Genomic DNA, 57,671 nt, shown 5'->3' with positions numbered 1-57,671 from the left:
AGCAGACAGCGCCAACGGCAAATTTGCCGAAGATGTGCTTGAGCTTGATGCCCAGATTGCCAAGGCGATGGCGGTTGATGTGCCTGAAGATCTAGTCGATCGCATTTTGTTTCATCAAACCTCTCATTCAGAGTCTAATGTGATTAGACCCACTTTTGCCAAACGTGCTATGGCCACAGCAGCATCGGTTGCCTTTGTATTCGGTCTTTTGGTTGGACAAGTTAACTGGGGCAATATTGTCCTGCCGCCAGCGCATGCCAGCATTGAAGATATTGCCATTAAGCATGTGATGGCCGAAAAGCCATTTGTCACCGGTATTGACGAAAATGTGCCCTCTTCACAGATCAATGCCAAGATGATGCCTTTTGATTACCAATTTGAGGTCAATTTCCCGTACCATGTCTATTACCTCAATCATTGTGGCTTTGGTGACACCAATGCACTGCACATGGTGTTTCAGGGCGAAAAAGGCAAAGTGACGTTATTTTTCACCAGTATGCCTTCCAAGCAAACGGTCGACTTTGAGCAGCAAGGTATGGCAGGTGTGGTCGAACCGATTGGTAACACCAGCTTGATCCTTGTCGGTGAAGATGGTGAAAATGTCGCCAACATCGCTGAAAATATAGCAAACATCATCAAACCTATGAGTTAACCAAATTTTAACATTTTGTGAGCTGTATCATGGCTTGAGCCTCTCGCTTGAGTCATTTTTTTTGCTTAAAAATAGAGTTTAAACTCTAAAAAGTCTGTTTTTACCTGTAAATCCTGCCAAATGGCTTTCATTTCTATAATTTTACAAACCAACTTGGTAATGGTCGGATTTCAATCTTTTATACTGGGTGTCTAGGATTTGCAACAGTTGAGTGAAAGCTCAAATAAGACGTCCGCGAGAGGCGAAACAAAGGAAAAGTATGATGAATAAGACACGTCTGTTTAAGAAATCTCTTCTAGCCGTGACCATTGCCAGCACCACACTGGCTTCGCAGCAAGCTCTCGCTGCAGGTTTCCAGCTTAACTCTCAGTCTGCCACTGGACTTGGCCGCGCCTTTGCGGGTGACGCCGTAATTGCCGATAATGCTTCAGTGATGGCGCGTAATGCCGCCGCAATGACTCTGTTTGACTCAGACCAGTTTTCTGGCGGCGTCAATATGATAGATACCGACATTGAAATCAAAGATATCTCTTACAACGGCAATTCAATTAACGATGTGACCAACTCAAGCAATACCCCGGTTCCCAATATCTATTACATCCATAAACTTAACGATCAGTTTGCGATTGGTGCAGGGATATACTCAAATTTTGGTACCAAAAATAATTTCCCTGGAAATTTTGGTGCTGGTACCGGTAACGCAGCTGTATCGCTTCCAGATGCAAGCGTCTTAGGCGGTACAACCGAGATAGAAACCATTAACTATACAATTAATGCGGCTTATCGCATCGATGAGCAGTGGAGTATTGGCGGTGGTATCGATATTATTCAGGGTAGCGGCAAGCTAAGACGTGATGCCTTTAGTAATGTCAATGCCGTTAATATAGATGCCGACGGGATCGGGATCGGGTTTAATCTAGGCACTGTGTTTGAGCTTGATGAAAACAATCGCTTTGGCCTTGCCTATCATTACAGCCCTGAGGTAGAAGCCTCGGGCGATGTCTATTTGGATGCTGGTATTGGTGGTGGTGGTGCGTCTCTCATAGGGACTAATGCGGTCGCTGGACAAGATGTGTTGCTGCCTCTGCCCAGCATGCTTGAATTCTCTGGCTACCATCGTATAAAAGACACTAAATTTGCGGTCCATTATAGCTTACAGTGGATCGGCTGGGACACCTTTGACAAGCTTAAAACTAGCGGTGGCAGAGACATAAAAACTTACAATTGGCAAGACGGCTACCATATCTCTTTGGGCGGGACTTACTACCTAGATAATAATTGGACACTACGTGCGGGCTATATGCATGATACGGCCGCTCAAGATAAGCTGACATCCATCTCAGTTCCAGATTCAGATCGTAACTGGTTCTCATTCGGTGCAGGGTATGCGTTTGATAAACACCACTCTATCGACTTTGGCTTTACCTACCTAATGGGTGAAGACGTCAAGGTAACAGAGAATGTAAGTACGGTACCTTTAACCGCTACTACACGCGCAGATGCCATGCTTTACGGGCTTCAGTATAGCTACAGCTTCTAATGTAGACACTTTAACCACACAAAGGGCCATCTTGTATGGCCCTTTTTCATTTTCCGACCAAACTCAAACCCTCAGCTGATTATTTTCAGCCTACAGCTGTGCTGCCAAACCGCCTTTTCACAGCACATGTGTTCGCCGAGTTAAAGCAAAATAAAACAACGAATCAGTGATTTATATAAAAATTTACCTTAGTGGCGATATTTTATTGCAAAGATAATCGCTAAGGTGTTTTTTGTTTTTAAAGTATTAACTCTAATTTTAATATCATCTGACATTTATTAAATAAGTCAGCGACAAATTACCATGAAAACAAGAATTACTTTTCTCTCCCTTGCAGTGGGCGCAGGCCTTATTTCTGCTTCACATACAGCAACAGCGGCTGGTTTTCAATTAGCCGAATACTCGGCAACTGGCCTTGGCCGCGCCTATGCTGGTGAAGCGGCGATGGCAGATAATGCCAGCGCACAGTGGCGAAACCCAGCTATGCTCACCTATCTTGATGGCACACAATTATCGCTTGGCGCTATTTACGTCAACCCCAATGTGGATGTCGATGGTACAGTAAACGGCTCTAAATCATTGAACCCAAGCTTACCCACGACCAATGCGTCTAAATCAGATTTTGCCGATGATGCGATTATCCCTAATTTTTACCTTTCGCATAAATACTCGGATCAAGTGGCAATTGGCTTAGCGCTGGGGACCAACTACGGGATGGAAACTAATCTGGATAATGATTTCGCCGCCGCTCACTTTGGCAATCAAGCCAGCGTTACCACAATGGAAGCTAACCTCAACGCAGCCTATCAAATCAATCAAGACCTGAGTATTGGCGGCGGTGTTCGCTATGTGATGGGCGAAGGCAGCTTTGGCGCAAAAGCGCCAGCCAACAATGCTCAAGCTCTACCCCAAGGTACAGACCTTAAATATATGGAAGGCGATGATAATGCTTGGGGCTGGCAAGTTGGCGCGGCGTGGCAAATCAACCAAGAGCACCGTATTGGCTTTACCTACAAATCCGAAGTGCAACTTAAACTTGAAGGCTATGCCACAGGCGCAGGATTTGATTTAAGCCTAAGTAATGGCAATCGCGATAATGGCAGTATGGATCTTGTCCTGCCTGCCACAGCCGAATTAGCAAGCTTTCATCAACTGACAGAGAAACTCGCCATTCATGCCAGCCTAAACTGGACAGATTGGAGCAGCTTTGAAAAATTAGAGGCCCAATTAAACACATTAGGCAGCAAAATGGTCAAAGTTGAAAACTGGCAAGATAACTATCGCCTAGCACTGGGCGCAACTTATCAGCTTGACCCTAAATTGGCACTTCGCACCGGTATTGCCTATGACACGTCGGCGGTGAGTGATAAAAATCGCACCATTACTATCCCAGAAACCGATCGCACTTGGCTAAGTCTAGGCGCAAGCTACGGCTTTACTAAAAACTTTACCCTAGATGGCGGATTAACCTACATTCTAGCCAAAGATGCGCCAATCACAGAATCACGCGGCTATGCCTCTGACGATACCTCGCAAGCCTTAGCAGGCCAGTTTTTTGGCGAAACTAAAGGGAATATTTGGCTTATCGGTGTTCAAGCCAGCTATCGATTTTAAGCCAGACAGAGCTTCAAGCTAAACTGGCATGAAAAAAAGCTTGGTCAATAAACCAAGCTTTTTTTATTAGAAGTCTTCATCGAGATAGTCGTCAAGATAGGCTTCTTCTTCTGCATCAAATTGTTCGGGCTTTTCAATCTCGGCGTTGAAGTCCTGATTTTGCAGATAGGCATCTCGCGTTAGTACGTATGGATCAGGCGAGTTCTCAAGCATAGCTTCTTGGGAGACTAAAGCAGCTCTGGTTTCCATACCCTCAAGTGCCCACTTGCCAAGTCCTGCCCAAATATTTAAAAGCGACAGAGGAACATAGGTGCTGTCGACTAAGTCAGCAGATTCTCTCACCGTCCAAGGTCCGTAACCTGGCACCATAACGTAGGGGCCATTACCCACACCATAATGCCCAACGGCATCGCCAAACGACTTGTTATTATGATGGGTAATACCAGCGGCCGACGCCACATCGATAAGGCCTAATAAACCAAAGGTACTGTTAATCCAAAAACGGTTAAAGTGGTCAATTGCCTTGTGGCCATTACCCATTACCAAGTTATTGATCACACTCGCTGGCTCATCAAGGTTACTTAAAAAGTTTGCAATACCTTGGCGAACAGGATCAGGAACATAGTTGACATAAGCCAAGGAGACAGGCCGCACAAAGTAAGGATCTAAGTAGTCATAGTTTATCGCCCACATACTGCGGTTGAACCCCTCAATCGGGTCGTTAACCTCTGACTCACCGTGCGCTGAGTCTTGAGGCGCGCTGGCGCACCCCATCAAAAACATAACACCACAAAACATTGCCCACATCTGGGGCTTAATACTATTCATTGTTCTAACTTCCAAACAAAGGCCGGCACTATTTAGCACCGGCCTTCTATCAATTTATTGCGCGAATAAGCTTGGTTAATATTGTTTATTAATACTAACCGTAACAGGTTGACCCATTTTAACGATTTCGCTCTCACCAAACCAGTCCCCTTGCTTAGTCGCTACGTTGCCGTCTGAATCGAGACGAACACGTACCATAAGTGACTCCAATGAGGATAGCTTACGATCTTGCAACATACTATTAGAATCATCAAGAACTACGGTTCGAGGAAAACTCCCCAATGGGTACCTTGCCGCCGCAACTGGCATAGGCGAGCCATCAGCTGTATGAACCGAAACAATCAACGCCGAATCTTGGTCAAGTTTTACCTTTTCACTCAGTGAGATAGAAACAGAGACTGACGTATTACTGACCGCGGAATCACCCAATTGTTCCTGAGCATTATCAATACTGCGCGTTAGCATTTGATAACGGCTATCTTCAGGCCCAATCATACGTTGCATCACCTTCCAGTAACGGATGGCAGCAGTATAATCTTCTCTTTCGTACGCGTCGAATGCCAATAATGAGAATACGCGTAAATCGACGTAATCATTTTGCACTAATTGGCCAAGGATGCGACGCGCAAGAGTCTGATCAAGTTCATCTTGCGACAAGATTAGAGCTTGAGCGTAACCTAGTTTGATATCATCATCGTCAGATTTGAGGGCATAGGCTTTTTTCATCGCGCCAACGGCTGTCACGACATCACGGTTAGCCAGAGCTATTCTGCCGAGCAAGAGCCACCCTGTTGAATCATCGGGGTGATAATGTAAGCGGGTACGCAAAGCAAGCGTCAGATCGCGCATTTCATCATCGCTGAGCGCAGCCCCCTCAGGCACCAATAACTTCTTAGATAGCGCGGGCAAGTTCGCACTGACTTGTTGCCAATCTTCTACCTTAGTTGACGCGCCGAATTTAAAGTACATGGCGTATGACAATGCGATGATAAACACCATAGAAGGCAGCAAAATAGCCATAGGAGATATCGCCACTGAGCCTTTAACTGAGTTTTGATCAGGAACGTCATCTAGCAGTGACTGTTTAAGATCATCAACTAATTCCTGCTGATCATCGACTAAGCCTTCTTGGGTCTCTTCGGCAAGCTCAGATAACCTGTCTTTATACAGCGCCTTATTGAGCTCATCACGCAGTACGTCATCACTATTGTTTTTTCTACGAATAAAAGGAATGCCCATCAAAATCAGGCTAAGCAAGATAAGAATGGCTGAAGCTATCCAAAATAACGTCATTACTGCTTATCTCCATCATCATCTTGTTGTAAAAGAGCTTTAAGGCGCGCTTCTTTGGCTTGATTCCAATTCTCGTCCTCATGTATCCGAACCTGTTTTTTACGCGAACGCACAAAAATAAAACCAAAACCAAATATCACCACAAAAATTGGCCCAAGCCATAAGATGGCAGTCGCAAGGGTAAAGGGCGGCTTGTAAGTCACAAAGTTGCCATATCTCGCCACCATGTAGTCAACAATATCTTGCTTGGACTTACCTTGTTTGGTCATTTCATATACTTTTTGCCTTATATCGACGGCCAATTCCGCGTTGGAATCTGCAATCGTATTGTTTTGACATTTAGGACATCTAAGAGTGCTACTCAGCTCTTTAAATTGCTGCTCTTGCTCTAGATCCTCAAACTCATAGATTTGAATCGATGCGTGGGCTGCAAAAGATAAAATGGCGCTGAGTAAGATGAAAAAGACGGTGTTTTTCACTGTTTAGCCTCCGCAACCAACTTGTCATAGATAGGTTTAATGTCATCGTTCCAGCTGCGGTCACCGACATTACTTGCATGACGATAACGAATCACGCCCTTAGCATCGATCAAAAAGGTTTCTGGCGCTCCATACACACCCAGATCGAGGCCAAGCATGCCGGTACCATCAAATAGGCTTATCAAATAAGGATTACCCAGCTCGTTAAGCCACTTAACGGCTTTGGTGCGATCATCTTTATAGTTCATGCCAATGATCTTAACACCCTGCGAGGCCAACTTATTGAGGTACTGATGCTCCACATAACAAGTCGAGCACCAAGTCGCCCACACATTCAGAAGTAAAGGTTCACCTTTGAATATGGATTGATCGTAGAGCTTGCCTGGCTCTGCTAAGTCTTCAAGCTTAAATTGAGGTACTGGCTGACCGATAAGCACAGATTCAAGCTTGGTCGGATCGTCACCGTGAGAGTTTCGAAACAATTGCGTGGCAAAAACACTGACCAAGGCCAAAAACGCAACTAGAGGTATAAAGAGTAATTTTTTATGCATCACGCCTCCTGCATTTTTGCACTTTTTCTAAAGCGATAGCGTTTGTCACTAATGGCAATCACACCAGCAAGCGCCATAAGTAAAGCCCCAGCCCAAATCCATCGTACAAAAGGTTTGTAGTAAATTCGCACCGCCCAGGATTTATCATCATCTAAGCGCTCACCCATAGCAATATAGAGATCCCGCGTAAGACCACGATCGATTGCCGCCTCTGTCATCATGGAACGTGCTGTGCGATAAAAACGCTTCTCTGCATGCAAAGTGTTTAAGTACTCCCCTTGGTGACTGACCTTAAAGTCCGCAACAAAGCCATCATAGTTTGGGCCATTCTTATCTTTTATCCCTTTAAAGTAGAAGTCATACCCTTGGATGTTGTAGCTTTGACCCGGCGCCAAACGAACATCACGTTCAATACTGTAGTTTTGCACCATGGCAATACCGATAATGCTGACAGCAAGGCCGATATGACCAAACATCATTGCCCAATGACTACGCTGAAGCTTGGTGACACCGACAGTAAAACTGTGTCTATGGGTTGCTCTCTGGTGTAGCTCAAAACAATGCATAAAGATGATCCACAGTGCCATCACCCAACCGATATAAGCCATAAACTGGAAGAAATCGGCAAGCAGTGCCACTAAGACATACGCCAAAATCAATGAGGCTAGCCCTGAAACCAATATGGGTTTGGCTAAGCCTGAGAGATTGTCTCGCTTCCAGCGAATAAGTGGTCCAATCCCCAAAAAGAATGCAAAGGGTACCATCAGCCATGCAAACAAGAGATCAAAGAATGGCGCACCAATTGATACTGAACCCAAACCTATTTGTTTGTGCACAAGCGGGAGTAAGGTGCCAATAAGCACTACCACTAAACCGGCAATCAGCAAGACATTATTGACCAGCAGCGTGTTCTCTCGAGACACAAGTTCAAAGTGACCACGCGAGCGCACTTTAGAACCTTTAACAGCAAATAGGAGTAACGAACCACCTATCACAAATACCAAGAAAAGAAGAATGAACATGCCCCGCGAAGGATCGGAGGCAAATGCATGCACAGACACCAAAATTCCCGAGCGAACTAAAAATGTGCCAAGTAAGCTCAGAGAAAATGCAGAAATGGCTAAAAGTACAGTCCAAGCTTTAAATGTACCTCGCTTTTCTGTGACTGCGAGTGAATGCATCAGCGCAGTACCCGCTAACCATGGCATAAAGGAAGCGTTTTCTACTGGATCCCAAAACCACCAGCCCCCCCAACCTAGTTCGTAGTAAGCCCACCAAGAACCTAGAGCAATTCCTAGAGTCAGAAACAACCAAGCCGCGGTAGTCCAAGGCCGTGACCAACGTGCCCAAGCCGTATCCAGTCTGCCAGTCATTAATGACGCAATCGCAAATGAAAAGGCAACGGAAAAGCCCACGTAACCCATATAAAGCATAGGAGGATGAATAATTAGACCTGGGTCTTGCAATAGGGGATTGAGGTCGCGTCCATCAACAGGGAAAAAGGGTAAGGTCCTTAAAAAAGGGTTTGATGTGACAATAATAAACAGAAGAAATCCAACGCTTATCATCCCCATCACAGCCAAAACTCTCGCCACCGATTCCTGAGGCATACCTCGACTAAAAGTTGCAACAGCTACTGTCCATATCGCTTGAATTAAAACCCAAAGCAGCAAAGAGCCTTCATGAGCCCCCCAAACCGCAGTCAAGCGATAATACCAAGGTAACTGACTATTTGAGTTGGTTGCCACATAAGTAAGGGTAAAGTCATTGCTATAAAATGCCCACAACAGCACGCCAAACGACAAAGCAAGCAATAGAAACATTCCCCAAGACAGTGGCCTTGCGGTGTTCATTAGTAAGATGTTATTTCGTGAGGCGCCAATTAAAGGCAGGATACTTAATAACACTGCCATCGCCAGTGATACGATAAGGGCAAAATGACCAATCTCAACAATCATTGACCACTTCCTTGTTTTTGTTGCTGGCTATACTCAAGCGGCTGGTGGTTTTTTTTCATCGCCTCAGCAATCTCTGGCGGCATGTATTCTTCGTCATGCTTGGCAAGCACTTCAAAGGCTTCAACCGTGGTGGAATTTTTTAGTACTCCTTGGGCCACAATACCTTGTCCCTCTCGAAATAAATCCGGAAGAATCCCATCATAAAGCACGGTCACTTTAGGACCGACATCGTGCAGCTCAAACGAGACTTTAAGTGATTCAGGGTCCCTTTTTACTGACCCTTTGACCACCATACCGCCGATACGTAAGCGCTGGCCAACTGCTGGCTTTGTACCATCAGGCTTGCCATCAACTAACTCACTAGGCGTATAGAATAGGTCCATGTTCTGATTTAGGGCATAGAGCATGAGACCAATAGTCGCGCTCATACCAAGGAAAATGGCGAGTACTATCCCCAGCCGTTTTTTACGCCTCGGATTCATAACGTATTCTCCATATTTTTCGCGGCATCGATTCGAGCTTGTCGATCAATTTTTGACTGGACTTCTTCGAGTAATTGGTTACCACGGCGCAGACTCAGCAGAAATAGGATCATCATTGAGGCAAAGGTAATACCAAAGGCACTCCATACATAAGCCGAGTATCCTCCCATCGCCAGAAAATCGCTTAAAGACTCAAAATACATTGGATTATTCACCTCCCTGAAGTCTAGCTTTGGCCACAGACGCCACCCATGGACGATGGCTCTCTTTACTTATGATTTCATTACGTAAGCGAACCATGGTTAATGTCGCAAAGAAAAATGCAAAACCGAGAATATTAATCAAAAGAGGCCATAGCATATCGCTAGCAATCGATGGTTTCGCAAATTTAGTGATGGTTGCACCTTGATGAAGCGTGTTCCACCACTCCACAGAAAAATGGATAATAGGCAGATTGACCACTCCGACAATCGCCAAGATACCCGCCGCTTTGGCTGCTGTCCTCTGGTCATCAAAGGCCTGATAGAGCGCAATCACGCCCAAATAAAGAAATAAGAGAATTAACTCAGAGGTAAGGCGAGCATCCCATACCCACCATGCACCCCACATAGGTTTGCCCCATATGGCTCCTGTAACTAGTGCTATAAAGGTATAAACCGCTCCGATAGGAGCCATCGCTGAAGCGGCCATATCAGATAACTTCATTTGCCATACCAAACCAATAAAAGCAGCGATAGCCATAGACATATACACGCCCATCGACCAAATGGCAGCTGGAACATGTATATAGATTATTCGAAAGCTATCACCCTGTTGGTAGTCTGCAGGAGCAAAAGCCAGCCCCCATAACGAACCTAGAGATAAAAGCAGTAACGACAATATCGCAAACCAAGGTAGCAACTTACCACATAGACGATAGGCAGCTTCAGGCTTAGCATAAGGATGGAGCCACTTCCACATTGTTATTCTCACTCTCATTTCAATGTTGTTTTGGTCTCTGTATCTGACCGATATATTGTTATTATGTCGCTTAGGGAAAAAAGGATGTCTTGTTCTTGATCAAAATCCACTAGTTAACGCTTACTCTAAGAGCAGAAGCAATTGCAAAAGGTGTTAAGGTTATTGACCCCACCAACATAGCCCCAAGAATAGCCAACTGACCTTTATACGCCATTCCCAAAGACGCGGCATCAATTGCAGATGTCGCAAATATCAATATTGGGATATAAAGCGGCAGAACAAGCAAACTCAGTAGCACCCCGCCTTTTTGTAACCCGACAGTCAAAGCAACACCAATTGCACCGATAAAGCTTAATGTTGGCGTACCAACGAGCAAAGTTGCTACGACTGCTAGCCATGAGTTGAAATCTAGGGAAAGTAGGATGGCTAAAAGTGGACTGATCAAAATAAGGGGGAATCCAGTCAGCATCCAGTGGGCGATCACTTTAGAAATAACAACCACAGGCAGAGGCAAAGGCATCAACATCAACTGTTCCAAAGCGCCGTCCTGAAAGTCATCTCTAAACAACCTTTCTAAAGAAAGGAGTGCGGACAAGAGTGCTGCCACCCAAACGATACCTGATGCAATACGAGCCAACAAATTAGGCTCAGGCCCGATGCTTAGAGGGAATAAGGTGATAACGATAATGAAAAACCACAGCGGGTTAAAAATATCTGCCTGACGACGAAAGGCTATCAGAAGTTCTCGCTGAATAATGCGATTCATTGCTGCAAGCATGGCTCATTACCTAAAGTGATTTTTTTCAATCTCGGGTGGTCGGTAAACATATCCTGATGGGTCGTCAAAAGGACGATACCTCCCTTATCAATATGCTCAAGAAAAAGTGATTCTAGAACCCTTACACCTTGCTTATCAATCGCGGTCAAGGGCTCGTCTAAAATCCAAAGCTTGTGCTGGCTGAGCCATAAGCGAGCAAGTGCTACCCGACGCTGCTGACCAGCAGACAATTTAGCCACTGGCACATCTTCACGCCCCACCAACCCAACTTTCATTAAAGCCTTGTATATGCTTGCCTTATCTATTGAGTGGTCAGAATGAAGATTAAGATAGAAGCGTAAGTTTTCATAAGCGGTCAATTCACGCTTTATGCCTGTTTGATGCCCCAAAAACAGCAAATCTTGATGAAAGGATTCTCGGTTTGACTCAATGCTTTGCCCGTTCCAAAACACGTTGCCACTTTCACGTTCAGCAAGTCCAGTGATAATACGTAATAAGGTCGTTTTCCCCGTTCCGTTTCGACCTTCCACTTGCACTAAATCTCCATCATTTAGCGTAAATGAAAGTGACTCAAACAACACTTTACTGTCTCTAACGGCAGTAAGCTGGGATGCTTCTAACATGTATATTCGCTGCTTAAAATCAATGGCGCTATAGTAACACAGCCATACTGACACTAAATAGAATTAGGCCGCAGTCCATCACGAAACACCGTAAGTTTATGTAAATAATCTGCCATATTTCATACAAATACAGGCTGAGTATTAACACTTAGACACAAAAAAGGATGCCTGTGGCATCCTTTAAATTCTGTATTAAGATTTTTTCCTAGCTCTTTTGGATAGTGAAGACTGACTACCCTGAGAGTCAGAACTAAGAGGAGGCACTTTCTCTTTACCTGCTATTTTTTTTTGCAAAGAGAGCATCAATTCAGCTTCAGCTTTGGGCAACTCACATTCTTGGATAAGTTCATTGACGTCAGCGCCAAGTTGCACCATCTTAGTCGCCCTTGAATACAAACGTCCGTCACCATCTTCTTGCTCAAGTTCGGCAATCCTCTCATTGAGGTGCTGGATAATATCTTGCTGTTCGCTTACCCTTTGCCCCAACCCAACCACTACAGAACGGACTTCAAGAAGCTGCTTGTTCGCTTTCTGTAACTCTTTGTCTAAATACCGACTCTTCTGCTGCCAATGATCTGATGTAACACTTTGATTTTTCTTCAGTCGCAATATGAAGACCGCCAAGAGTATAACCATTACCAACGCAACCACTCCCGCTATTGCAGGAGCATTGGTCAAAACAACTGCTTCCATTATAGATGAGCCATCTCATCCCATTCTTCATCAGTTAGCAGTTTGTTCAAATCCACAAGAATGAGCAATTTACCATCACGGTTGCTAACACCCTGAATGAACTTAGCACTTTCGTCAGTACCCACACTTGGAGTGGTGTCGATTTCAGAAGACCTCAAGTACACAACTTCTGCCACGCTATCTACTAGAATGCCTATCACTTGGTGCTCAGACTCAATCACGATAATTCGAGTATTATCCGTGATTTCGCCTTGCATCAAGCCAAAGCGTGAGCGGGTATCAATAACAGTGACAACATTACCACGCAGGTTGATAATCCCAAGAACATAATCTGGGGCACCTGGTACTGGAGCAATCTCTGTGTAACGCAGTACCTCACGCACTTGCATTACATTGATACCATAGGTCTCTTCTTCTAGTTGGAACGTCACCCACTGAAGTACTTCGTCGTTTGACTGGTCCTTTCTCACTTCGACTTCATTCGTTTGAGACATACCTATTCCTCTCTAAGCCAAAATCGGCATAAACGTTTTATTTGTCCAAGGCTTTTACATCAAGTCCTGCATTAAGCATAGCTATCAATGCTTCAACATGGATCAAAGCACACATTTTTTCTTTGACCATACCCGCCAACCAAGGTCGTTTCCCTGCAGTTTTACGCCAGCGCACCTTGCCTGGATCTAGCGACTCCGTCCCCATAAGTTGAGTCGAAGCCAATCCCCACATACTTTCATCCAGCATAACAATATACTGATATTCATCTTTATACTTTTCATCGGATAGCTTCTCAGACATAACCCATTTTGCCGTGTCTACCACATCAAGCTGTGCGTCTCGCCCTGTTTGTAACCCCAAATACCAATCAGGGCGACCAATAAGATGATTAAGTTCAGCAATTCGATGAATTCCACCTAACTCATCAAGAGAAACGGCAAAAGTCACACCGTTTACATCAAAATATAGAACCTGAAACTCTTGGTCGCGTATGGTGGAACGCCAAACTCCTGATTCACCATCACCTGACTGAACTTGTGGCTGTTCAGAAACCTCTTCGACCGTTTCAACTTCTGGTTGTGCTGGTGCTATCTCAACCTCTGGCTGCGCTACTTTCTTGGCTACTACTTCTTCTTGAGGTTCTACATCAATCTCTGGTGCTAAGTTTGGCTCTTCTGTGGGCCAGTCTTGTACTTCTTCAACAACCGTATTGGTTTCTGATATCTGATCCGTATTTTGCTCCATCACTTCTTCAAGCTGGAGCTCGGCGACTGGGTTAGTTGACTCCAACTGCTCTAAAAGTCGCTCAACATCATCGAGATTGGGTAATTCCACCTCCACCGCAGGTGGAGCATAGTGAGACTCTTCTTCTTGTGGCAGCGCAGCAGGCTCCAACTCAAACATTGGATCTGTGTAGTTTTCTGGAGAGTCTAACTTTTCATCAACTTCTAATGATTCATCCAAGAGTGCTGAAAAATATTCTTCCAGCGCCTGTTCACTTGAGATCAAGGTGTTGCTACTCATTCACAGCCAACCTTTCTAAATAAATTAACAGCTGTTTATAGGCAAAAACTCCACGGCTTCCAGAAGCAAAATGTGATACTGGAAGATGCTTTAAACTCGCGTCTCTGAACTTGGTATCAATGGGTACTGCCGATGTCCACACCTGTTCAGGGTATTCTTTTTTCAACTTTTGCAACGTCTGTAAGGATGCATTAGTCCGTTTGTCGTACATAGTCGGAACAATGGTGACGTTAAATGCGTTATCGCGTGATTTCTGCATTATGGCTAACGTTCTCACCATCCTCTCTAACCCTTTCATCGCCAAGAATTCGGTCTGCACTGGAATTAAGATACGATTACTTGCTGCCAACGCATTAACCATCATCACTCCGAGTATAGGCGGACAATCAATCAAAACATAATCATAGTGTTGTTCAATCGCCATTAATGCTCGCTTGAGTATCAACCCCATACCGCTTCTATTACCCATTACTCTGTCTAAAGTCGCCAGAGACATATGAGCAGGAACGATGTCTATACACTCTACATCCGATTTCATTATCAGAGGCAACACAGTGTCTTCACTGAATTCTTTTAATTGAAAAAGGTCAAATAAACTTGCCTCGACGCCGTCAGGATCATAGCCCAAATATGTGGTCAGAGATGCATGAGGGTCAGTGTCGACTAACAACACACGCTTACCCTGCTTGCTTAGCAATCCAGCAAGTGTAATAGTCGTTGTCGTTTTACCAACACCGCCTTTCTGGTTTGCAATACTCCAAACAATCATGCGTTACCCCTAGGACAAACCTACTTCAACTAGCATACGCTCTGCTATCCGATCCAACGGTAAATCTTCAGTCGATAAGCCTGCTTTTGCAACGGCTTGTGGCATACCATATACCACACAGCTATCCTCGTCTTGCGCCCAAATCGTCGCGCCCGCACTTTTCAGCATTCGGGCTCCTTCTCTGCCATCAGCTCCCATACCGGTTAGTACCATCGATAGTACTTGATCGGAATAAATCTTAGCGGCACTACCAAAGGTGACATCGACACAGGGCTTGTAATTCATTTTTTCGCCGCCATCAATCACGCGGAGCTTGGCTGAACCTGGACGTCCATCGATCATCATTTGTTTTCCGCCAGGAGCAAGATATGCCACACCAGGCTTAAGTGAATCGCCATCTTCAGCCTCTTTAACTTTGATTTTACACAAAGAATTTAAACGACTCGCGAAGGCTGCCGTGAAAGTGGCTGGCATGTGCTGTATGAGTAAAATCGGATGAGGGTAGTTCGCAGGCAACTGGGTCAGAATTTTTTGCAGAGCCACAGGGCCACCCGTAGAGGTTCCTATTGCCGTTAGCTGATAACGCTTCCCTGTCGATTTAAAACGTCCAGCGGATGAGGGTTTTGTTGGCGCTGCAGGTTTAGTCGTTCTCTGAGCTGAAGAAGCAGGTGCAGAAATAGCGGAAGGGGCTGCTGGCTTACTTGCAGGCCTTCTCATAGAGGAACGACGAGAAGAGATTTCTATCACTCGCTGCTGTAGTAATGACACTGCATCATCGCGGTTACGAGCAATATCTTCAAACTTCTTGGGTAGAAAATCTAGCGCTCCTGCATCTAAAGCATCTAGAGTAGCTTTTGCTCCGTCATGAGTAAGTGATGAAAACATCAGTATTGGAATTGGACCTTTGGCCATGATTTCACGAACGGCAGTGATACCATCCATAACTGGCATTTCTATGTCCATAGTGATCACGTCAGGCTTAAGACGTAATGCCTTATCGACCGCCTCTTTGCCATTGGTCGCCACATCCATCACCTCTAGGCGAGGCTCTGCGTTAATTATCTCGCTGACTCGGCGACGAAAAAAACTCGAATCATCAACTACTAAAACTTTAATCGCCATAGTTATCCTTTATTATTCTGCGACTTAGATTCGAGAAGCAGCTGCATACTGCTTGAGCAAATCTGGAACGTCCAAAATCAGAGCAATATGCCCGTCACTGGTGATCGTCGCACCGGCCATGCCCGGCGTTCCTTGAAGCATACTGTCGAGAGGTTTGATAACCACTTCTTCTTGCCCTATTAAAGTATCAACGACAAATCCAACTCTCTGGCTACCAATTTGCACAATAACGACATGTCCATGGCCTTTGCGAAGCTCCATATCTGCGGATTTAGGAGCTAGCCAGTTCTGTAGATAAAACAGAGGTATAGACTTTTCTCGAACAATGATGGTTAGCTGTCCATCGACAACATTGGTTCTGCTCAAATCAAGATGGAAAATTTCATTCACACTCGCCAACGGAAGTGCAAATGGGTTGCCTGCAACCCCTACCATCAGGGTTGGCAAGATAGCGAGGGTCAAAGGCACTTTGATCGTAATCTTAGTTCCTTTGCCCATTTCAGAGTCAATGTCGATAGAGCCATTGAGTGTATTGATGGCGGTTTTCACCACGTCCATACCTACACCACGCCCTGATATATCTGAGATTTCTTCTTTACTTGAGAAACCAGGCATAAAGATGAGGTTAAAACACTCTTTGTTCGTTAAACGTGAGGCCGCATCTTCGTCCATCATTCCACGTGAAACCGCAATTCCTCTTAGTTTCTCTGGGTCCATACCGCCACCATCATCGACAATGGCCAATTCAATATGGTCACCTTCCTGAGAGGCTGAAAGAATTACTTTACCTTGCTGAGGCTTACCAGCCTTGACACGATCGTCCGGCATCTCAATACCATGGTCTAGCGAGTTACGAACCAAGTGAATCAGTGGATCCGCTAACGCTTCAACTAGGTTTTTATCGAGATCGGTTTCTTCCCCACGCATCTCCAAATTGATGTCTTTTTTCAGAGTACGGGCTATATCGCGCACAACTCGAGGGAAACGGCCAAATACCTTTTTGATCGGCTGCATTCGAGTCTTCATTACCGCGCCTTGAAGATCGGCTGTTACTACATCAAGGTTTGCTACCGCTTTCGCCATTTCTTCGTCGTTACTATTTAACCCCAAGCTAAGCAAGCGGTTACGAACCAATACCAACTCACCGACCATGTTCATAATGGTATCAAGTGTCGAGGTATCGACCCGAACGGTGGCTTCGGCTTGAGGCTGGGCTTTCTTAGCTGGCGGCGCTGCTTCTTTCTTAGCTGGCGGTGCTGCTTTTTCCGCTGGTTTGGCAGATGCTGCCGCTGGCTGTTCTGCTTTCGGAGCTGGAGGAGGCGTTTCTTCTTTTGGCGCTTCAGCCTTAGCAGCAGGAGCGGCATTCTCTGAAGCAGGTTTACTTGCTGCGTCTAGCTCTTCAATCGTCGGGCCTTTGCCTGCGCCATGAATATCATCGAGTAATTTATCAAAGTCGTCATCGGTCATTAAGCCATCATCACCACCTTGAGGTGCTGCGTCGGCTTTGGTTTCTGCTGGAGGGGTACCTCCTTCTTCTCCTGGCCCCTTACCTGAACCATGCAGGTCGTCTAACAATTTTTCGAATTCATCGTCGGTGATATCACCGCTATCAGCCGCTGGTGCCGCAGCGCCACCGTCTGAACCTGCATCATCAGCTGGAGAAGCCCCCTCTCCGTGCAGTTCATCGAGGAGTTTATCAAACTCATCTTGGGTAATTTCATCAATAGAACCGCCATCACCACCCGAAGCTTCAGGTTCAGCGGGCGCTGCAGGTTCAGGGGCGGCAGGCTCTTCTGCAGGCGCACTTGCTTCAGCTTCGCCGCCACCAGCTTCGTCTTCAGACTGAGGCTTGCTTAGACGATGTAACTCATCCAAAAGAGCCTGATCTGCCTTTGGTAAAGGTTCACGCTCCTGCACTGCCTGGAATTGTTCGTTAACTGTATCTAAAGCGGTGAGCATGGTGTCCATCAGGCCCGAAGAAACATCTCGTTGGCCATTACGTAAGATATCGAACACATTCTCTGCACCGTGGCAGGTATCGACCAGTTCCGTCAGTGCCAAAAATCCTGCACCACCTTTAACTGTGTGGAAGCCCCGGAAAATTGCATTGAGCAGATCTTTATCATTTGGATTATTTTCAAGTTCTACCAACTGCTCTGAAAGAAGCTCTAGAATTTCCCCTGCTTCAACTAGAAAGTCCTGTAGAATATCTTCGTCTAATTCATAACTCATAAGTTACCTCTAAAACCCAAGACTCGAGAGTAAGTCGTCAACTTCATCTTGTGATGCAACTGCGTCTTCCCTTTCATGAGCGTTGAGTATTGGCCCCTCTGGGTCTATCGATGATTTATTTTTATTATGTTCCGCTTCTTCAAGCTGCTCCGCACCGAATGCGGTCAGAATCTCAACAAGCCGGCCTTCTACTTCATTGACTAAAGTGATCACTCTACTAATAATCTGACCAGTTAAATCTTGGAAGTCCTGCGCCATAAGAATTTCTGTCAGTTGTCCTCGCAGCTCAGAACTGTCCCCTTCTACTTCACCTAGTAACTCATCAATACGATGGCAAAGCACTTTGAATTCAGCAAGCTCAATCCTTCCGTGCATGAGCTCATTCCATTGAGGGCGAACTTTAAGTAACCCCTCATGTAAATTATCCGCAATCGGCATGCACCTATCGACTGCATCCATAGTTTTATTGGCCGCCGTTTCCGTTTTATCAATCACGTACTGAAGTCGGTCCTTCGCATCAGGAATTTCAGCATTTGCTATCGCACTAATGCGGTCGTCCCCACTGAATTGTTTTAAAGACTCATGCAAATCACGAGTTAACTCACCGATTTCTTGAAAAACCGGATTAGGAGAACTTTCCTGTATACTCACCACAAGTTTGTCAGCTTCTTCTTGCTGATCACTTTCTAACAACTCTACGAGGTGCTTCGCCTGTTCTAATGAAATCATTCTGAATTGGCCTTTCGCGTCCCTGCGTCAATTTATTGACTTATAAACGTTCGAAGATTTTATCTAATTTTTCTTTTAGTGTTGCTGCAGTGAACGGCTTAACTATATAACCGTTTACACCAGCTTGCGCCGCTTCAACTATCTGTTCACGCTTCGCCTCCGCCGTGATCATCAATACTGGTAAATGCTTCAGCTCATCGTCGGCGCGAATATGCTTTAGAAGGTCTATCCCCTGCATACCAGGCATGTTCCAATCCGTCACAACAAATTCGAAATCACCTTTTTTGAGCATTGGTAACGCCGTTAAGCCATCGTCCGCTTCTTGTGTATTGTTAAACCCCAAGTCGCGAAGTAGGTTCTTAACGATACGGCGCATTGTTGAAAAGTCGTCAACAATAAGGATCTTCATATTTTTATTCAAAATTGCCTCCACTGAGTTCTATGTCAGTGATTTCTAGTCATCGTTTGTCCAAACACTTAGCTTTGTGCGTAGACGTTGCATTGATTGGCTCAGTATCTGGCTTACGCGTGATTCGCTAACGCCAATTACTTCACCGATTTCCTTCAAGTTTAACTCTTCATCGTAATAAAGCGAAAGAACAAGAGCTTCTCTTTCAGGTAGTGATTTAATAGATTCTATCAGAGCGGTGCGAAAATACTCATCTGCTACCCCTTGAAATGGGACATTTTCTTCGTCTGCATCTTCGTGAGAAATCGCATCTTCTGACACCCCTAAATCGTCCATACCAATAAGACGAGAACAATTTATATCGGCCAAAGCACTATGGTATTGTTCTAGACTCATCTCCATCCGTTTGGCGACCTCTGCATCTGTTGGGTCTCGATTAAGCTCACCTTCCAGTTGAGAAATAGCTTGGCTAATTTCACGACTGTTTTTGTGTACCGAACGAGGCACCCAATCTCCACGACGTATATCATCAAGCATAGCACCCCGAATGCGAATGCCAGCATAGGTTTCAAAACTTGCTCCTTTGCTACCATCATAATTTTTTTGTGCTTCGAGCAGCCCTATCATTCCTGCTTGGATAAGATCCTCAACCTGAACACTCGGTGGCAAACGACCGAGCAAATGGTGAGCAATGCGTTTAACGAGCACTGAGTATTTTTCTAAAAATGCTCGTCGGCTGTCTTGATTTGCGTGTTGGTCATAGGTCAATGCCTTATTCACCAAATGGTTCCTCTAACATCTCTGTTGTATGAAGTAAGCGTTCTACAAAAAACTCCAGATGTCCACTCGGGGTATTGGGAATCGGCCAAGTTAATGCTTTATTTGCCAAAGACCCAAGCGCTAATGATGCAGGTGACCGGGGAAATGCGTCCACTACAATCTTTTGTTTTTTAACAGCTTGTCGAACTTTATCATCTAATGGGATACATGCTACGAGCTCGATACCAACATTCAAGAATCGCTCTGTGACCAAAGTCAATTTTGCGAACAATTCTCTCCCTTCACGATAGCTTCTGACCATATTAGCAACAATTTTAAATCTTTGAACTTGATGCTCATTACTTAAAAGTTTAATCAAAGCATAAGCATCTGTAATAGATGAAGGCTCATCACAGACCACCACGACCACATCTTGGGCTGCGCGTGAAAAACTCACTACCATGTCTGAAATTCCAGCTGCAGTATCAATAAGCAAGACATCCATCTCATCTTCTAGAGTACCAAAAGCGCGAATGAGCCCAGCGTGCTGTGCATGGGACAATTCCGTCATTGCCTGTGTACCCGATGTTGCTGGTATTATCTTGATTCCATATGGTCCTTCAACAATAGCATCTTTGAGCTCACACTCCCCCGCTAGAACGTGCCCTAGATTTTTCTTTGAGCGTATCCCAAGCATAACATCGACATTTGCCAACCCAAGATCGGCATCCAAAACCATAACCTTTTTGCCTTGTCGGGCCATACACATAGCCAGCCCTAAGGTTACATTGGATTTGCCAACCCCACCTTTTCCACCTGTGACAGCAATCACTTTGGTAAGAGAAGGTTGTGTTAAACGACGTAGTCCACTCGCTTGGTCTTGTATCATTTTTTTCGTCATAATCGTCCGCCGCCTAGAACCTTTCTACTTCACTGTTCCAATAGTGAGGTTCATTATCTGTCGACTTCTCTAACAATTCGTTTGCTTTCGCTACCATGTATTTGGGCTGAGCTATCACTATGTCTTCTGGAACTCTTTGCCCATTAGCGATGTAGGCCACTGGTAGCGCATTTTGCACAACGACACTTACAAACTCACCGAGACTTAACGATTCATCTAATTTAGTAAGGATACACCCTGATAGAGGAATCCTCTGGAAATGATCGATAGTTTCTTGCAAAACTTTTCTTTGAGCTGTCGCAGGCAACACAAGATAGCTATGAATAACTTCTCCACTTTCGTGCATTAATGTATCTAATTGTTCGGATAAACGTACGTCTCTTTGCCCCATACCTGCGGTATCAACAAGAATTAAACGACGGTTCCTCAATTGGTAAATTACATCGGCTAACTCTTTGGAATCTTTAGCAACTTTTACGGCACATCCCATGATTCTTCCGTAAATGGCTAACTGCTCATGCGCACCAATCCGATAAGTGTCTGTGGTAACTAGTGCGACATTATCTGAACCGTATTCCATCGCTGCTCTTGCCGCTAGCTTAGCCACCGTCGTAGTTTTTCCCACTCCTGTAGGCCCAAGCAAAGCAACAACCCCACCACGCTTAATGATATCTTGCTTCGAAATCGGCACTTGATCTGACACTAGGCCAAGCAAAGCTTTCCACGCTTTCGTTGGCGCAGTATCTTCTGGTATATAACAGGCTAACTGATCAGCAAGATCTGCAGACACTCCCATCCGCTCCAAACGTTTGATAAGCATGGCTCTTAATGGCTCACGACGCTCGACTTCTTGCCACATGAGGCCAGAAACCTGATGCTCTAGCAGTCGACGAATCGAAGTCATCTCTTCGCGCATTTCTTCTAGCTCGTCATTACCCGCTGCTGATTCATCTTTACGATTCCGCTCATAACGACTTGGGTCCAGGCGCAGCTGCTGTTCCCCACTTTTATCTTGAGCAATAAGTTTGGCGAGAGGAGAGTCTTCACGAAGCTTTACACCATTGACCTGATTGTTCGCATTCGACTGCCGTTTGAGCAGTGAAGACAGTGAATCGGGATTGTCTTCTTCACTCTCCCGCCTATCTGCTGTCGCGTCACTATATTGTTTCAGCATGTGGGCAAAGCGCTTTGTCATAGAGCCATTGCCAGCTTTGGCTTGTAAGCTAACTTTGTCTTCCTCTAGCGCGCGCTGTTTACTGACAGTAGCGTTTTTATTCGCAGTAGTCTGAGCATTACTTTGACGAGGCTGCGATGCTTTTTTGGCCGCTGAACGAGCAGCAGCTGTTTCATTATCAACCGCTGCAACAATTTCTATGCCACCAGCGACTTTTTTATTCGACATGATAACCGCATCATCGCCTAACTGATGTTTCACTTGCAGCAAAGCGGTGCGCATGTCTTTAGCAAAAAATCGTTTAATCTTCAAAGTCTATGTCCATCTTCTAGCACGTCCGCGACTTAGTTACCTACAGCTTGAACAATGCGTATTTGCTTCTCGTCTGGAATCTCCTGATAGGAGAGTACTCGCAGTGATGGAATTGTGTTCTTGACGAATTTCGCCAGCGTAGAACGCAACACCCCAGAAGTGAGAAGAACTGCTGGCTCTCCTTTCAACTCTTGCTCTTGAGTGGCTTGAGTTAACGAAGATTGCAGTCGCTCTGCTAAACCGGGTTCGATTCCAGCAGACTCTCCTCCAGACGCCTGCATTGTCTGGTGCAATATCTGTTCCAGCTCTGGAATCAAAGTAATCACTGGAAGCTCAGGCTCTATCCCATTGATTTCTTGAACAATTAATCTCTTCAATGAGATGCGAACAGCTGCTGTTAAGATGTCAGGTTCTTGACTCTTACTTGAATACTCAGCCAAAGTCTGAACTATGGTCCGTATATCTCTAATCGGCACGGCTTCATTGAGTAAGTTTTGTAATACCTTGACCACAACACCCAATTGCAGTTGGTCAGGAACAAAACTCTCTACTAGTTTCGGCGTACTTCGGCCAAGCATTTCAAGTAAATTCTGCACCTCTTCATGACCTATCAGATGAGAGGCATTATTGGTGAGAAGTTGACTCAAATGTGTAGCCAGAACCGTTGAAGAATCAACGACTGTATAGCCAAGAGCTTGAGCATGCTCACGCTGGTCATCCTTTATCCAAGTGGCTTCCAGCCCAAAAGCTGGGTCAATAGTCGGCTCACCCTCTACCATTCCGTACACTTGACCTGGGTTTATCGCCAGTTCCATGTCAGGTCGGATTTCTGCTTCTCCAACTGCAACTCCCATTAAAGTGATTCGATAACTATTTGGAGTGAGCTCAAGGTTGTCACGGATATGCACCGCAGGAATCAGAAATCCAAAGTCCTGTGAAAGCTTTTTACGAACGCCTTTAACCCGCTCTAGCAGCTCTCCCCCTTGTTCCTTATCTACCAAAGGAATTAAACGATAGCCTACTTCAAGTCCTATGATATCAACGGGTTGGACATCATCCCAGGAAAGCTCTTTTGGAGTGGGGACTTCTTTATCTTTACTCGCCGGAAGCTTGGCCTTGTCAGCATTTTGTTTCTGTTTTCTATAGATCCAATAAGCCGCTCCACCTGCTAACACGGCGAGAAGCAGAAAAGCAAAATGAGGCATTCCAGGAACAAGGCCCATTATACCGAGAATGCCAGCCGTTATCATCAGAGCTTTGGGGTTATCAAACATCTGAAAGACGACTTGCTGCCCCATATCCTCATCAGTATTTTGACGGGTTACCATAATGGCTGCGCCAATAGACAGCAGAAGTGATGGAATTTGGGCGACCAGACCATCACCAATAGTCAACAAGGTATAGATTTGGATTGCTTCACCAAATGGTAAATCATACTGAATCATTCCTATCGATAAACCACCGATAATATTAATAAATAAGATCAGAATACCTGCAATTGCATCACCTTTAACAAATTTTGACGCACCATCCATCGAACCGTAGAAATCCGCTTCTTTCGTCACTTCTTGACGACGGGTACGCGCTTGGTCTTGGTCAATTAGGCCTGCATTGAGGTCAGCATCTATCGCCATTTGTTTCCCGGGTAAAGCATCCAATGTAAATCGGGCACTCACCTCAGAAATACGACCAGCACCTTTCGTAACTACCATAAAGTTAATGATCATCAAGATAAGGAACACCACCAGACCAACCGCGTAGTTACCGCCAATAACCACACTACCAAATGCCTCAATCACGCTACCAGCGGCGCTGGTTCCCTCATGACCATAAAGTAAGACAACACGAGTAGAAGCAACATTTAGCGCCAAACGCAATAGCGTGGCGATAAGAAGCACAGTCGGAAATGCCGCGAAATCCAAAGGTCTGCGTGTATAGACGGTAACCAGTAGTACTACCATCGCAAGCGCTATGTTAAAAGTGAAAAATAAATCCAGTAAGAATGGTGGAATGGGCAATACAACCATTGCCAACGTCGCCAATACCATAATAGGAGCGCCGACCGCAGGCATTGCTCTTTGGGGTATGGATGGTAGCTTGTTAGCAAATGGTAAATTAAATTTCATGGCGATAGACGGAATGATTCAACCCAAATTGAAAGACTTGGATGAGAATGCAAATATTAGTCCAGATAAAGTGTCAATTTTATGGCTTACTTTCTAATGCGGCTAAGGTAGCCAAATATTTAATAATTATCGACTAACTAAGTTCAAAAGGCGTTTATCTCAGGGTGGATATTAAGAACCAGCTCACCACGACCACTAGTGGCATCATACTCAACACAAGCCATGCCTGATGTGGGAAACATGGGCGGGTTGATATTTGGTACAAACTCGGAAGTCAAATATCCTACCAGGGGCAAATGGGATACCATCAGAATAGACTTAGGCTTCTCTACTTCCGCAACGGCAGCAATATAATCACTAACACGTCGTGCATCACCATACGGCGTTATATCATCACAAACTTTAACCTGTTTAGTATCAAAATGTGATGCTATTGCTTGCCAAGTTTGCTGCGCTCTCAAATAGGGGCTAACCAAGACCATATCTAAATGACCATAACCGTTATTTACGCACAACTGAGCAGTATTGACTGAGTCTCTTTTGCCTTTCTCTGTTAAGGCTCGTTCTGCGTCTGTATCGGCATAGTGTTCAGCTTCACCATGACGCATGATCAGTATTTTCATTCGTTGTTCCTGTTAGCAAGATTGTTTGGATAGAGCCTATTTAGTAATAGTGACACACATGTCTTAAATGGCCGATAATTATATCAAGCACATAGCTCAGGACTTAGACTTTCTTAACATTCTTGATGTATAGATTAAGAAATTGTGTATGCTTATATGTGGTAGGAAAGAATTTGCTTGTGCTCGTGTCCATTTAACTGCTGTTCGTGGACACCTTTCATCTCAATATTCGTCGATGGCGACACTATATACGTAAACATAAGACGGAGAACTTCTTGTGCATTTAAGCCCCAATGATACCAACCAATATCGCTATTCAACGTTGGACAACGGGCTTAGAGTATTGTTTATTCAAGATGTTAATGCACAGAAGTCCGCAGCAGCATTAGCCATCAATGTAGGGCATTTTGATGATCCTGATGATCGTCAGGGAATGGCTCACTATTTAGAACATATGCTATTTTTGGGTACAGAGAAATACCCCAAAATTGGAGAATTTCAAAACTATACCAATCAACATGGCGGCAGTAATAATGCATGGACAGGCGCAGAGCATACTTGCTTCTTTTTTGACGTTATGCCTTCTGCATTTCATAAGTGCCTTGATAGATTTAGTCAGTTTTTCATCTCGCCTTTATTTAACGCTGAAGCTCTCGATAAAGAACGTGAAGCTGTTGACTCAGAGTTTAAGCTCAAACTCAATGATGATTCGAGGCGACTCTACCAAGTTCACAAAGAACTCGTTAACCCCAAACATCCCTTCGCTAAATTTTCAGTAGGTAATCATGAGACGCTAGGTGATCGAAATGGGCAATCAATCCGAGAGGAAGTCGTCGATTTTCATTACCAGAAATATTCCTCGGACCTAATGACACTCGCTGTGATTGGCCCACAATCACTGGATGAATTGGAACAATGGGTCAGCGAAACGTTTTCATCGATTCCAAACCGTAGCCTTGCAAATAAATCTCTTGAAACGCCTTACTTGGACGATAATTCAACCGCAATTATGGTCCATATCGAACCAGTAAAAGAAATTCGCAAACTTATCTTATCCTTTCCTTTGCCAAGCCTTGATAAATATTATCGGCAAAAACCTATGTCCTACTTTGCCCATTTACTTGGCTATGAAGGTGAAGGCAGCTTAATGCAGGTGTTGAAGGACAGAGGCTGGATCACTTCACTTTCGGCAGGAGGTGGAACCAGCGGTAGTAATTACCGTGAGTTTACCGTTAGCTGCAACCTAACTCATACCGGTTTGGAGTATGTTGAAGACATTGTTCGAGCGCTTTTCTCATATTTAAACTTGATCGAGCGGGAAGGTTTTGACCAGTGGCGCTACATAGAAAAACAAGCAGTTTTAGAATCAGCCTTCCGCTTCCAAGAGCCCACTCGGCCTGTCGATTTAGTCAGCCACTTAGTCGTTAATATGCAGCATTACTTACCTGAGGACATAGTCTACGGAGACTATGTGATGAATAATTACGACCAAGTGCTGCTAAAACATCTATTTGACTATTTGAGCATAGATAACTTGCGAGTCACATTGGTTGCCAAAGGCTACAAGTATGATAGGAAAGCCAAGTGGTATGATACGCCATACTGCGTCACCCCATTTACTCAACAGCAAAAATCACACTTTTTAACGCAAAGCGACCTGAATTTTACCCTGCCCGATAAAAACCCATTCATTTGCTATGACTTAGACCCTAAAACTGTCGAAAAACACTCATCATTTCCTGAAGTGGTGCAAGATTTACCAGGCTTCAAATTGTGGCACCTTCAAGACAGTGAATTTCGCGTACCAAAAGGAGTCATTTTTGTTGCTATTGATAGCCCGCATGCCGTAGCAAATGTAAAGAACATTGTAAAAACTAGAATTTGCGTGGAAATGTTTCTCGACTCTCTAGCCAAAAAGACTTACCCAGCAGAAATTGCTGGCATGAGTTATAACATGTACTCACACCAAGGTGGCGTAACCCTCACTTTGTCTGGTTTTAGCAAGAAACAACCTGAATTGATGACCATGATTCTAGAGCGTTTTTCAAGCAGAGAATTCAATGCTGAACGCTTTGATACCATCAAGCAACAGTTGATCAGAAATTGGAAGAATGCTGCTCACGACAAACCTATTTCTCAACTATTTAATGCGATGACAGGCATGCTGCAGCCCAATAACCCTCCCTACGCTGACTTACTGCAAGCGCTAGAAGATCTTGATGTGAGTGAATTGGACGAGTTTGTCGCATCTATCCTCGAAAAACTGCATGTCGAAATGTTTGTCTATGGCGACTGGACACGTTCTGATGCCATTCAGCTAAGTGACACACTTAAAGATGCTCTGAGAGTTCAAAACCAAAGCTATGAAGAGTCATTAAGGCCGCTGATAATGCTTGGAAAAAATGGCTCTTTGCGACGCTCTCTTGAATCAAATCAAGAAGATTCTGCGATAGTTGTATATTATCAATGCGAGGATATTGAGCCGAGAAATACCGCTCTGTATTTATTGGCAAACCATCTCATGTCAGCAACCTTTTTTCATGAAATACGCACTAAGCAGCAACTGGGCTACATGGTGGGAACAGGAAACTTGCCGCTTAATCGCCATCCCGGCCTGGTTCTTTACGTTCAATCGCCCAAAGCTGCGCCTGCTGAACTGATTAGCTCAATCGACGAGTTCCTAAATGCCTTTTATATGGTTTTGCTAGAGCTAAATGATTATCAGTGGCATAGCAGTAAACGAGGCCTTTGGAGTCAAATTGCAGCGCCAGACACCACACTTAAAAGTCGAGCGCAAAGGCTTTGGGTTGCTATTGGCAACAAGGACTATAGTTTTAATCACAAAGATCGTGTTCTTGACGAGCTTAAAAAGCTCACCCGAGCGGATATGATTCGCTTTGTGGTTAACGAGCTAAAGCCAAGAACGGCGAACCGCCTGATTATGCATGCCAAAGGAAACTCGCACCATGCTTCTGACCCACTCGATGTTGGAGTTGAAATCGGTTCAGTAGAAGAATTTCAACTCCGACCAAAAGACACAGATTTAGGCTAGATGTTCTGACTCAATAATGGCTTTCAAACTGTGCGGATGAAACTTAATGCAAATACCTTGATGTTTAAAAGCTATCGTTGGGTTACTCAGGCGCTCTCCTTCTCCCTTGGGACTGGATAGCTTAACATCCACTCCTTGCTCACCAAGCTTATCCCATTGATGTGCTAAACTTGGGTACTGACGTTTTACGTCATCTAGATATTCTTCGGCCGTTTTGGCCAAAGATGGAATAACAAATTCAACGTGCTCCCAACTTTGAGTTGGATACATTTTCCCCTGCACTGGATAAGGGAGCTCAAGGCAATCAATAGACCAATTTGAAACCCTAAGCGGCCTGGTAAGCTCAATCACGATAATTGGCCGACCATTTATCATAGCATTAGAACACTCAAGCCCTTCCTTTAACCATTCCTTATGCGCCAATTTTGCCAGCTCTTCATCGTTTATACGCAGAGCAACATGATCGGCTTGTAATGCCTGTAAATCGACCTTTATTCGCTCCCCGAGAGACTGAATATTTTGCATAAACACATCAAGCTTCGCTTTCATTTGCCAAGGCATAAGCTCAGCATCGAGCAATCTTCGCGACATTTTTATCCATCCAATATATTGATTTCTACACAATACTACCAAGTGAGTAACCAAAAGTAGAAAATTTCCTAGAACACTCTCTATGTGAGAGCCAATAAAATTGGTATTATGTGCGACAATTTATCAACTTAATTAAGATATGCATTCTTCCCACCTTTTTTGATGCTGAAAAGCAAACCATGGTGATGAATTGAAGCTCTCAATGTATATCTAAGCAATTCTCGAGAATTGAAGGAAACATACGTGAATATCCAAGCACTTATCAACCAAAAAGTCTCTCAGGCTTTAGAAGCAGCTGGTGCACCAGCAGGCAGCCCCGCCGCTGTTCGTCAATCAGCCAAACCTCAGTTTGGTGATTACCAAGCAAATGGTGTAATGGGCGTGGCTAAAAAGTTAGGCGCTAACCCAAGAGAGTTCGCCCAGAAAGTGTTAGATGTCTTGGATCTTGACGGCATAGCAAGCAAGACCGAAATAGCAGGTCCGGGGTTTATTAACATCTTTCTTAGTGAAGAGTTCTTAGCTCAAAAGGCACAACAAGCACTTTCAGACTCTCGCCTTGGGGTGACCACTGAGGAAGCAAAAACAATTGTCGCAGATTATTCTGCGCCAAATGTGGCAAAAGAGATGCACGTTGGACACTTGCGATCAACCATTATTGGTGATGCTGTAGTTCGCACACTCGAGTTCCTTGGCCACAAGGTTATTCGTGCCAATCATATTGGAGATTGGGGCACCCAGTTTGGCATGTTGATCGCAAACCTTGAGCGAGTTCAAAAAGAGTCCGGTGAAGTCTCGATGGAATTGTCCGACCTTGAAGCGTTCTACCGTGAGTCAAAAAAACTCTACGATGAAGATGAAGAATTTGCAGAAAAAGCACGCAGCTATGTGGTCAAACTTCAAAGTGGTGACGAGTATTGTGCTGAAATGTGGAAGAAGCTGGTAGACATTACCATGATTCAAAACCAGCGAAATTATGATCGTCTCAATGTGTCCTTAACTCGAAATGATGTGATGGGCGAAAGCATGTACAACAATATGCTTACCAGTATCGTTGCTGACTTAAAAGATAAAGGACTGTCTCAAGAAGACGATGGAGCTCAAGTTGTATTTCTGGACGAATACAAAAATAAAGATGGTGAGCCAATGGGCGTTATCATCCAAAAGCGCGATGGCGGCTTCCTCTACACGACTACAGACATTGCCTGTGCTAAATATCGTTACGAGACTCTAGGTGCAGACCGCGTACTGTACTTTATTGACTCTCGTCAGCACCAGCATTTAATGCAAGCTTGGACCATAGTACGCAAAGCTGGCTATATTCCTGAAAGCGTCTCCTTAGAACACCATGCATTTGGTATGATGTTAGGCAAAGATGGCCGCCCATTTAAAACTCGTGCAGGCGGTACGGTTCGTTTAGCTGATCTGCTAGATGAAGCAGAAGAGCGTGCTATCAAACTAATCGAGTCTAAAAACCCTGAACTTGATACCATAGAGAAACAGAAAATTGCCAACACAGTCGCTATGGCAGCCGTAAAATACGCCGATCTATCTAAGCACCGTACGACAGATTATGTATTTGACTGGGACAATATGCTGGCCTTTGAAGGTAATACGGCACCTTATATGCAATATGCCTATACTCGAGTAGCTTCTATCTTTGCTAAAGCAGGTATCTCAATGGACTCTCTATCAGGAGACATTAAGATAACAGATGAAAAAGAAAAGGGATTAATTGCTAAGTTGCTTCAATTTGAAGAAGCCGTTCACTCTGTAGCACGTGAAGGTCAACCTCACATTTTATGTAGCTATCTATTCGAACTAGCAGGACAGTTTTCTAGCTTCTATGAAGCATGCCCAATTCTTAATGCAGAGGATGACTCCATTAAGCAAAATCGCCTCAAGCTAGCTGCATTGACAGCTAAGACGATCAAGCAAGGTCTATCTCTACTGGGAATTGAAACTTTAGATCGCATGTAAACATAAAACGATCGCGTATTTACAAAGGTTGATGTCATGCATCAACCTTTATTTTATCGCACGTATACAGATAGCAAGGATTTCATTATGAGCTTTGAGCTGCATCCACAACTTGTCCAAGATACCGATGTTATTGGCCACTTTCCTTTATCCATAGCTCTGCTGCATAAAGATCAAGCGGTTCCATGGGTCATTCTTGTACCGAAGAGAGAAAATGCCAAAGAATTACACCACTTACCCATCCAAGATCAACAGCAATTTCTGCTTGAATCTCAAACGGTAAGTCAAGCATTAGAGGCTACTTTTCAACCTGACAAACTCAACCTGGGCGCACTAGGCAATATAGTCTCTCAGCTGCACGTTCATCATATCGCACGCTATAAAACAGATGTTGCATGGCCTGGACCAATATGGGGCAACACAGAAGGAAAGATACGCTGTGAGAGTGAACAAAAAGCAATGCTGGCTAAAATTCAGAATGTTTTATCACTGAGTAAGTTATTTAAAAAAGATTAAAAAAGCCGCTGTTTACCAGCGGATTTTTTACATTGTTACCGTAAGCGACAAACCACTTGTACCAATTACGGAATACCTAACTCGGGTTATTTTTTTAGCGCTATTGGTATCGACTAATCGAGAAACGACGCCTTTTCTAATCCAAACTTGCAGCATGGCGTCAACACCGTCTTCACTCATGGCAAACTTCTTAGCAAGGGCTTTCTGACTTACACAACCTTGTTCTGCAATATATGACTTGAGTGCTTGTAAAATCATACTACCTGCGCCTCCAATGTTTGCTGCTTTTTTCCGGCCAATTTTAAGGCTCGATAAGTTAAAGCACACACCAACAATATGCTGCTAATCCATATTGAACTGGATAAAGGAGCCTGTGAAAAATGCGTTGCTTGGTAATAAAGCGCTGCACCACCATAGGCTAGCCCCATAGTCCACAGGGCGATAAAGCGAGCAAATTTATGTCCAAACTCACGAACATAAGCCCCCATAGCGGCCACACAAGGCGTGTAAAGCAGAATAAAGATCAGGTAGGCAAAAGCCGCATGACTCGATACAAAACGCTGGTTAAGGTTACCAAAAATAGACGCATCGACCTCTTGCTCTTCAGCTACAACAGAGCTGTCAGTTAAATCCCCCACTTCTATACCAAGGGGATCGGAATAGCTCAAATCAGCTAAATTTTCAGGTATCGACATTACAGCTTCTTTGAGGCTAGCAATCAAATCAAATTCTTCCTCACCCTCTTCGGATGGAGCATATAGGTTGTTTAACGTACCAACCACTGCTTCTTTAGCAAAGATCCCCGTTATAATACCTACTGTTGCTGGCCAATTATCTTTCTCGATGCCAATAGGAGCAAAAATGGGGGTCACTGCTTGAGATACTTTTGACAACACTGACTTCTCACTGTCTTGGTTACCAAAGGAACCATCCATACCTATCGAATTGAGAAAACTTAAAATGGTAACAACGACTACAATCGTTTTTCCAGCCCCCAAAACGAACCGTTTAAGCTTTTGCCATGTTTTGAGCAACACATTTTGTACAGTAGGGAGTTCATAATCTGGCATCTCCATTATCAAGCTATCGCTTGAACCAGGATACAGTGTACGTTTGAGAATAAAGCCGGTAAACACAGCTGCCGCAATACCAAGAAGATAAAGAGCAAACACGACATTTTGACCACTTTGTGGAAAAAAGGCAGCAGCAAATAGCGCATACACTGGGAGACGCGCACCGCACGACATAAAGGGTGCCATCGAGGCTGCGAGCTTTCTTTCACGTTCTTGGTCTAAGGTCCTCGTTGCCATAATAGCTGGTACATTGCAACCAAAGCCCAACACAAGAGGTACAAATGCTTTGCCAGGAAGCCCGACCTTTTGCATCACTTTATCCAAAACAAAAGCAGCTCGAGACATGTAGCCCGAACTCTCGAGTAACGCGAGGAACAAATAGAGGCAGGCAATAACAGGAATAAAGGTTGCCACTGTTTGAATACCGCCACCAACACCATCTGCAATCAAGGTGACTAGCCATACGGGTAAATGGTCATCCAACAAATAGTGACCTCCATCAACCAGTAGTGCCCCAACGCCAATATCAAAGAAGTCGATAAAAGCACTGCCTATATTGATGGAAAACATAAACATCAAATACATGATGACAAAAAAGAACGGAACACCAATCCACTTGTTGAGAATGACACTATCCACTTTTTCAGTAAAGCTATGGCTAAGCTTACCTTCTGCTCTACGTAATCGCTTACATTGCTGATGCAAAAAGGTGTACTTGGTATCAGCAACCAATAAATCTATATCAATTTCTAAAGCTTTCTGAGCCTGAATAACTCGATCTCTATCTTCTGCAGCTAAAGCATTGAGTACTAATAGATCATTTTCCAGTCCGCGAATTGATAAAGCTCTAGGAGAGGCATGCTCATGATCTCGAAATATCGATTGAAGACTATCGATAGCACTTTCAAATTCTTCAGGATAGGTAATATCCAATTCATCTAAAGCGACTCCCAAAACCAAGGTTTTGTGTAAGCATTCTTTAAATCGTTGAACCTGACTACGATTATTTGCTGATAAAGCAAAAACAGGACAGCCGAGCATTTTTTCTAATGCTTTGACATCTATGGTTTGGCGTTCACGCTTTAGGGCATCCATCTTGTTTAGGACAACCAGCATTGGTCTTCCTAACTCTCTAAGTTGAAGCGTCATGTACAAACTGCGCTCTAAACAAGTTGCATCTACAACATTAATGATTAAATCCGTTGGATGCGTCAGGACAGCTCTGGAAGCAATCGACTCGTCGATACTATTTCCATCATTACCACTATCAAGGGCATAAATACCAGGTAGATCGGTTAGAAGAAAGTCATCACCCGAATGGGTATATCGACCCGTTTTCTTTTCGACCGTCACTCCTGCCCAATTACCCACTTGTTGCTTTGAACCAGTCAAACCATTAAATAATGTCGTCTTACCACTATTTGGGTTTCCAACAGTGAGGATTTGATACTCCATTATTGAATCTCCACCACTATTGAGTCTGCAATCTTTGTTCTTACCGCAAGGGACACTCCCCTGATCTCCACTTGAAGTGGATCTCCCATAGGTGCTTTACGAATAAGGGTTACAGATGTGTTAGGCAGTAGCCCCATAACCATGAGCTTTTTTCTAACATCATTTGATAACTGTGAAAAACCAGTAATCTTTGCTTTCTGCCCTTGGCTTAAGTGTGACAATTTCATAAAAGAGGCCAATTAAAGATAAAAATGAGAAATATTAGCATTAAGACTTTCGATCTTAACTTGTGTAAATTTTGTAAATCTTGTCCGAAATCAAACATTGCAGATTTGCAACGTTGTTTACGTTAATCCAAAGCCGTTAATTACGTTAAAACGTATAAAACTGAATGTTCTATTCTTGTTGTTTCCATTCAAATAACAAATCAAATTTTAAAAAAAAACATTAAATATCAGCAAAGTAGATAATATGTCGTTTTTTTATTATTAGCTTGGCGTTAATTTTATAAGTAAAACAATGACCTAGCTTTATAGTTAACCGAGTCAACAGGGAACGCCCCTGGTGACAATTCCAGAGGTGGTGCAACCCGCACCACTCCGGCAGCAAGCGAAGGTGTCATTGACGCCCGTGGTATAGTCCCCCGGCTATACCACGTAATTTTTTACGCATCATGCCAGAATCCCAAGCCTTAGCAACTCTAAAATATCTCTCCATCAAAACTCAGATGAGACAAAAAAAGCTATTTGAACTTTACAAGAAAGTAAGTCAATGAATTCAAAATAATTAAGATTGATGCGGCTTTTCGAGTGTTGTGACGGGTAACAATTCAAATAATCTTTATTGAATAAAACACTAGTCTTGTGCTGCCACAAATTGCGTTGGAGATACGCCAAATCTGTGTCTAAAACGCCGACTAAAATACGATGGGTCGTTGAATCCACATTCAAACGCGACATCGGATACTTTTTGTCCATTTAACAAACGGCGGCATGCGTAATCAAGGCGAATTTCAGTCAGGTAATCAGTGAATGTTCTTTCGGTAGCTGACTTGAACCTACGCTGTAAACTCCGCTCTGAAGTGTACATCTGCTTAGCAGCTGCCGCTGTTCCAAATTCAGAATCAGAGTAGTTGGTAATCACCAAATCCTGTAATTTTTTTAGCCACTGGTCAGTTGGATTAAGCTCCGTAAAACTAGGGTCAATCAGTTGAGTTATAGAGTCTTCATCAGACTGACTGCTCTTAGGCCAAGTAAACTCTGTCAGTTGTAATCCATTAGAGATATATCTTCTAAAAATTCCACCGCTTTCTTTTACTAGGGCTTCTATTTCACTCCATGTCTGACAAGAATGGAGCAAAACGTCATCCATTCCCTGAACATTTTCTGACATAGAAAATATGACCGTCTCTTTTTCATGACGGTATGTCATGTAAACTCTTTGCCCTGTAGAGCAGCGACGAATTAAATTATCGACAAGCAAGTTAAATACGCGATCCAGATTTGCAACATAAAGGGTAACGTATGTGTCTTCACTGTGTTCTAAGTCTGTCTCAATCGACACGCCGACATTCATGATCTCTTCTTGCCAACCATCAAGTACAGACTTAACGATAAGAGCTAGACTGTAAGCAGGTAATGTACCACTGCTCATAGCTCTGTAATTAAGAAGTAGGTCCAACTCATGGTTAATGTAACGATAAAGCTGCTGCTTACTTTTCTTGTTATCTGCCGTAATCTTTACTGAAAAGTCCTTCAGTCTTACTTTCAGATCCTCTATCAGTTGCTGATACAGAATACGACGGACTTGCAACTGCTTTCTCAAATGCTCATTGTTGGTTAGGAGGATTCTGCTTTGATGACGCAATTGGTTTGTTTTCAGTGCAATTTGTGATTTGAGTATTCTGTTGGTTTTGACCGCTAAACGAGAACGCCAATTTATCAAACCAACCACAAAAGCAATAAATATCAGCAGATAGCATAGAGCAGCATATCCTCCCATATACCAAGGAACATCGACAGAAAAAATAAACTTCTCTGTGTCGGTTACCACTTCTCCATTCACCACACCTCTTACTTCCAATACATAATGACCAGGTAAGGAATGAGCGAGTGTGATAGAAAACCCTGAGATTGATATCCAATTGTCATTTTTGCTCAGACGGTATTCAAGTTTTAGATCGCTCACACTGGGAAGAGCACCAAATTGAAAAGAAAGTGAATCACCAAATTCTGCGTGTGGAAACTCTAAAATACTACCCAGAGAGTACCTAGATTGATTAATTCTCACTTCGCTCAGAATAATACGAGTTTGTGGAAGAGCGCTAGTATTGAGTTTTTCAATATCAACTGTGATTAAATCCTTCTTTGAGCCAAGAAGAATACTCTCATGTCTAAATAAAGAACCAGAGGCACAGAGACCCATCTGAAGTTCATTATCAATCAAGCCAAAAGGCTCACCATAGTGTTGGCGGAGCTGCCCACTTGAATCATACCGTGTTAAACCACCGGTGGAGCTTAACCAAACTGCACCTCTTGTACTGGTGAGGCATTTCAACAAAAGATTAGGGTTCGCCAAGCTTAATGCTTTAATCTGCAATTTATTTACATCAAGAATGAAAGCACCATAGCGGCCTGCAACAGCAAAATATCCGGGTTCAATCCCATCAATACTGACTATGGTTCCATGCTTATTTGATTCATTGATATAGTGAACTTGACCATTATTAACCACGTAGACGCCATGATCGGTACCCAATACCAATTTACCTTCTTTGTCGATATCCATATCGTTTAACTGAGAATATAATTCCCCGTTAGTCATCCACTCTGAAGCAAACTGTAGTAGCTCGCCATTTACCGTGTCGTAGCGCCAAATACGCTTCTCATCAGCTCCCCATATACCTTCATTGCGATCAATGACCAACAGATCGGCAGAAATAGTTTGCATAAAACTTGGTAATTCATCTCGAAGTAAAGGCCCAGAGGAAATATCAAGAGATAATACCCCTTCATCAGTGGCTAACCAAAGCATTTCATTATGTTCAACCGCATCGTTAACCTGTCCTTCAAACACAAGTTGACTTGAGTTTGGGTTATCGACGAAAAATTTACGCAAACCAAGACTCGTCACAAGCCAAAATCTATTTTCCTGGCTGGCCTTCTTAAAACGGATAAACTTTTCTTTGGTCAAACCATCATTTAACAAAGAGCTGGATAATCGACTAAAGAAGCGGGAAAATTCTGAGAGAAAATAGACACCCGATTCACTAGAGATCCAGATTTCGCCTCGTTTGGAATAAATAACAGAGTATATTTCTTGTCCCACAAAATATTCTATTTGACTTAAGCTATCTTTGGAGGTGCCTGCCAAAGAGAGAAACTCTAAACCACTAATCGTTCCTATCCAAAAACCTTTTGGTGCTCCCGCCAGACTTAAGACTTGTCGACTTGAGACTTGATAGCTCGGTAAATCAGGATGTTGTAAATCTATGATATAAGCACCTATATCGGAGCCAACAACGAGTTTTTGACCAACTAACGAGTAGTGAAGGTCTGTAATGTTTTTTGTATCTAGGTTTACAAAACGTTTAAAGCTAGCTGATTGAGAGTCCGATATATACAGGCCATGATTTGTCGCTAGCACCCATCCAACATCGGTTAACTCCGCATCACTCACGCTTAAATCAGAAAATTGACTGTACTGCTCCAGTTTATCAAGTGAGTAGGAGGAGAAAGCCTTACTGTCGACTTTGTAGGTATAAAACCCTGATTGATCGGCAACCCATACATAGCGCCCTGATGTACCAATGTTTCTAATTTCAGAACCAGATGACAGGCTAAATACTAACTGTTCAGGTTTCCCTGGAAGAACACGATAAACTTCATGTCCTGAAGAAAGCCAAAATGTATGATCCAAAAAAGCTAACTGACTATGCTGTATTGGAATGTTAAATTCTGAGTTAGGTAAAACGGTTTGCCCATCAAAAAAGAACAATTTGTTATTCTGGTCTTGGAACCAAAGACCGTCCGTTTCGCCAGGAAAAAGCGTCTTAGCAACAAACACTTGGCCTTTTAGTTGTGTGGGAATTGGGTAAGGAAGTGGAGAAAGCCACTCTTCTGCCATGGCCAGGCGAACTAAAAGTGAGAGTACTAAAAAGCAAATTGCCCTTTTCACTGCACATTCCTTTGCGCTGTTACCACATCCAAAAAAGTAAAAATCCCAAAATAAGTATTGGGATCTTATTTTTATTAATTACAATCTAATCATTTAATTAATTGATTGTTCGATAAAAAGTATCTTATTTGTAGTCCAGAAACAAGATATTGATTCAAAAAACATCTGCCTAATAACAAACTCCGAGAAAAGTGATATCAAGTTGTGTTTCGAAGCAAGACTCTTAATTGCTTAAACATGTTACAAAACTATCAGCCATAGACTGAATAAAGACAAAGTAACTGTCCGGACCAACTTTTATATCAGTGCCAAGTGGATCAAGTTCACCTTTTTTCGCAACGCTACCACGAAGTACTGAATCAATCACGGCTGGTGAAAACTGTGGCTCTGAGAATACACATTTAGCATCACCTTTTGATAGTTTCGTTTTGATATCGATCAGCGTCTTAGCACCCGGTTTTCTCTCCGGACTCACAGTAAACTCTCCAATATGATTTAGGCTATAATCTTGCTCAAAGTAGCCATACGCATCGTGAAATACGTAATATCCGACTTCTTTAACTGGATCTAACTGCGCCCGCCATTTGTTAGCATACTCTTCAAGTTTATTAACAAAACTTTGATAGTTGGATTGATAAACAGTCTTATTTTCAGGATCAATCAGCGCAAGCCTTTCACTCAAAGCCTTTGCTATTTGCGCACTTTGTTTTAAACCAAGCCAAACATGAGGATCATGGCTACCATGATCATGGCCATCATGGTGATGTTCCTCTGGTGCAAATGCCCTAAGATCGAGATCGTTTATCTCGCTAATCGTAAGAATATTTTGACGACCTTCGAGTACTTTAGCTAAAAAGGGTTCTAAGTCGTGGCCATACCATACAACAAGGTCGGCTTGCTTCAGGCGTTTAACATCCGATGGTTTTAGGGCATAATCATGCGGAGAAGTTCCAGCGTCTAGCAGTACTTCTGGGTTGGAGACGCCTCTGGTAATTTCGAAACTAATCATCTGTATAGGCTTAATACTCGTCAATACTTGACTCGCATTAACGCTACCAATAAGTAGCATGGACAGAAGAGGGGCAAGGTATTTCATAAGTCAATATCACTAATCTATGGTGTTAAAGTTTGACAGATGTTACATTATAACAATAGTTTTTTGCAAATGAGTCCTATTCATGTCGACATTAGTCGAACTACAACAAGTCAGTGTTCAGTTTGGTGAGCGTAAAGTTCTTGATAAGGTCGGCCTAAGCATCAAAAAAGGTGAAATCACTACTTTAATCGGTCCAAATGGTGCTGGGAAGTCTACCTTGGTTAAAGTACTTTTGGGGCTTCAAGATCAATACCAAGGGACTGTCACCAAAGTAAATAACATCAAGATTGGCTATGTCCCACAAAAACTTAAGCTCAACGATTCTCTTCCTTTAAACGTTCAACGTTTCATGAAACTTGCGGGTAAATATAGCATTCAAGAACTAAGGGAAGCCCTTAACTTGGTCGGCGCTGAACATTTAATAAAAGCTAGCATGCATTCACTCTCTGGAGGAGAATGTCAACGCGTATTACTTGCAAGGGCGCTGCTTCAACGGCCCGATTTATTGGTGCTTGACGAACCTGCACAAGGTGTAGATGTGCAAGGTCAAATCGATTTATACGATCTAATTGACACTATCCGCCATCGTTTTCAATGTGCTGTTTTTATGGTCTCTCACGATTTACACCTTGTTATGGCCAAAACTGACGACGTCATTTGCCTGCATCATCATGTTTGCTGCTCTGGTGCTCCCGCAGTGATAACAAAACATCCCAGTTATATTGCCTTATTTGGTGCAGCAAAAACTGAATCTCTAGCGTTTTATCATCATCAACACGATCATCATCACCATGATCTCGCAGGTGAGCCTGTTTCAGGCGACGCTGCAACATGTTCAAACCATTCACACGGTCACCACCATGATTGAATTTTTATTGCCTTCAATGCTTGCCGGACTTGGCATTGCCATTATTGCCGGCCCACTTGGTTCCTTTGTGGTATGGCGAAAGATGGCATACTTCGGAGACACCTTAGCTCACGCCTCACTAATGGGTCTAGCATTAGGTTTCTTGCTCGATATCAACCTTTATTTAGCTTTAACGGTTTGCTGCTTAGCCTTGGCATTTATTTTAGTAACCTTACAAAGGCAGCAGTTGGTCGCAACAGACACATTATTAGGAATATTGGCACACAGCGCTCTTTCTTTGGGACTCGTCGCGGTGAGCTTTCTTGACAATGTGAGAATTGATTTAATGAGCTATTTATTCGGTGATTTGCTGGCCGTTACACCAGAAGACCTTATCTATATTTTTTCCGGTGTTATCATTATCTGTGGTGTGCTTTATTATTTTTGGCAGTCCTTACTCGCAACGACAGTAAGCGAAGACCTCGCCGCCGTCGAAGGACACAATATAGAATTAATGCGTCTAGTCCTTATGGTTTTGGTCGGATTAGTCATCGCCATTGGGATGAAGTTTGTTGGCGCACTTATCATTACTTCGTTATTGATTATCCCAGCCGCTACTGCAAGGCGTCTAGCTCAAACCCCAGAGCAAATGGCATCGATAGCCTCGGTCATAGGTGCAATTGCGGTTTTAATGGGCTTGAGTATGTCTTGGCATTATGACACTCCAGCAGGTCCCTCAGTTGTAATCAGTGCCACAAGCATGTTTATGTTGGCTCAGCTATATCGACCACGAGGCTAAAAGGAAAAAGGCTGATGTAAATACATCAGCCTAATAGCAATCAAACTAGACACCAAGCATTAAGCGCCTTCGTTATGCAGCTCGAGATTCGCTAGGTCTTGCTGAATTTCTCGCTGAGTTTTAGCATCATCGCTGCGCAAGGACTCTAAGAAATCAAGATACTTCTGATCGATATCCCCAGTGACATAATCACCATTAAAAACTGAAGTATCAAATCTAGTTATATCTGTATTTCCCATACCTACGGCAGAGATCAAGTCTTCTAAGGTCTGAAAAATGAGTTCGTCTGCTCCTATTTGCTTACAAATCGCATCATTATCGCGACCGTGAGCGATTAATTCATTCGCACTTGGCATATCTATCCCATATACGTTAGGGAAACGTACCTCTGGCGCAGCAGAAACCATGAAGACCTTTTTCGCTCCTGATTCTCTGGCCATTTCTATAATTTGCTCAGAGGTGGTTCCTCGGACAATAGAATCATCGACTAGCAGTACATTTTTATCCTTAAACTCAGAACGAATCGCATTGAGCTTACGACGAACAGACTTTTTGCGCTGCTGCTGTCCAGGCATTATAAACGTTCTGCCGACATAACGGTTTTTCACAAAACCCTGGCGATACGGCTTATCTATGGCCTGAGCGATTTGCAGGGCTATATCACATGACGTTTCAGGTATAGGTATTACAACATCAATATCCAAATGGCTGAAATCTTCGTGAATACGCGCCCCAAGCTTTTTACCCATTTCAACACGAGCACTGTATACCGAGATTTTGTCGATAAAAGAGTCCGGGCGCGCAAAATAAACAAACTCGAAAATACACGGATTCAGTGTAGGATTGTCTGCACATTGCTTGGTATGTAACTCCCCATCAAACGTAACATAGATCGCTTCACCAGGAGCAAGATCGCGCACAAAATCAAACCCAACAGCATCAAGAGCAACAGACTCTGAAGCAACCATATATTCTTGATGGTCGCCAACCTCACGCTTACCTAAACAAAGTGGCCTGATTCCATTTGGATCACGAAAAGCAATCATGCCATGACCGATAACCATAGCAGAAACCGCATACGCCCCCTTAATAGTGCGATGCACATTAGTTACAGCTCGGAACACATCCTCTGCCGTTACATTGCGTTTAACCGTATCAATTTCGTGGGCAAGGACATTGAGCAAAACTTCAGAGTCTGAGGTTGTGTTTACATGACGGCGGTCTTTCTCAAATAATTTCTCGCGAACTTCAGCGGCGTTAGTCAGATTTCCATTATGGGCAAGAGTAATACCAAATGGCGAGTTGACGTAGAAAGGTTGTGCTTCTGAAGCGCTAGAGCTGCCTGCAGTTGGGTAACGCACATGACCAACTCCCACCGTCCCTTGAAGACGTTGCATGTGCTTAGCTTCAAACACATCTTTGACTAAACCATTCGCCTTTCTTAGACGAAAACGATTGCTTTCTATGGTACAAATACCCGCGGCATCTTGGCCACGGTGCTGCAACACAGTCAGTGCGTCATAAATAGACTGGTTTACAGGAGTTGCACCCACGATTCCAACAATACCACACATGTCCTAACCCTCGATTTGCGACAATGGCTGGCGCACTAACGTGCACCAGATAAGAAACTCGACGTAGCTTGTATGTGCTCAAAAAAAGGCTCAATGATACGGCTAAATTCCGGCACCAACTGCGAGCCTTTCCACCACTCTGAATCTGAAAACGAGGTAAACGTATCCATAAAAAACAGCGCAGCGGACACAATGAGAACACCTCTCAAGCCACCAAAAACAACACCTAACACTCTGTCTGTTCCGGACAAACCTGTCTTCTGCACTAGTTGGGCAATGACATAATTAACTATAGCGCCCACAACAAGTGTTGAAACAAACAATACGGCTATCGCAGCTCCGTTACGGAACATATCGTCTTGTATATTGGAAAAATACACTGCTAACTTAGCATAGTACTGGCTGGCGATAAAAAACGCCGCAAACCAAATAACTAACGACAATGCTTCTTTTGCAAAGCCACGAACTAAACTGATCACCGCCGATAGGCCGATCACACTTAAAATGACAATATCTAATGAATTCATCGGTTCTAACATCTTAAGTTGGCGCGCATTTTAACAGAAAAAACGCTGACGCAAACGTTTTCTTACGGATTTAATGGTTTAAATTTGAGCAACTGGCCTTTTGAGCCGGTAATTTTATCCAACTCTACGAGTTGACGCTCAAGTTTACTCTTCGATACATCAGGACCAATAATCACTCGCGTAAAACCATTTTCGAGCTTAGCATGGGCCTGATATCCCCTTTTCTGTAGATCTTTCACCACATTTTTTGCGTTTTCAGCATTCTTTAGCGCCATAAGCTGAATAATCCATGCACTATCAACATAAGCATTTTGGCTTGGGCGTTCTTTTTTCGACACAACCACCTGATCTTTGACCTCAGTCGAAGGTGACTGAGGAGATTCTTGCACAATTTCAATAGGACTCTCAGGCAAACTAACCGGGTCTTCAATAGGTTCCCGAATTTCAAAGCTCTCAACTGCGCTATCAAGCTCAGGTTTTATTGGAATACTAGCCACACCCTCTTTGTAATGCGTTTTTTTACCATCAAGCACATCAGGTAATACAATAACTCCAATGGAAACCAATACTATGGTTCCCATTAAACGTTTTTGAAACTTACTGGCCATTTATTCTCCTCGGCTCTTCCAATACTCAAGCACTTCCCCAACTGTGAGAAAAGATCCAACAACAAGTATGACGTCATTCACCTCAGCGTTTTCCAATGCGGTTGTGAAAGCATGCGTCGGGGTTGAAAATGTCGTAACATTATCCGGCAAAAATTGACACAGTTCGTCTGCATTCGCTGCTCTAGAACCGCTTAACGAAGCTGGATACCATTCATCTGCTACCGAAGATAGAGTATCTAAAGTCGCTTGAATATCTTTATCATGAAGCATTGCGACAACAGTTCGAACTCTCCTGTCGGAGTATTTAAGCTGGATTTGCTCAACCAAATACGCAGCGGAATGAGGGTTATGCGCCACATCTAGAATGATACAAGGCTTATGTTGAAGGACCTGCATCCTCCCAGGAAGCTGTGCTGCCTTTAACCCTTTGACTATATTGATGTCTGATATATCTAAGTTAGCCGTTGCCAAAGCCATAAGTGCCGTGGCTGCATTTGGTAAAGGCAGTGATGGGATAGGAAGCTGCTCTAAACGATAAGAGCCATGACTCCAACACCAATTATGCTCATCTATAACTTGGTAATTATACTGGATTCCAACCTGATATAATTCTGCACCAATGTCGTCGGCATGAGCAGCAACTGTCGATGGAGCTTTGGGTTGACCACATACGGCTGGCTTCCCAGAACGATAAATACCCGCTTTTTCAAAGCCGATTACTTCAATATCATCGCCAAGCCAGTCGACGTGGTCGATAGCCAAGCTTGTGATAACAGAAACATCATGTTCAACGACATTGGTCGCATCTAACCGGCCGCCTAAACCAACTTCAAGTAGCACCACATCAACACGCTCTTTTTGAAACATACGCAGTGCCGCCAAGGTCCCATATTCAAAAAAGCTTAAACTGGTATCTCCACGTACAGTTTCAATGTAGTCAAAAGCCTGAGTGTGCTTCTCATCTGCCATTTCCAATCCATTGATGCGGACACGCTCGTTGTAACGGATGAGGTGTGGTGAACTATATACACCTACAGAGTAACCTGCATCAAGGAGTATAGCCTCCACCAAAGCACAGGTTGAACCTTTGCCATTCGTCCCAGCGACAGTAATGATAGTTGGAGCAGGCTTAGTTAGATTGGCCAATTCAGCGACGGCCAAAACACGCTCAAGGCCGAGATCGATTGCGGAAGAGTGGATATTTGTCAAATAATCAAGCCACATCGATAATGGGGATGTGGCTTGAGGTGTTTGGAGGTGATTCATCTAACGTTAACCAAATAATTGAGGTTGTTTGTTAGTGACTACTTTACCCTTTTTCACCCGCTTCTGGTACAGAATAAGCGGCTTCATTTTGTGAGTTGTTTATAGAAACAACGAGAGGTGAAGGTTTATTGGTCATTTTCGCCATCAAACTACCAACACGCTGACGCATTTCTCTACGATCAACTATCATGTCAATCGCACCGTGGTCAAGTAAGAACTCACTGCGTTGGAAGCCTTCTGGTAAATCTTCTCGTACTGTTTGTTCAATCACTCGGCGGCCGGCAAATCCTATTAATGCTTTAGGCTCACCAATATTTACATCGCCAAGCATAGCCAAACTCGCTGAGACCCCGCCCATAGTTGGGTCTGTCATGACTGAGATAAAGGGTAAACCTTTTTTCGACAAACGCTCAAGTGCAGCACTGGTTTTTGCCATTTGCATTAGAGACATTAGCGCCTCTTGCATACGTGCTCCACCACTGGCTGAAAAACATACTAGACCGCATTTGTTTTCTATCGCTGCCTCTACAGCGCGAACAAAACGAGCACCAACTACAGAACCCATAGATCCACCCATAAAGGAGAATTCAAACGCACAGGCTATGATTGGCTGTCCCAGCAGTTCACCTTTCATCACAACTAAAGCGTCTTTCTCACCACTGCTCTTCTGAGCAGAAGAAATACGATCTTTATATTTCTTAGAGTCTTTAAACTTCAGTTTATCTTGCGGCTCTAACTCATCCGCTAACTCAACTCTATTATTTTCATCCAGAAATGTCTCTAAACGACGACGCGCAGGCATACGCATGTGATGGTCACATTTCGGACATACTTCTAGGTTACGCTCTAATTCAGCATGATAGAGTACCTGCTCACATGAGGTACACTTAGTCCATACACCTTCTGGTATAGATGCTTTACGAGAACTAACAATATTGCTTTTTTCTAAAATCTTTTCAAGCCAACTCATGGAAGACCTTTTCTTTAACTAGCCTCCGCTGTAGGCGAAGGACAAAAATTCTCAATTTACGCGAGAGGATTAAAGCATATTAAATGCCAAGTGTAGACAAAAAACTGGTTGTACCTATTAGCTACCCAACCTCTCAAACCCTATAAATAATTGATCATTCGAACAATTTATTACAGCTTAGTTCAAATCATCTGGCAAAAACAGTGGCCCCAGTGGTGGTTGAGGCAATTCAAATTGCTGTGGATAATCCACACTAACTAGGTATAAACCTTGAGCTTTCGCCGTCGCACCGGCTAGCTTGCGATCTCTTGCTTTCAGCAGCCAATCAATCCACTCAGGAGCTTGCTCACCTCTCCCCACGCATATCAAACTACCCACAATATTACGTACCATATGGTGAACAAACGCATTGGCCTTAATATCAACCACTACATATTGGCCATGTCGTGTCACATTTAGGTGCATAACGTTGCGCCAAGGGCTTTTGGACTGGCAATGAACGGCACGAAAAGAGGTAAAATCATTTTCGCCTAGTAAACATTGACCAGCTTGGTGCATTTTAGCGATATCAAGCTCACCATGATAGTGGCTCACACCCGAAGATAGAATCCCAGGTCGTAGAGCACTATTGAAAATGATGTACCTATATCTTCGTGCGGTTGCAGTAAAGCGAGCATGAAAGTCTTTAGGGACTTCTTTAGCCCATCTTACGCAAATATCACTGGGAAGATTGGCATTCACTCCCATAGTCCAAGCCACCATTTTTCTACTTGCATCTGTATCAAAATGAATGACTTGCCCTGTACCATGAACGCCTGCATCAGTGCGACCTGCACATTGAACTTCTACTGGATGGTTAGCGACGATAGTCAAAGCATGCTCCAGTTTTTCTTGAACACTTTGAACTTCCTTCTGACGCTGCCAACCAAAGTACTGACTACCATTGTACTCAATACCTAATGCAATTCTCATCGGACTACTCTCTTCGAAAGTTGGCCAAGGAGTATATACATTTTGGCATCAAATGGTAAGAGGCTAAGTGTTAGTCACCTACCCTCGGCCATTGATTGTATCAATCAAGTTTTTAGCCTCTCGTCGAATTTCGTCACTACCGTCAACAATCGCTTCCTCTAGTAACTTAATCGCTCCCTCTGGATCATTCATTTCAATGTATATTTTTGCCAAGTCAAGCTTACCAGCAGCCTCAGAGTTGTCATCAACATCCACATCTCCCGTATCGCCAATAACATCAGGAAAATCACTTAAACCGACATCAAGCTGAAGATCTTCTTCCTGTATATCCTGCTGCTCATCGTTATCAACTTCGGCCATTAATTCATCAATAGACTTGAACTCACTTTCATCTGGAACGAAGTCCTCAAGTTCTTCTTGATCTTCCCAATTTTCGTCTAGGATTTGAGCTTGCTCTGGGCTGTTGTTTTCATCCCAAATGCCCTGCTCATCTTCGGGGATATCATCTGTAATCTCTGCCTGCTGTTCTGGGGAAAGATTAAAGCCATTCCAATCTTCTCCCCCCACTTCCAACATAGCTTCAATATCTAAGCCAGCACTGTCGGAAGTTATTGAGTCTGGAGACTCAAAATCAAAACTCCCCTCTAACTCACTAGTATCCTCAGACAGCAACTCTTCAAAAGCCGCCTCATTATACTCGTTATTTGCAAGCTCTTGAGCGGCTTCAGATGGGATCTCACTCAGTGACGGTATTTCAACTTCATCAAGCTTAAAATCTTCCTCATTACCTTCTGGCTCTGGCTCTGGCTCTGGCTCTGGCTCTGGCTCTGGCTCTGGCTCTGGCTCTGGCTCTGGCTCTGGCTCTGGCATTTTAGGATGATCGCCATCATCTATGTCAACTGATAAAGGCGCTTCTGGACCAATTTCTTCTGTAGAATCCTCACCATATTTAGGTATGTCTAAATCGGATAGATCAAGAGAGGGCTTCTCTTGCGTGACACCTGATGGTGATACATCTTCGCCTAAATCAGCAACGGCGTCTTCTTCGGTAAATTCAGGAAGCTCTGCGTCATCAAGCTCGGCCATCTCTGCTGATTCTGCTGGCTCGTCTAGCTCGCTTTCCTCGCCTAACTCAGCTGCCGCGTCTTCTTCAGTGAACTCTGGAAGCTCAGCATCATCAAGCTGGGCCATCTCTGGCGATTCTGCTGGCGCTTCTAACTCGGTTTCTTCGCCTAACTCAGCTGCCGCGTCTTCTTCAGTGAACTCTGGAAGCTCAGCATCATCAAGCTGGGCCATCTCTGGCGATTCTGCTGGCGCTTCTAACTCGGTTTCTTCGCCTAACTCAGCTGCCGCGTCTTGTTCGGTGAATTCTGGAAGCTCAGCATCATCAAGCTCGGCCACCTCTTCAGATTCTGCTGGCGCCTCCAACTCTGCATCTTCGCCTAACTCAGCTGCCGCGTCTTGTTCGGTGAATTCTGGAAGCTCAGCATCATCAAGCTCGGCCACCTCTGGCGATTCTGCTGGCGCTTCTAACTCGGTTTCTTCGCCTAGCTCAGCTGCCGCGTCTTCTTCAGTGAACTCTGGAAGCTCAGCATCATCAAGCTCAGCCACCTCTTCAGATTCTGCTGGCGCTTCTAACTCTGCTTCTTCGCCTAACTCAGCTGCCGCGTCTTCTTCAGTGAACTCTGGAAGCTCTGCATCATCAAGCTCAGCCACCTCTTCAGATTCTGCTGGCGCTTCTAACTCTGCATCTTCGCCTAGCTCAGCTGCCGCGTCTTGTTCGGTGAATTCTGGAAGCTCTGCATCATCAAGCTCGGCCACCTCTTCAGATTCTGCTGGCGCCTCCAACTCTGCATCTTCGCCTAACTCAGCTGCCGCGTCTTCTTCAGTGAACTCTGGAAGCTCTGCATCATCAAGCTCGGCCACTTCTGACGATTCTGCTGGCGCCTCCAACTCTGTTTCTTCGCCTAACTCAGCTGCCGCGTCTTCTTCAGTAAATTCTGGAAGCTCTGCATCATCAAGCTCGGCCACCTCTGACGATTCTGCTGGCGCCTCCAACTCTGTTTCTTCGCCTAACTCAGCTGCCGCGTCTTCTTCAGTAAATTCTGGAAGCTCTGCATCATCAAGCTCGGCCACCTCTGACGATTCTGCTGGCGCGTCTGGCTCTGCATCTTCGCCTAACTCAGCTGCCGCGTCTTCTTCGGTGTATTCAGGAAGTTCAGCATCATCAAGCTCGGCCACCTCTGACGATTCTGCTGGCGCGTCTAGCTCTGCATCTTCGCCTAACTCAGCTGCCGCGTCTTCTTCAGTGAACTCTGGAAGCTCAGCATCATCTAGCTCGGCCACCTCTGACGATTCTGCCGGCTCGTCTAGCTCGCTTTCCTCGCCTAACTCAGCTGCGGGAGCATCTTCAATTAGCCAATCATCATCTTGAGGTATGCCAAATTCATTTGGAATAGCTTCAGGCATTGGAGCTTGAGAGGCTTCTGGGTCAAGATCAAGGTCTTCATCAAGCGCAGCTGGCTCTAGCTCCTCGGCAGGCGCTTCCATTTCCGGCAACTCAGGCTCTTCAGAGACCTCGGCTTCTGCCGCTTCTAGGTCAAGATCAAGGTCTTCATCAAGCGCGGCTGACTCTGCTGCCTCTAGCTCCTCGGCAGGCGCTTCCATTTCTGGCGGCTCAGACTCTTCAGAGGCCTCAGCTTCTGCCGCTTCTAGGTCAAGATCAAGGTCTTCATCAAGCGCGGCTGGCTCTGCTGCCTCTAGCTCCTCGGCAGGCGCTTCCATTTCTGGCGGCTCAGACTCTTCAGAGGCCTCAGCTTCTGTCGCTTCTGGATCAAGATCAAGATCAAGATCAAGTGCAGCTGGCTCTGCTGCCTCTAGCTCCTCAGCTGGCGCTTCCATTTCTGGCGGCTCAGACTCTTCAGAGACCTCGGCTTCTGCCGCTTCTGGCTCAAGATCAAGGTCTTCATCAAGTGCAGCTGGCTCTGCTGCCTCTAGCTCCTCGGCAGGCTCTTCCATTTCTGGCGGCTCAGATTCTTCAGAGATCTCGGCTTCTGCCGCTTCTGGGTCAAGATCAAGGTCTTCATCAAGCGCGGCTGGATCTGCTGCCTCTAGCTCCTCGGCAGGCGCTTCCATTTCTGGCGGCTCAGATTCTTCAGAGATCTCGGCTTCTGTCGCTTCTGGGTCAAGATCAAGGTCTTCATCAAGCGCGGCAGGATCTGCTGCCTCTAGCTCCTCAGCTGGCGCTTCCATTTCTGGCGGCTCAGACTCTTCAGAGACCTCGGCTTCTGCCGCTTCTGGCTCAAGATCAAGGTCTTCATCAAGTGCAGCTGGATCTGCTGCCTCTAGCTCCTCAGCTGGCGCTCCCATTTCTGGCGGCTCAGATTCTTCATAGACCTCGGCTTCTGTCGCTTCTGGGTCAAGATCAAGGTCTTCATCAAGCGCGGCTGGATCTGCTGCCTCTAGCTCCTCAGCTGGCGCTCCCATTTCTGGCGGCTCAGATTCTTCAGAGATCTCGGCTTCTGTCGCTTCTGGGTCAAGATCAAGGTCTTCATCAAGCGCGGCTGAATCTTCGCTTTCTTTTGGCGCTTGTGACTGTTCTTGCTGAGCAAGAATATCTTCTTCTACGGCATCATCATCTGAAGAAAGTAATGAGTCTGTACTCGCAGAGGCCGACGCATCATTAACTGCCTGGGAACTGGTCTCGGACGGTTCTTCTTCAGCGAGTGCTGAGGTCGTCTCATTAATGTCTGGCTCTGGCTCTGGCTCTGGCTCTGGCTCTGGCTCTGGCTCTGGCTCTGGCTCTTCAGAGCTTATTTCAGGCTCTGATTGATTAACAACCTCTTCTAGAGCGTTTTCGCTTTCTGACGACGTCTCAAGGTCAAGCTCATCCAATAAAGGATCACCTTCAGGAGCAGCACTTAGCATGTCATCCATAAAGTCTTCACTGGAAAAGTCATCTTCGACCATTGCAGAATCGACCGTGCTATCACCTGCTATATTTTCCAGCTCATCGCCTGCTGTAGTGTCAGTCTGACTATCGATATCTACCAATTCTTCGAATAAATTGGTAGCCTCATCACCAAGATCTTCTGTTAATGCCCCTTCTTCTTGCTCATCTACCAGCAATTCGTCGAGAGTTTCTGTCGAATCGAGGTCAAGAGCACTATCATCAGCAGTAATTAGTTCATCAAATGCACTTTCATCACTTGCAGCCTCTGTATCGCCGATATCATCTATTGTACCGACGCTGTCGTCATGGTCTCCAAGATATTCGTCGAGAAGATCAGTTTCGCCCGGTAACTCTGCATCTCCATCTTCGTCAATAAGCTCATCGAGCAAATCAATGCTGTCTTCTGAAACATCTACCGAGTCTTCGCTTAAGGCTTCGTCGAGAAGTTCGGTCTCACTGGGTAGCTCTGTGCCTGCATCTTCATCAATAAGCTCATCGAGCAATTCAACGCTATCGTCTGAAACATCTACCGAGTCTTCGCTTAGGGCTTCGTCGAGAAGTTCCGTTTCACCGGGTAGCTCTGTTCCTACGTCTTCGTCAACGAGTTCATCAAGCAAATCCGTACTATCTTCTGAGACATCGACAGAGTCTTCACTTAGTGCTTCGTCAAGAAGCTCAGTTTCACCGGGTAGCTCTGTTCCTACGTCTTCGTCAACGAGTTCATCAAGCAAATCCGTACTATCTTCTGAGACATCGACAGAGTCTTCACTTAGTGCTTCGTCAAGAAGCTCAGTCTCACCAGGCAGCTCAGTATCTGAGCCTTCATCCAAAAGTTCATCTAATGTAGATGTCGCATCCTCATCAGTGTTATCACTGCCGGGCTCGTCAAGTAAGGTGTCAAAATCTAAATCGTCATCTGAATCACTTTCGTTAAATAAGTCGTCCAGCAAAGATTGATCTAACTCGTCGGCGCCTAAATCCTCTGATTCACCGTCCGCAGCAAGCAAAGAATCCAGTTCATTATCAGTTATGTCATCACTATCGTCGGATAAATCAAATGCGCTGTCAGGTTCATCGCCTTCCGTGGGCGCTTCATCGGCGCCAGATTCATCACTACTTTCATCCAACTCGGCAAGAGATTCATCTAACTCTCCATCATCTCCGATACCTGCGAATGGATCTTCACCGTCTTCGCCTTCAAGGTTAAAGTCGAGATCATTTTCTTCTAGATCAGCAAAGACATCCTCTTCGTCTGAAGCTCCTTCTTCAAGCTCATCAGAGAATAATTGTTCTTCATCTGAAGACTCTCCGAACAAATCATCATCGAGTAGGAGATCATCTTCCACATCATCATCAACTGGTGGAGGAGCAACTGGCGCCGTCGACTCAGGTGCTGGCTCAGCCGATGCAGCCGCTTGTGGCTGATCTTGGGCTTCCTTCTTACGACGACCAAGAAGCGTCATAAGAACCAATCCGATCAACAGACCTGGTATAATCGCCATAGCCGCGACAAAAGCTGTGCTCGAGAGTAAATCGTCCAAAGCGGTAGGCTTAAGTCTTTGTTCCTCAGCAAGCCTCTCTCGCTCTGCTTCGATAAGCTTTTCAACTTCACTGCGAATACGAGATTCATCGCCGAGCTCATCTTTAAGTACGTCAACTTCAGATTGAACATCGGCCAGCATTAACCTCAGCTTGTGGTTTTTCTCTTCCAGAGCTAACAGTTCGCTTTCTGAATTTTCTAGCTGTTTCTCAAGAGATGTAACTTGATGCTTGTGCTCTCTTTGGACAATTTTCTCTAAGGCACTTGTTGGTTTCTCTGAACTGTCTTTAACCATGGGCTCCATGGTCTCTTGTTGAAGTTCTTTCGCTTCAGCTTCCACTACTTGAGGGGGAACAGGCGCCTGAGCTTGTGGTCTACGCACTGTTGGCGCAGCAGTGCCCGACAAACGAGCTTGGTGGGCAGCCATAATATTAACGGCTTCTTGAGTTGAGACACCTTGAGCTTGAGCAAGAGAGGGGATACGAAGCGTGCTGCCGGGAATCAATTCGTGTATATTTTGGTTAGCAAAAGCTTGGGGGTTGAGTTGATATATGGCAAATAGCGTTTGCTGAACAGTAACACTAGCCGAAGGTCGTAAACGGCTGGCAATGGACCAGAGGGTTTCTTGTGATGTAGTAGGTCCATAGAAACGTGAAGGCTCGTTGACATTGCGTCTTTGCCCTGAAGCAAGGTCGGAATATCCTGATGTAGCCCGGAGTTCATTGTCTGGTCCCGTTAGACGAATGCTCTCGGCAATAACAGTCGATGACTGAGTCACGACTGCCAATAATAAAGGCAGCAATAGACACTTAAAAATTCGAAGCATAGAAGGCTCAGCTATGTGCTCAATAAATTTTACTGTAATGATCTGTTAAATATATCGGATAAACACGCTAAAACTATAGACGCATAGCTAAAAAATGTGTTGCTGGCGCCATATTCGTATTAATCTCGCGCTAAATTTGGAAATTAGATTAAAAAAGCCTCACGCGAACGTCAGGCTTTGCTATGGAAAACGTCTAGGGTAAAAGTAGTCCCAACAGACAGTCTAGTTAGTAATAATCCCGAATTAATACTTCGGCAATCTGGACTGCGTTGGTGGCGGCACCTTTACGTACATTATCAGCAACCACCCAAAGATTAATCCCACTATGATGACTAATGTCATTGCGAATCCGACCAACCATGACATGGTCTTTGCCTCCGCCATCTCGCACTTGGGTAGGAAAATCTTCACCGTGAAATACTTCAATACCTTCTGTTTGTTCCAGTAAGCCAACAACTTCCTGGGCATCAATTGGAGAACGAGTTTCGATATGAACCGCTTCCGCATGCCCATAAAATACAGGTACACGAACACAAGTAGGATTTACCATTATTGTTGAGTCGTTGAAAATCTTTTGCGTTTCCCACACCATTTTCATTTCTTCTTTGGTGTAGCCGTTATCCATAAACTTATCGATTTGAGGAAGGCAGTTAAAAGCTATCTGTTGAGAAAATTGTTCATTTTCCGCTGGCATCCCATTGAGAAGCTTTGCCGTTTGACCAGCAAGTTCGTCGACTCCTGATTTACCGGCACCAGAAACGGATTGGTATGTAGATACGTTGATGCGCTCTATACCAACCGCATCTTGGATCGGCTTCAGAGCAACGAGCATTTGAATCGTAGAACAATTTGGGTTGGCAATAATATTACGATTACGAAACTCCGCAATCGCCTCTGGGTTCACTTCAGGTACTACTAAAGGGATATCATAGTCGTAGCGAAAATTAGATGTATTATCTATAACAATCACACCTTCATCTGCTGCAATCGGCGCCCACTTTGCAGATAGTTCTCCACCTGCGGAGAATAAACCAATATGAGCTTGAGACCAGTCGAAGTTTTCTACATTTTCAACTTGTACTGTTTTACCGTTAAAACGATAAGTTTTACCTTCACTGCGCTCACTTGCTAAAAGAAAAATATCACCAACAGGAAATTTACGCTCTTGGAGTACTTCCAAAATGGTTTCACCTACTGCACCAGTAGCGCCGAGAATGGCAACGTTATATTTTTGGCTCATTGATTTCTTACCTCAATTTTAAAACCTAGTTCTGCTAGTGGCCCAAGGTTCGCTTCTATGCTGCCTCGTAGCGTTACTGCACTATATTCTCTCCGGTTCCAATAGTGTTTCCGCATTTTATCAAAGGCCCCTTGGTTCTCAATCTCACGACGAAATAGAGCATCATCCTTACGCACGTCATAAACAAGTTGAGTTAAATTATGTAAAACTGCTTCATTCCATTCCCGATCGAGAACTAATTCAGGCACAGGCGCTTTGGGCAACAGCTTATTTTCATGTGCACGCAAATCGTTATTCAAAAATTCACAATAGCGATTAAAAATCATGGTTGTGCCGCGAGCCTTACCCTCGAGTCCATATCCAGCAATATGAGGAGTTGCAAATGCGAGTAAAGGTAGTAGGTCCATATCTACCTCTGGCTCAAACTCAAATACATCAAGAGCAGCAATAAAGCCGTCTTGTTTACTCAAACGTGCTTTCAACGCGGTGTTATCAACCACAGGTCCCCGAGCAGCGTTAATTAAAATTTGGTTGCCTCGGAGTTTATCTAATACATCCTTATCGAACAGATGATAAGTCGGGTTTTCACCATCACGCACTATGGGTGTATGGACAGTAATGATATCAGCTTGTTCAATTAACGGCTCAAATGGCGTAAATGCACGGGAATCCCCTTCTTTCTCCTTAGGAGGATCATTGATAAGTACCTTAACCCCTATCCCTTGGAGGCATTTTTGTAAGTAGCTACCCACTTGACCGGCCCCAACAATTCCCACCGTTTTATCGAATATAGAAAACCCGTGCTGCTGGGCAAGTACCATAATGACACTCACCACATACTCTGCGACTCCAACTTTGTTACATCCAGGAGCGGCAGTAAAGAAAATACCTTTTTCATCAAGTAAGGCTTTGTCGACATGGTCCATACCCGCAGTGGCAGTGCCAACAAATCGAAGCTTATTTGCCTTGGATAATAGTGACTGATTAATTTGAGTGACCGAACGAATCATAAGTGCATCAACATCGATCAAATCATCTGCAGTCAATGTACGACCCGGCTTTAAAACAACTTCTCCTAATTGACTGAACAATTGCTCAGCATAAGGCATATTTTCATCTATGAGGATTTTCATGGCTTGACAAGTTTACGATTAGAAACTGATACGATTGTGCAGAAAAGCACGACTGGTGTCGAGCATTAGTGATCATGACAACAAACGCCGTTTATTGAAAAAGAAAAATGCCTAGCAAATGCTAGGCACTAAAAAATAGATGCAGCCTCAGCTGACTTATAATTTAAGCTTGGTACTTTTTGATGACCAAAGTAGCGTTTGTGCCACCGAAGCCAAAGCTGTTTGACATAACAGTAGTAAGCTCCGTTTCACGCGTTTCCGTCACGATATCTAGACCTTGCGCGGCTTCATCAAAGTTCTCGATATTAATGCTCGGTGAGATAAAGTTATTATCTAACATTAGAGTTGAATAAATAGCTTCGTGAACACCTGCAGCACCTAAAGCATGACCTGTCATTGCCTTAGTTGCAGAAATCGCAGGGCTATCATTACCAAACAACTCTTGAATTGCACCAAGTTCTTTAACATCACCTACAGGCGTTGAAGTACCATGGGTGTTGACATAGTCTATGGTTTCAACATCTTGCATCGCCATTTTCATACAGCGAACCGCTCCCTCACCAGAAGGCGCAACCATATCATAACCATCCGAAGTCGCCCCGTAACCGACAATCTCACCGTAGATTTTCGCTCCACGAGCCAGTGCATGTTCTAGCTCTTCGACAACCAACATGCCGCCACCACCTGAGATGATGAAGCCATCTCGATCCGCATCATAAGTACGCGATGCTTTCTCTGGCGTATCATTGTACTTAGTCGACAAAGCGCCCATAGCATCAAACATCATGGTTTGAGACCAATCTAGTTCTTCACCACCGCCAGCAAAAACGATATCTTGCTTACCAAGCTGGATAAGTTCCATCGCATGTCCAATACAATGTGCAGAGGTTGCACAAGCAGAACTCATCGAGTAGTTAACCCCGCGAATTTTAAACGGAGTGGCAAGACAAGCAGACACAGTAGATGACATGGTACGTGGCACCATATAAGGTCCAACACGCTTAACACCTTTAGCTCTCATAGTGTCAACCGCTAAAGCTTGGTTCAATGCAGAAGCACCACCAGAACCGGCTACGATACCCGTCCGATCGTTAGAGACTTGTTCATCAGTTAAGCCTGCGTCTTCTATCGCTTGCTGCATTGATAGGTATGCATATGCAGCCGCATCACCCATAAAGCGCATCTGTTTACGGTCGATGTACTCAGCAGGATTGATTTTTAAGTCACCCCAAACTTGTGAACGTAGACCTTGTTCTTTAAACTGCTCAGAGGCAGTGATACCAGATTTACCTGCTTTAAGAGACGCTAAAACTTCTTCGACGTTGTTACCGATACTTGAAACAATACCCATACCGGTGATTACGACTCGTTTCATTATGACATTCCTATAATTCAAAAATCAGCTAGATGATAACTAAGTTGCCTGTTAAAAGTGGTCAGCTTTCCCTGAAAACCGTACAATCGCAACAAGTTTATTGTCTACATCACAAAAATTCACAGATTATGACCTCGATTACCAATGCTAAATTGGACTGGAACGACTCAGGTACCCCTGTGTCAGACACGTTTGATGATGTCTATTTCTCTAATGTTAATGGTCTTGAAGAGACCCGCTACGTATTTCTGCTACAAAATAATCTACCTCAAAGATGGCAAGATTATGACCAACGTCGATTTGTTATTGGAGAAACAGGCTTTGGTACAGGTCTTAACTTCCTTGCCGTTTGGCAGTGGTTTGAAAAATTTAGAAGTCAAAACCCAAATGCGCCACTAAAAGAAATGCATTTTGTGAGCTTTGAGAAATACCCATTGAGTCTAAAAGACCTAGTCAAGGCACACCAAGCTTGGCCAGAATTAGCTCAATATGCACAGGAGCTACAATCACATTACCCAACCGCAGTCCCTGAGTGCCATCGTATTGTCCTTGCTGATGGTGCAATTACGCTTGATCTATGGTTTGGAGACATAAAAGATTGCTTACCTAAAGTCCCTGTTGAAAGAAATGGAATAGTTGACGCGTGGTTTTTAGATGGCTTTGCTCCGAGCAAAAACCCTGATATGTGGAGCCAGACCCTTTTTGATGGAATGGCAAGGTTAGCCAAGATAGATTGCACATGCGCCACATTTACCGCTGCAGGCTTTGTAAGGCGAGGATTGATAGAAGCTGGCTTTACCATGAAAAAAGTCAAAGGGTTTGGCACTAAGCGAGAAATGATAACGGGCCATCTAGAACAGAGAAAATTACACACGAACTACAAACCTTGGTTTCAGCGCCACCAAAGCAGCTCTGCAGAATCCATTGCCATTATTGGTGGAGGAGTAGCCAGTGCCACATTGGCAAAGGCACTCATTCGTA

Annotated in this window: 49 protein-coding genes (2 of these 49 running past the window's edge); 10 read left to right on the top strand and 39 right to left on the bottom strand. The window is 44.3% G+C overall.

Features of this window, described 5'->3' with window-relative positions; genetic code table 11:
* From DPF90_RS12875 to DPF90_RS12865, 3 genes are all read left to right on the top strand, one after another.
* Positions 1-652, top strand: the 3' portion of a protein-coding gene (locus DPF90_RS12875; RefSeq protein WP_114786759.1) for a DUF3379 domain-containing protein. The gene continues 77 nt to the left of window position 1, outside the view; only the last 652 of its 729 coding nucleotides appear in the window; the start codon falls outside the window, past its left edge; it ends in the stop codon at positions 650-652.
* A gap of 262 nt (positions 653-914) precedes the next feature.
* A complete protein-coding gene (locus DPF90_RS12870; RefSeq protein WP_114786758.1) occupies positions 915-2,192 on the top strand; it encodes an outer membrane protein transport protein in 1,278 nt (425 codons plus the stop codon).
* Positions 2,193-2,495: 303 nt separating this feature from the next.
* Positions 2,496-3,806: an outer membrane protein transport protein gene (locus tag DPF90_RS12865; protein WP_114786757.1), complete on the top strand. Its 1,311-nt coding sequence runs from the start codon at positions 2,496-2,498 to the stop codon at positions 3,804-3,806.
* Between the two features lie 66 nt (positions 3,807-3,872).
* Here DPF90_RS12865 and DPF90_RS12860 read toward each other — a convergent pair whose 3' ends face one another.
* From DPF90_RS12860 to flhA, 22 genes are all read right to left on the bottom strand, one after another.
* Positions 3,873-4,634, bottom strand: coding sequence for an MlaA family lipoprotein (locus DPF90_RS12860; RefSeq protein ID WP_114786756.1), 762 nt, complete (start codon positions 4,632-4,634; stop codon positions 3,873-3,875).
* 75 nt (positions 4,635-4,709) lie between these two features.
* Positions 4,710-5,927, bottom strand: a complete 1,218-nt coding sequence (ccmI, locus tag DPF90_RS12855) for a c-type cytochrome biogenesis protein CcmI (protein WP_114786755.1) — start codon at positions 5,925-5,927, stop codon at positions 4,710-4,712.
* Positions 5,927-6,406 (bottom strand): cytochrome c-type biogenesis protein, encoded by a 480-nt coding sequence (locus DPF90_RS12850; RefSeq protein ID WP_114786754.1) that lies wholly within the window; start codon positions 6,404-6,406, stop codon positions 5,927-5,929. Before DPF90_RS12850 ends, ccmI begins: the two co-directional genes overlap by 1 nt.
* The gene (locus DPF90_RS12845) at positions 6,403-6,957 is read right to left on the bottom strand and encodes a DsbE family thiol:disulfide interchange protein (RefSeq protein ID WP_114786753.1); all 555 of its coding nucleotides are present in this window, start codon (positions 6,955-6,957) and stop codon (positions 6,403-6,405) included. The genes DPF90_RS12850 and DPF90_RS12845 overlap by 4 nt, the downstream gene beginning before the upstream one ends.
* A complete protein-coding gene (locus DPF90_RS12840) occupies positions 6,957-8,915 on the bottom strand; it encodes a heme lyase CcmF/NrfE family subunit (RefSeq protein ID WP_114786752.1) in 1,959 nt (652 codons plus the stop codon). Before DPF90_RS12840 ends, DPF90_RS12845 begins: the two co-directional genes overlap by 1 nt.
* Positions 8,912-9,397 carry a cytochrome c maturation protein CcmE gene (gene ccmE, locus DPF90_RS12835; protein WP_114786751.1) on the bottom strand — a complete coding sequence of 162 codons (486 nt, stop codon included), beginning with the start codon at positions 9,395-9,397 and terminating at the stop codon, positions 8,912-8,914. Before ccmE ends, DPF90_RS12840 begins: the two co-directional genes overlap by 4 nt.
* Positions 9,394-9,600, bottom strand: coding sequence for a heme exporter protein CcmD (gene ccmD / locus DPF90_RS12830; RefSeq protein ID WP_114786750.1), 207 nt, complete (start codon positions 9,598-9,600; stop codon positions 9,394-9,396). The genes ccmE and ccmD overlap by 4 nt, the downstream gene beginning before the upstream one ends.
* Before the next feature lie 4 nt (positions 9,601-9,604).
* Positions 9,605-10,357 (bottom strand): heme ABC transporter permease, encoded by a 753-nt coding sequence (locus DPF90_RS12825; RefSeq protein ID WP_114786749.1) that lies wholly within the window; start codon positions 10,355-10,357, stop codon positions 9,605-9,607.
* 109 nt (positions 10,358-10,466) lie between these two features.
* Positions 10,467-11,135, bottom strand: coding sequence for a heme exporter protein CcmB (gene ccmB, locus DPF90_RS12820; RefSeq protein ID WP_114786748.1), 669 nt, complete (start codon positions 11,133-11,135; stop codon positions 10,467-10,469).
* A complete protein-coding gene (gene ccmA, locus DPF90_RS12815; protein ID WP_114786747.1) occupies positions 11,120-11,758 on the bottom strand; it encodes a cytochrome c biogenesis heme-transporting ATPase CcmA in 639 nt (212 codons plus the stop codon). Before ccmA ends, ccmB begins: the two co-directional genes overlap by 16 nt.
* 192 nt (positions 11,759-11,950) lie before the next feature.
* The gene (locus DPF90_RS12810) at positions 11,951-12,451 is read right to left on the bottom strand and encodes a DUF2802 domain-containing protein (protein WP_114786746.1); all 501 of its coding nucleotides are present in this window, start codon (positions 12,449-12,451) and stop codon (positions 11,951-11,953) included.
* A complete protein-coding gene (locus DPF90_RS12805; RefSeq protein WP_114786745.1) occupies positions 12,451-12,945 on the bottom strand; it encodes a chemotaxis protein CheW in 495 nt (164 codons plus the stop codon). The genes DPF90_RS12810 and DPF90_RS12805 overlap by 1 nt, the downstream gene beginning before the upstream one ends.
* Positions 12,946-12,982: 37 nt before the next feature.
* Positions 12,983-13,969 (bottom strand): chemotaxis protein CheW, encoded by a 987-nt coding sequence (locus DPF90_RS12800; RefSeq protein WP_114786744.1) that lies wholly within the window; start codon positions 13,967-13,969, stop codon positions 12,983-12,985.
* The gene (locus DPF90_RS12795; RefSeq protein WP_114786743.1) at positions 13,962-14,738 is read right to left on the bottom strand and encodes a ParA family protein; all 777 of its coding nucleotides are present in this window, start codon (positions 14,736-14,738) and stop codon (positions 13,962-13,964) included. The genes DPF90_RS12800 and DPF90_RS12795 overlap by 8 nt, the downstream gene beginning before the upstream one ends.
* A 9-nt stretch (positions 14,739-14,747) precedes the next feature.
* Positions 14,748-15,860: a protein-glutamate methylesterase/protein-glutamine glutaminase gene (locus DPF90_RS12790; RefSeq protein ID WP_114786742.1), complete on the bottom strand. Its 1,113-nt coding sequence runs from the start codon at positions 15,858-15,860 to the stop codon at positions 14,748-14,750.
* 24 nt (positions 15,861-15,884) lie between these two features.
* The gene (locus tag DPF90_RS12785; RefSeq protein ID WP_114786741.1) at positions 15,885-18,092 is read right to left on the bottom strand and encodes a chemotaxis protein CheA; all 2,208 of its coding nucleotides are present in this window, start codon (positions 18,090-18,092) and stop codon (positions 15,885-15,887) included.
* Positions 18,093-18,101: 9 nt separating this feature from the next.
* The gene (locus DPF90_RS12780) at positions 18,102-18,821 is read right to left on the bottom strand and encodes a protein phosphatase CheZ (RefSeq protein WP_114786740.1); all 720 of its coding nucleotides are present in this window, start codon (positions 18,819-18,821) and stop codon (positions 18,102-18,104) included.
* A 40-nt stretch (positions 18,822-18,861) separates the two neighbouring features.
* A complete protein-coding gene (cheY, locus tag DPF90_RS12775; protein WP_114786770.1) occupies positions 18,862-19,230 on the bottom strand; it encodes a chemotaxis response regulator CheY in 369 nt (122 codons plus the stop codon).
* A 45-nt stretch (positions 19,231-19,275) separates the two neighbouring features.
* Positions 19,276-20,010 (bottom strand): RNA polymerase sigma factor FliA, encoded by a 735-nt coding sequence (locus DPF90_RS12770; protein ID WP_114786739.1) that lies wholly within the window; start codon positions 20,008-20,010, stop codon positions 19,276-19,278.
* Positions 20,003-20,890 carry a MinD/ParA family protein gene (locus DPF90_RS12765; protein ID WP_114786738.1) on the bottom strand — a complete coding sequence of 296 codons (888 nt, stop codon included), beginning with the start codon at positions 20,888-20,890 and terminating at the stop codon, positions 20,003-20,005. Before DPF90_RS12765 ends, DPF90_RS12770 begins: the two co-directional genes overlap by 8 nt.
* Positions 20,891-20,903: 13 nt before the next feature.
* Entirely contained in the window at positions 20,904-22,376 is a 1,473-nt protein-coding gene (gene flhF / locus DPF90_RS12760; RefSeq protein ID WP_114786737.1) for a flagellar biosynthesis GTPase FlhF, read from the bottom strand.
* 32 nt (positions 22,377-22,408) lie between these two features.
* Positions 22,409-24,448, bottom strand: coding sequence for a flagellar biosynthesis protein FlhA (gene flhA / locus DPF90_RS12755; RefSeq protein ID WP_240314514.1), 2,040 nt, complete (start codon positions 24,446-24,448; stop codon positions 22,409-22,411).
* Between flhA and DPF90_RS20465 the strand changes: the two genes are divergently transcribed.
* A complete protein-coding gene (locus tag DPF90_RS20465; protein WP_240314516.1) occupies positions 24,348-24,599 on the top strand; it encodes a hypothetical protein in 252 nt (83 codons plus the stop codon). The two genes, flhA and DPF90_RS20465, sit on opposite strands and share 101 nt — an antisense overlap.
* A gap of 46 nt (positions 24,600-24,645) precedes the next feature.
* On the opposite strand, the gene sixA is transcribed toward DPF90_RS20465, so the two are convergent.
* Positions 24,646-25,125: a phosphohistidine phosphatase SixA gene (sixA, locus tag DPF90_RS12750; RefSeq protein WP_114786735.1), complete on the bottom strand. Its 480-nt coding sequence runs from the start codon at positions 25,123-25,125 to the stop codon at positions 24,646-24,648.
* A gap of 277 nt (positions 25,126-25,402) precedes the next feature.
* On the opposite strand from sixA, the gene DPF90_RS12745 reads away from it, so the two are divergent.
* The gene (locus DPF90_RS12745) at positions 25,403-28,177 is read left to right on the top strand and encodes an insulinase family protein (protein WP_114786734.1); all 2,775 of its coding nucleotides are present in this window, start codon (positions 25,403-25,405) and stop codon (positions 28,175-28,177) included.
* Here the strand turns inward: DPF90_RS12745 and DPF90_RS12740 are convergent.
* On the bottom strand, positions 28,169-28,768 hold the full coding sequence (locus DPF90_RS12740; RefSeq protein WP_114786733.1) for a VOC family protein: 600 nt from the start codon (positions 28,766-28,768) through the stop codon (positions 28,169-28,171). The two genes, DPF90_RS12745 and DPF90_RS12740, sit on opposite strands and share 9 nt — an antisense overlap.
* 243 nt (positions 28,769-29,011) lie before the next feature.
* Between DPF90_RS12740 and argS the strand changes: the two genes are divergently transcribed.
* Both argS and DPF90_RS12730 read left to right on the top strand, forming a co-directional pair.
* Entirely contained in the window at positions 29,012-30,745 is a 1,734-nt protein-coding gene (gene argS, locus DPF90_RS12735) for an arginine--tRNA ligase (protein ID WP_114786732.1), read from the top strand.
* Between the two features lie 87 nt (positions 30,746-30,832).
* Positions 30,833-31,261 carry an HIT domain-containing protein gene (locus DPF90_RS12730; RefSeq protein WP_114786731.1) on the top strand — a complete coding sequence of 143 codons (429 nt, stop codon included), beginning with the start codon at positions 30,833-30,835 and terminating at the stop codon, positions 31,259-31,261.
* Between the two features lie 27 nt (positions 31,262-31,288).
* On the opposite strand, the gene DPF90_RS12725 is transcribed toward DPF90_RS12730, so the two are convergent.
* The 5 genes from DPF90_RS12725 to znuA all read right to left on the bottom strand — a co-directional run bounded on the left by DPF90_RS12725 (position 31,289) and on the right by znuA (position 39,061).
* The gene (locus DPF90_RS12725) at positions 31,289-31,519 is read right to left on the bottom strand and encodes a FeoC-like transcriptional regulator (protein ID WP_114786730.1); all 231 of its coding nucleotides are present in this window, start codon (positions 31,517-31,519) and stop codon (positions 31,289-31,291) included.
* The gene (gene feoB, locus DPF90_RS12720; protein WP_114786729.1) at positions 31,516-33,789 is read right to left on the bottom strand and encodes a Fe(2+) transporter permease subunit FeoB; all 2,274 of its coding nucleotides are present in this window, start codon (positions 33,787-33,789) and stop codon (positions 31,516-31,518) included. The genes DPF90_RS12725 and feoB overlap by 4 nt, the downstream gene beginning before the upstream one ends.
* Positions 33,789-34,016: a FeoA family protein gene (locus tag DPF90_RS12715; RefSeq protein ID WP_114786728.1), complete on the bottom strand. Its 228-nt coding sequence runs from the start codon at positions 34,014-34,016 to the stop codon at positions 33,789-33,791. The genes feoB and DPF90_RS12715 overlap by 1 nt, the downstream gene beginning before the upstream one ends.
* A 628-nt stretch (positions 34,017-34,644) precedes the next feature.
* Entirely contained in the window at positions 34,645-37,965 is a 3,321-nt protein-coding gene (locus DPF90_RS12710) for an AraC family transcriptional regulator (RefSeq protein WP_114786727.1), read from the bottom strand.
* Between the two features lie 223 nt (positions 37,966-38,188).
* On the bottom strand, positions 38,189-39,061 hold the full coding sequence (znuA, locus tag DPF90_RS12705) for a zinc ABC transporter substrate-binding protein ZnuA (protein ID WP_114786726.1): 873 nt from the start codon (positions 39,059-39,061) through the stop codon (positions 38,189-38,191).
* 82 nt (positions 39,062-39,143) lie between these two features.
* On the opposite strand from znuA, the gene znuC reads away from it, so the two are divergent.
* Both znuC and znuB read left to right on the top strand, forming a co-directional pair.
* Entirely contained in the window at positions 39,144-39,929 is a 786-nt protein-coding gene (gene znuC / locus DPF90_RS12700; RefSeq protein WP_114786725.1) for a zinc ABC transporter ATP-binding protein ZnuC, read from the top strand.
* Positions 39,922-40,707 carry a zinc ABC transporter permease subunit ZnuB gene (gene znuB / locus DPF90_RS12695; RefSeq protein WP_114786724.1) on the top strand — a complete coding sequence of 262 codons (786 nt, stop codon included), beginning with the start codon at positions 39,922-39,924 and terminating at the stop codon, positions 40,705-40,707. The genes znuC and znuB overlap by 8 nt, the downstream gene beginning before the upstream one ends.
* A 59-nt stretch (positions 40,708-40,766) precedes the next feature.
* Here znuB and purF read toward each other — a convergent pair whose 3' ends face one another.
* From purF to fabB, 10 genes are all read right to left on the bottom strand, one after another.
* The gene (gene purF / locus DPF90_RS12690) at positions 40,767-42,281 is read right to left on the bottom strand and encodes an amidophosphoribosyltransferase (RefSeq protein ID WP_114786723.1); all 1,515 of its coding nucleotides are present in this window, start codon (positions 42,279-42,281) and stop codon (positions 40,767-40,769) included.
* Between the two features lie 35 nt (positions 42,282-42,316).
* Positions 42,317-42,808, bottom strand: coding sequence for a CvpA family protein (locus DPF90_RS12685; protein ID WP_114786722.1), 492 nt, complete (start codon positions 42,806-42,808; stop codon positions 42,317-42,319).
* A gap of 62 nt (positions 42,809-42,870) precedes the next feature.
* On the bottom strand, positions 42,871-43,416 hold the full coding sequence (locus DPF90_RS12680) for an SPOR domain-containing protein (RefSeq protein WP_114786721.1): 546 nt from the start codon (positions 43,414-43,416) through the stop codon (positions 42,871-42,873).
* Positions 43,417-44,682: a bifunctional tetrahydrofolate synthase/dihydrofolate synthase gene (gene folC, locus DPF90_RS12675; RefSeq protein WP_114786720.1), complete on the bottom strand. Its 1,266-nt coding sequence runs from the start codon at positions 44,680-44,682 to the stop codon at positions 43,417-43,419. It lies immediately after the preceding gene.
* A gap of 43 nt (positions 44,683-44,725) precedes the next feature.
* Positions 44,726-45,652 (bottom strand): acetyl-CoA carboxylase, carboxyltransferase subunit beta, encoded by a 927-nt coding sequence (gene accD, locus DPF90_RS12670; RefSeq protein WP_114786719.1) that lies wholly within the window; start codon positions 45,650-45,652, stop codon positions 44,726-44,728.
* A gap of 177 nt (positions 45,653-45,829) precedes the next feature.
* Positions 45,830-46,624 carry a tRNA pseudouridine(38-40) synthase TruA gene (gene truA / locus DPF90_RS12665; protein WP_114786718.1) on the bottom strand — a complete coding sequence of 265 codons (795 nt, stop codon included), beginning with the start codon at positions 46,622-46,624 and terminating at the stop codon, positions 45,830-45,832.
* A gap of 78 nt (positions 46,625-46,702) precedes the next feature.
* Positions 46,703-52,942, bottom strand: coding sequence for a FimV/HubP family polar landmark protein (locus tag DPF90_RS12660; protein ID WP_114786717.1), 6,240 nt, complete (start codon positions 52,940-52,942; stop codon positions 46,703-46,705).
* Positions 52,943-53,168: 226 nt separating this feature from the next.
* On the bottom strand, positions 53,169-54,182 hold the full coding sequence (locus tag DPF90_RS12655) for an aspartate-semialdehyde dehydrogenase (protein ID WP_114786716.1): 1,014 nt from the start codon (positions 54,180-54,182) through the stop codon (positions 53,169-53,171).
* Positions 54,179-55,315 (bottom strand): 4-phosphoerythronate dehydrogenase, encoded by a 1,137-nt coding sequence (locus tag DPF90_RS12650; protein ID WP_114786715.1) that lies wholly within the window; start codon positions 55,313-55,315, stop codon positions 54,179-54,181. The genes DPF90_RS12655 and DPF90_RS12650 overlap by 4 nt, the downstream gene beginning before the upstream one ends.
* A 163-nt stretch (positions 55,316-55,478) precedes the next feature.
* Complete coding sequence (gene fabB / locus DPF90_RS12645) at positions 55,479-56,690, bottom strand: beta-ketoacyl-ACP synthase I (RefSeq protein WP_114786714.1); 1,212 nt, start codon at positions 56,688-56,690, stop codon at positions 55,479-55,481.
* A 128-nt stretch (positions 56,691-56,818) separates the two neighbouring features.
* Here fabB and mnmC point away from each other — a divergent pair, with 128 nt between their 5' ends.
* Positions 56,819-57,671 carry the 5' portion of a bifunctional tRNA (5-methylaminomethyl-2-thiouridine)(34)-methyltransferase MnmC2/FAD-dependent 5-carboxymethylaminomethyl-2-thiouridine(34) oxidoreductase MnmC1 gene (gene mnmC, locus DPF90_RS12640; RefSeq protein ID WP_114786769.1) on the top strand. It continues 1,166 nt past the right edge of the window, so only the first 853 of its 2,019 coding nucleotides appear in the window; the start codon lies at positions 56,819-56,821; its stop codon lies beyond the right edge, outside the window.

The organism is Vibrio tetraodonis (assembly GCF_003350295.1).
GTDB lineage: Bacteria > Pseudomonadota > Gammaproteobacteria > Enterobacterales > Vibrionaceae > Vibrio > Vibrio tetraodonis.
Note: the sequence above shows the minus strand (reverse complement) of the source record. Positions and strands in the feature narration are given on the sequence as shown.

Bases quoted from the DNA above. Each gene is read 5' to 3' on its own strand.
- DPF90_RS12870 (WP_114786758.1), top strand. From the start codon at position 915: ATGAATAAGACACGTCTGTTTAAGAAATCTCTTCTAGCCGTGACCATT.
- DPF90_RS12865 (WP_114786757.1), top strand. From the start codon at position 2,496: ATGAAAACAAGAATTACTTTTCTCTCCCTTGCAGTGGGCGCAGGCCTT.
- DPF90_RS12860 (WP_114786756.1), bottom strand. From the start codon at position 4,634: ATGAATAGTATTAAGCCCCAGATGTGGGCAATGTTTTGTGGTGTTATG.
- ccmI (WP_114786755.1), bottom strand. From the start codon at position 5,927: ATGACGTTATTTTGGATAGCTTCAGCCATTCTTATCTTGCTTAGCCTG.
- DPF90_RS12845 (WP_114786753.1), bottom strand. From the start codon at position 6,957: ATGCATAAAAAATTACTCTTTATACCTCTAGTTGCGTTTTTGGCCTTG.
- DPF90_RS12840 (WP_114786752.1), bottom strand. From the start codon at position 8,915: ATGATTGTTGAGATTGGTCATTTTGCCCTTATCGTATCACTGGCGATG.
- ccmE (WP_114786751.1), bottom strand. From the start codon at position 9,397: ATGAATCCGAGGCGTAAAAAACGGCTGGGGATAGTACTCGCCATTTTC.
- ccmD (WP_114786750.1), bottom strand. From the start codon at position 9,600: ATGTATTTTGAGTCTTTAAGCGATTTTCTGGCGATGGGAGGATACTCG.
- DPF90_RS12825 (WP_114786749.1), bottom strand. From the start codon at position 10,357: ATGTGGAAGTGGCTCCATCCTTATGCTAAGCCTGAAGCTGCCTATCGT.
- ccmB (WP_114786748.1), bottom strand. From the start codon at position 11,135: ATGCTTGCAGCAATGAATCGCATTATTCAGCGAGAACTTCTGATAGCC.
- ccmA (WP_114786747.1), bottom strand. From the start codon at position 11,758: ATGTTAGAAGCATCCCAGCTTACTGCCGTTAGAGACAGTAAAGTGTTG.
- DPF90_RS12810 (WP_114786746.1), bottom strand. From the start codon at position 12,451: ATGGAAGCAGTTGTTTTGACCAATGCTCCTGCAATAGCGGGAGTGGTT.
- DPF90_RS12805 (WP_114786745.1), bottom strand. From the start codon at position 12,945: ATGTCTCAAACGAATGAAGTCGAAGTGAGAAAGGACCAGTCAAACGAC.
- DPF90_RS12800 (WP_114786744.1), bottom strand. From the start codon at position 13,969: ATGAGTAGCAACACCTTGATCTCAAGTGAACAGGCGCTGGAAGAATAT.
- DPF90_RS12795 (WP_114786743.1), bottom strand. From the start codon at position 14,738: ATGATTGTTTGGAGTATTGCAAACCAGAAAGGCGGTGTTGGTAAAACG.
- DPF90_RS12790 (WP_114786742.1), bottom strand. From the start codon at position 15,860: ATGGCGATTAAAGTTTTAGTAGTTGATGATTCGAGTTTTTTTCGTCGC.
- DPF90_RS12785 (WP_114786741.1), bottom strand. From the start codon at position 18,092: ATGAGTTATGAATTAGACGAAGATATTCTACAGGACTTTCTAGTTGAA.
- DPF90_RS12780 (WP_114786740.1), bottom strand. From the start codon at position 18,821: ATGATTTCATTAGAACAGGCGAAGCACCTCGTAGAGTTGTTAGAAAGT.
- cheY (WP_114786770.1), bottom strand. From the start codon at position 19,230: ATGAAGATCCTTATTGTTGACGACTTTTCAACAATGCGCCGTATCGTT.
- DPF90_RS12765 (WP_114786738.1), bottom strand. From the start codon at position 20,890: ATGACGAAAAAAATGATACAAGACCAAGCGAGTGGACTACGTCGTTTA.
- DPF90_RS20465 (WP_240314516.1), top strand. From the start codon at position 24,348: ATGTTAAAAGTGAAAAATAAATCCAGTAAGAATGGTGGAATGGGCAAT.
- flhA (WP_240314514.1), bottom strand. From the start codon at position 24,448: ATGCCTGCGGTCGGCGCTCCTATTATGGTATTGGCGACGTTGGCAATG.
- sixA (WP_114786735.1), bottom strand. From the start codon at position 25,125: ATGAAAATACTGATCATGCGTCATGGTGAAGCTGAACACTATGCCGAT.
- DPF90_RS12740 (WP_114786733.1), bottom strand. From the start codon at position 28,768: ATGTCGCGAAGATTGCTCGATGCTGAGCTTATGCCTTGGCAAATGAAA.
- DPF90_RS12730 (WP_114786731.1), top strand. From the start codon at position 30,833: ATGAGCTTTGAGCTGCATCCACAACTTGTCCAAGATACCGATGTTATT.
- DPF90_RS12725 (WP_114786730.1), bottom strand. From the start codon at position 31,519: ATGATTTTACAAGCACTCAAGTCATATATTGCAGAACAAGGTTGTGTA.
- feoB (WP_114786729.1), bottom strand. From the start codon at position 33,789: ATGGAGTATCAAATCCTCACTGTTGGAAACCCAAATAGTGGTAAGACG.
- DPF90_RS12715 (WP_114786728.1), bottom strand. From the start codon at position 34,016: ATGAAATTGTCACACTTAAGCCAAGGGCAGAAAGCAAAGATTACTGGT.
- znuA (WP_114786726.1), bottom strand. From the start codon at position 39,061: ATGAAATACCTTGCCCCTCTTCTGTCCATGCTACTTATTGGTAGCGTT.
- znuC (WP_114786725.1), top strand. From the start codon at position 39,144: ATGTCGACATTAGTCGAACTACAACAAGTCAGTGTTCAGTTTGGTGAG.
- znuB (WP_114786724.1), top strand. From the start codon at position 39,922: ATGATTGAATTTTTATTGCCTTCAATGCTTGCCGGACTTGGCATTGCC.
- purF (WP_114786723.1), bottom strand. From the start codon at position 42,281: ATGTGTGGTATTGTTGGAATCGTGGGTGCAACTCCTGTAAACCAGTCT.
- DPF90_RS12685 (WP_114786722.1), bottom strand. From the start codon at position 42,808: ATGAATTCATTAGATATTGTCATTTTAAGTGTGATCGGCCTATCGGCG.
- DPF90_RS12680 (WP_114786721.1), bottom strand. From the start codon at position 43,416: ATGGCCAGTAAGTTTCAAAAACGTTTAATGGGAACCATAGTATTGGTT.
- folC (WP_114786720.1), bottom strand. From the start codon at position 44,682: ATGAATCACCTCCAAACACCTCAAGCCACATCCCCATTATCGATGTGG.
- accD (WP_114786719.1), bottom strand. From the start codon at position 45,652: ATGAGTTGGCTTGAAAAGATTTTAGAAAAAAGCAATATTGTTAGTTCT.
- truA (WP_114786718.1), bottom strand. From the start codon at position 46,624: ATGAGAATTGCATTAGGTATTGAGTACAATGGTAGTCAGTACTTTGGT.
- DPF90_RS12660 (WP_114786717.1), bottom strand. From the start codon at position 52,942: ATGCTTCGAATTTTTAAGTGTCTATTGCTGCCTTTATTATTGGCAGTC.
- DPF90_RS12655 (WP_114786716.1), bottom strand. From the start codon at position 54,182: ATGAGCCAAAAATATAACGTTGCCATTCTCGGCGCTACTGGTGCAGTA.
- DPF90_RS12650 (WP_114786715.1), bottom strand. From the start codon at position 55,315: ATGAAAATCCTCATAGATGAAAATATGCCTTATGCTGAGCAATTGTTC.
- fabB (WP_114786714.1), bottom strand. From the start codon at position 56,690: ATGAAACGAGTCGTAATCACCGGTATGGGTATTGTTTCAAGTATCGGT.